Source organism: Salmonella sp. SAL03688 (genome assembly GCF_046551895.1).
GTDB lineage: Bacteria > Pseudomonadota > Gammaproteobacteria > Enterobacterales > Enterobacteriaceae > Salmonella > Salmonella enterica.
This window is the reverse complement of record NZ_JBGDVI010000001.1, coordinates 1-57,671: the sequence shown is the minus strand read 5'-3', so window position 1 is coordinate 57,671 and position 57,671 is coordinate 1. Positions and strand designations below refer to the sequence as shown.

General features: G+C 53.4%; 53 protein-coding genes and 1 rRNA gene (1 of these 54 running past the window's edge). 38 read left to right on the top strand and 16 right to left on the bottom strand.

Annotation, left to right across the window (positions count from 1 at the left end; translation table 11 throughout):
- The 6 genes in view from ACLJR2_RS00270 to stfH are tightly spaced (at most 18 nt apart) and all read left to right on the top strand, a layout consistent with a single transcriptional unit that may run on beyond the window.
- A protein-coding gene (locus ACLJR2_RS00270; RefSeq protein WP_000951666.1) for a fimbrial biogenesis outer membrane usher protein crosses the window boundary here: on the top strand, window positions 1-2,382 show its 3' portion. Its footprint begins 276 nt before the window's first position; 2,382 of the gene's 2,658 nt are visible here — the last part of the coding sequence; its start codon lies beyond the left edge, outside the window; the stop codon is at window positions 2,380-2,382.
- A gap of 17 nt (window positions 2,383-2,399) precedes the next feature.
- A complete protein-coding gene (stfD, locus tag ACLJR2_RS00265) occupies window positions 2,400-3,152 on the top strand; it encodes a fimbrial chaperone StfD (RefSeq protein WP_000982719.1) in 753 nt (250 codons plus the stop codon).
- 18 nt (window positions 3,153-3,170) lie between these two features.
- The gene (locus ACLJR2_RS00260; protein WP_001250312.1) at window positions 3,171-3,683 is read left to right on the top strand and encodes a fimbrial protein; all 513 of its coding nucleotides are present in this window, start codon (window positions 3,171-3,173) and stop codon (window positions 3,681-3,683) included.
- Window positions 3,680-4,156 carry a fimbrial minor subunit StfF gene (gene stfF, locus ACLJR2_RS00255; RefSeq protein ID WP_000738038.1) on the top strand — a complete coding sequence of 159 codons (477 nt, stop codon included), beginning with the start codon at window positions 3,680-3,682 and terminating at the stop codon, window positions 4,154-4,156. Before ACLJR2_RS00260 ends, stfF begins: the two co-directional genes overlap by 4 nt.
- On the top strand, window positions 4,156-4,686 hold the full coding sequence (locus ACLJR2_RS00250; RefSeq protein WP_001129321.1) for a fimbrial protein: 531 nt from the start codon (window positions 4,156-4,158) through the stop codon (window positions 4,684-4,686). Before stfF ends, ACLJR2_RS00250 begins: the two co-directional genes overlap by 1 nt.
- Window positions 4,686-5,528 (top strand): fimbrial adhesin StfH, encoded by an 843-nt coding sequence (gene stfH, locus ACLJR2_RS00245; RefSeq protein WP_024134109.1) that lies wholly within the window; start codon window positions 4,686-4,688, stop codon window positions 5,526-5,528. The genes ACLJR2_RS00250 and stfH overlap by 1 nt, the downstream gene beginning before the upstream one ends.
- Before the next feature lie 98 nt (window positions 5,529-5,626).
- On the opposite strand, the gene hemL is transcribed toward stfH, so the two are convergent.
- Entirely contained in the window at window positions 5,627-6,907 is a 1,281-nt protein-coding gene (gene hemL, locus ACLJR2_RS00240) for a glutamate-1-semialdehyde 2,1-aminomutase (RefSeq protein WP_000045269.1), read from the bottom strand.
- 169 nt (window positions 6,908-7,076) lie between these two features.
- Here hemL and clcA point away from each other — a divergent pair, with 169 nt between their 5' ends.
- Entirely contained in the window at window positions 7,077-8,498 is a 1,422-nt protein-coding gene (clcA, locus tag ACLJR2_RS00235; protein WP_000845430.1) for a H(+)/Cl(-) exchange transporter ClcA, read from the top strand.
- Between the two features lie 81 nt (window positions 8,499-8,579).
- Window positions 8,580-8,924 (top strand): iron-sulfur cluster insertion protein ErpA, encoded by a 345-nt coding sequence (gene erpA / locus ACLJR2_RS00230; RefSeq protein ID WP_001278668.1) that lies wholly within the window; start codon window positions 8,580-8,582, stop codon window positions 8,922-8,924.
- Window positions 8,925-9,024: 100 nt separating this feature from the next.
- Here the strand turns inward: erpA and ACLJR2_RS00225 are convergent, their stop codons facing one another.
- Genes ACLJR2_RS00225 through mtnN form a run of 3 tightly spaced genes read right to left on the bottom strand, consistent with a single transcriptional unit; the run spans window position 9,025 to window position 11,176 of the window.
- Window positions 9,025-9,648 (bottom strand): TRIC cation channel family protein, encoded by a 624-nt coding sequence (locus ACLJR2_RS00225; protein ID WP_000964234.1) that lies wholly within the window; start codon window positions 9,646-9,648, stop codon window positions 9,025-9,027.
- A gap of 36 nt (window positions 9,649-9,684) precedes the next feature.
- A complete protein-coding gene (btuF, locus tag ACLJR2_RS00220) occupies window positions 9,685-10,485 on the bottom strand; it encodes a vitamin B12 ABC transporter substrate-binding protein BtuF (protein WP_000240673.1) in 801 nt (266 codons plus the stop codon).
- Window positions 10,478-11,176 carry a 5'-methylthioadenosine/S-adenosylhomocysteine nucleosidase gene (mtnN, locus tag ACLJR2_RS00215; RefSeq protein WP_000689822.1) on the bottom strand — a complete coding sequence of 233 codons (699 nt, stop codon included), beginning with the start codon at window positions 11,174-11,176 and terminating at the stop codon, window positions 10,478-10,480. The genes btuF and mtnN overlap by 8 nt, the downstream gene beginning before the upstream one ends.
- 84 nt (window positions 11,177-11,260) lie before the next feature.
- Between mtnN and dgt the strand changes: the two genes are divergently transcribed.
- The 3 genes from dgt to cdaR all read left to right on the top strand — a co-directional run bounded on the left by dgt (window position 11,261) and on the right by cdaR (window position 15,645).
- Window positions 11,261-12,778, top strand: a complete 1,518-nt coding sequence (gene dgt, locus ACLJR2_RS00210) for a dGTPase (protein ID WP_000146455.1) — start codon at window positions 11,261-11,263, stop codon at window positions 12,776-12,778.
- A gap of 129 nt (window positions 12,779-12,907) precedes the next feature.
- On the top strand, window positions 12,908-14,335 hold the full coding sequence (gene degP, locus ACLJR2_RS00205) for a serine endoprotease DegP (RefSeq protein ID WP_000753961.1): 1,428 nt from the start codon (window positions 12,908-12,910) through the stop codon (window positions 14,333-14,335).
- Between the two features lie 152 nt (window positions 14,336-14,487).
- Window positions 14,488-15,645, top strand: a complete 1,158-nt coding sequence (gene cdaR / locus ACLJR2_RS00200; protein WP_000929417.1) for a DNA-binding transcriptional regulator CdaR — start codon at window positions 14,488-14,490, stop codon at window positions 15,643-15,645.
- A gap of 88 nt (window positions 15,646-15,733) precedes the next feature.
- On the opposite strand, the gene ACLJR2_RS00195 is transcribed toward cdaR, so the two are convergent.
- Window positions 15,734-16,120: a DUF3461 family protein gene (locus ACLJR2_RS00195; RefSeq protein WP_000272193.1), complete on the bottom strand. Its 387-nt coding sequence runs from the start codon at window positions 16,118-16,120 to the stop codon at window positions 15,734-15,736.
- A 246-nt stretch (window positions 16,121-16,366) separates the two neighbouring features.
- On the opposite strand from ACLJR2_RS00195, the gene ACLJR2_RS00190 reads away from it, so the two are divergent.
- Window positions 16,367-17,668, top strand: coding sequence for an MFS transporter (locus tag ACLJR2_RS00190; RefSeq protein ID WP_000017189.1), 1,302 nt, complete (start codon window positions 16,367-16,369; stop codon window positions 17,666-17,668).
- A gap of 35 nt (window positions 17,669-17,703) precedes the next feature.
- On the opposite strand, the gene dapD is transcribed toward ACLJR2_RS00190, so the two are convergent.
- The 3 genes from dapD to map form a co-directional block, all read right to left on the bottom strand.
- Entirely contained in the window at window positions 17,704-18,528 is an 825-nt protein-coding gene (gene dapD / locus ACLJR2_RS00185) for a 2,3,4,5-tetrahydropyridine-2,6-dicarboxylate N-succinyltransferase (RefSeq protein WP_001186672.1), read from the bottom strand.
- 29 nt (window positions 18,529-18,557) lie between these two features.
- The gene (glnD, locus tag ACLJR2_RS00180) at window positions 18,558-21,230 is read right to left on the bottom strand and encodes a bifunctional uridylyltransferase/uridylyl-removing protein GlnD (protein ID WP_001094519.1); all 2,673 of its coding nucleotides are present in this window, start codon (window positions 21,228-21,230) and stop codon (window positions 18,558-18,560) included.
- A gap of 237 nt (window positions 21,231-21,467) precedes the next feature.
- Entirely contained in the window at window positions 21,468-22,262 is a 795-nt protein-coding gene (gene map, locus ACLJR2_RS00175; RefSeq protein ID WP_001018214.1) for a type I methionyl aminopeptidase, read from the bottom strand.
- A gap of 450 nt (window positions 22,263-22,712) precedes the next feature.
- Between map and rpsB the strand changes: the two genes are divergently transcribed.
- The 21 genes from rpsB to tilS all read left to right on the top strand — a co-directional run bounded on the left by rpsB (window position 22,713) and on the right by tilS (window position 48,376).
- Window positions 22,713-23,438 carry a 30S ribosomal protein S2 gene (gene rpsB / locus ACLJR2_RS00170; protein ID WP_000246886.1) on the top strand — a complete coding sequence of 242 codons (726 nt, stop codon included), beginning with the start codon at window positions 22,713-22,715 and terminating at the stop codon, window positions 23,436-23,438.
- A 257-nt stretch (window positions 23,439-23,695) separates the two neighbouring features.
- Window positions 23,696-24,547, top strand: a complete 852-nt coding sequence (gene tsf, locus ACLJR2_RS00165) for a translation elongation factor Ts (RefSeq protein WP_000808106.1) — start codon at window positions 23,696-23,698, stop codon at window positions 24,545-24,547.
- A 144-nt stretch (window positions 24,548-24,691) separates the two neighbouring features.
- Window positions 24,692-25,417: a UMP kinase gene (pyrH, locus tag ACLJR2_RS00160; protein ID WP_000224567.1), complete on the top strand. Its 726-nt coding sequence runs from the start codon at window positions 24,692-24,694 to the stop codon at window positions 25,415-25,417.
- Between the two features lie 146 nt (window positions 25,418-25,563).
- Entirely contained in the window at window positions 25,564-26,121 is a 558-nt protein-coding gene (frr, locus tag ACLJR2_RS00155; protein WP_000622423.1) for a ribosome recycling factor, read from the top strand.
- Between the two features lie 141 nt (window positions 26,122-26,262).
- The gene (ispC, locus tag ACLJR2_RS00150; protein WP_000811905.1) at window positions 26,263-27,459 is read left to right on the top strand and encodes a 1-deoxy-D-xylulose-5-phosphate reductoisomerase; all 1,197 of its coding nucleotides are present in this window, start codon (window positions 26,263-26,265) and stop codon (window positions 27,457-27,459) included.
- 312 nt (window positions 27,460-27,771) lie between these two features.
- A complete protein-coding gene (ispU, locus tag ACLJR2_RS00145) occupies window positions 27,772-28,530 on the top strand; it encodes a (2E,6E)-farnesyl-diphosphate-specific ditrans,polycis-undecaprenyl-diphosphate synthase (protein WP_000947413.1) in 759 nt (252 codons plus the stop codon).
- A 12-nt stretch (window positions 28,531-28,542) separates the two neighbouring features.
- Entirely contained in the window at window positions 28,543-29,400 is an 858-nt protein-coding gene (cdsA, locus tag ACLJR2_RS00140; protein WP_000922422.1) for a phosphatidate cytidylyltransferase, read from the top strand.
- Between the two features lie 11 nt (window positions 29,401-29,411).
- Window positions 29,412-30,764 carry a sigma E protease regulator RseP gene (gene rseP, locus ACLJR2_RS00135; RefSeq protein ID WP_000949017.1) on the top strand — a complete coding sequence of 451 codons (1,353 nt, stop codon included), beginning with the start codon at window positions 29,412-29,414 and terminating at the stop codon, window positions 30,762-30,764.
- Window positions 30,765-30,795: 31 nt separating this feature from the next.
- Window positions 30,796-33,207: an outer membrane protein assembly factor BamA gene (gene bamA, locus ACLJR2_RS00130; RefSeq protein ID WP_001240921.1), complete on the top strand. Its 2,412-nt coding sequence runs from the start codon at window positions 30,796-30,798 to the stop codon at window positions 33,205-33,207.
- Window positions 33,208-33,329: 122 nt separating this feature from the next.
- Window positions 33,330-33,815 (top strand): molecular chaperone Skp, encoded by a 486-nt coding sequence (skp, locus tag ACLJR2_RS00125; protein WP_000758966.1) that lies wholly within the window; start codon window positions 33,330-33,332, stop codon window positions 33,813-33,815.
- Between the two features lie 3 nt (window positions 33,816-33,818).
- Window positions 33,819-34,844, top strand: coding sequence for a UDP-3-O-(3-hydroxymyristoyl)glucosamine N-acyltransferase (lpxD, locus tag ACLJR2_RS00120; protein ID WP_001139265.1), 1,026 nt, complete (start codon window positions 33,819-33,821; stop codon window positions 34,842-34,844).
- A 105-nt stretch (window positions 34,845-34,949) separates the two neighbouring features.
- Complete coding sequence (fabZ, locus tag ACLJR2_RS00115; RefSeq protein ID WP_000210741.1) at window positions 34,950-35,405, top strand: 3-hydroxyacyl-ACP dehydratase FabZ; 456 nt, start codon at window positions 34,950-34,952, stop codon at window positions 35,403-35,405.
- 3 nt (window positions 35,406-35,408) lie between these two features.
- Window positions 35,409-36,197, top strand: coding sequence for an acyl-ACP--UDP-N-acetylglucosamine O-acyltransferase (gene lpxA, locus ACLJR2_RS00110; protein ID WP_000565950.1), 789 nt, complete (start codon window positions 35,409-35,411; stop codon window positions 36,195-36,197).
- On the top strand, window positions 36,197-37,345 hold the full coding sequence (lpxB, locus tag ACLJR2_RS00105) for a lipid-A-disaccharide synthase (RefSeq protein WP_000741216.1): 1,149 nt from the start codon (window positions 36,197-36,199) through the stop codon (window positions 37,343-37,345). Before lpxA ends, lpxB begins: the two co-directional genes overlap by 1 nt.
- Window positions 37,342-37,938: a ribonuclease HII gene (gene rnhB / locus ACLJR2_RS00100; protein WP_000569411.1), complete on the top strand. Its 597-nt coding sequence runs from the start codon at window positions 37,342-37,344 to the stop codon at window positions 37,936-37,938. Before lpxB ends, rnhB begins: the two co-directional genes overlap by 4 nt.
- 23 nt (window positions 37,939-37,961) lie before the next feature.
- The gene (gene dnaE, locus ACLJR2_RS00095) at window positions 37,962-41,444 is read left to right on the top strand and encodes a DNA polymerase III subunit alpha (RefSeq protein ID WP_001294817.1); all 3,483 of its coding nucleotides are present in this window, start codon (window positions 37,962-37,964) and stop codon (window positions 41,442-41,444) included.
- 12 nt (window positions 41,445-41,456) lie between these two features.
- Entirely contained in the window at window positions 41,457-42,416 is a 960-nt protein-coding gene (gene accA, locus ACLJR2_RS00090) for an acetyl-CoA carboxylase carboxyl transferase subunit alpha (protein WP_000055753.1), read from the top strand.
- A 179-nt stretch (window positions 42,417-42,595) separates the two neighbouring features.
- Window positions 42,596-44,359 (top strand): chitinase, encoded by a 1,764-nt coding sequence (locus ACLJR2_RS00085; protein ID WP_000524168.1) that lies wholly within the window; start codon window positions 42,596-42,598, stop codon window positions 44,357-44,359.
- A 75-nt stretch (window positions 44,360-44,434) separates the two neighbouring features.
- The gene (ldcC, locus tag ACLJR2_RS00080; RefSeq protein WP_001021042.1) at window positions 44,435-46,576 is read left to right on the top strand and encodes a lysine decarboxylase LdcC; all 2,142 of its coding nucleotides are present in this window, start codon (window positions 44,435-44,437) and stop codon (window positions 46,574-46,576) included.
- A 55-nt stretch (window positions 46,577-46,631) separates the two neighbouring features.
- Window positions 46,632-47,021 (top strand): VOC family protein, encoded by a 390-nt coding sequence (locus ACLJR2_RS00075; protein WP_000901086.1) that lies wholly within the window; start codon window positions 46,632-46,634, stop codon window positions 47,019-47,021.
- Window positions 47,022-47,083: 62 nt separating this feature from the next.
- Entirely contained in the window at window positions 47,084-48,376 is a 1,293-nt protein-coding gene (tilS, locus tag ACLJR2_RS00070) for a tRNA lysidine(34) synthetase TilS (protein ID WP_000210046.1), read from the top strand.
- Between the two features lie 83 nt (window positions 48,377-48,459).
- Here the strand turns inward: tilS and rof are convergent, their stop codons facing one another.
- Together rof and ACLJR2_RS00060 are read right to left on the bottom strand one after the other, a co-directional pair.
- Entirely contained in the window at window positions 48,460-48,720 is a 261-nt protein-coding gene (gene rof, locus ACLJR2_RS00065) for a Rho-binding antiterminator (RefSeq protein WP_000062330.1), read from the bottom strand.
- Window positions 48,707-48,907 (bottom strand): YaeP family protein, encoded by a 201-nt coding sequence (locus tag ACLJR2_RS00060; RefSeq protein ID WP_001518678.1) that lies wholly within the window; start codon window positions 48,905-48,907, stop codon window positions 48,707-48,709. Before ACLJR2_RS00060 ends, rof begins: the two co-directional genes overlap by 14 nt.
- 197 nt (window positions 48,908-49,104) lie before the next feature.
- Here ACLJR2_RS00060 and ACLJR2_RS00055 point away from each other — a divergent pair, with 197 nt between their 5' ends.
- From ACLJR2_RS00055 to nlpE, 3 genes are read left to right on the top strand one after another with little or no spacing between them, the layout of a single operon-like run.
- Window positions 49,105-49,650 (top strand): YaeQ family protein, encoded by a 546-nt coding sequence (locus ACLJR2_RS00055; RefSeq protein ID WP_001185319.1) that lies wholly within the window; start codon window positions 49,105-49,107, stop codon window positions 49,648-49,650.
- Window positions 49,647-50,069 carry an alternative ribosome rescue aminoacyl-tRNA hydrolase ArfB gene (arfB, locus tag ACLJR2_RS00050; RefSeq protein ID WP_000560528.1) on the top strand — a complete coding sequence of 141 codons (423 nt, stop codon included), beginning with the start codon at window positions 49,647-49,649 and terminating at the stop codon, window positions 50,067-50,069. Before ACLJR2_RS00055 ends, arfB begins: the two co-directional genes overlap by 4 nt.
- Before the next feature lie 31 nt (window positions 50,070-50,100).
- Entirely contained in the window at window positions 50,101-50,802 is a 702-nt protein-coding gene (nlpE, locus tag ACLJR2_RS00045) for an envelope stress response activation lipoprotein NlpE (RefSeq protein ID WP_000252575.1), read from the top strand.
- A gap of 73 nt (window positions 50,803-50,875) precedes the next feature.
- On the opposite strand, the gene proS is transcribed toward nlpE, so the two are convergent.
- From proS to metN, 6 genes are all read right to left on the bottom strand, one after another.
- The gene (proS, locus tag ACLJR2_RS00040; protein WP_001260672.1) at window positions 50,876-52,594 is read right to left on the bottom strand and encodes a proline--tRNA ligase; all 1,719 of its coding nucleotides are present in this window, start codon (window positions 52,592-52,594) and stop codon (window positions 50,876-50,878) included.
- A 110-nt stretch (window positions 52,595-52,704) separates the two neighbouring features.
- Window positions 52,705-53,412 carry a tRNA (N6-threonylcarbamoyladenosine(37)-N6)-methyltransferase TrmO gene (tsaA, locus tag ACLJR2_RS00035; protein ID WP_000093988.1) on the bottom strand — a complete coding sequence of 236 codons (708 nt, stop codon included), beginning with the start codon at window positions 53,410-53,412 and terminating at the stop codon, window positions 52,705-52,707.
- Window positions 53,409-53,813, bottom strand: coding sequence for an Rcs stress response system protein RcsF (rcsF, locus tag ACLJR2_RS00030; RefSeq protein WP_001202314.1), 405 nt, complete (start codon window positions 53,811-53,813; stop codon window positions 53,409-53,411). The genes tsaA and rcsF overlap by 4 nt, the downstream gene beginning before the upstream one ends.
- A 118-nt stretch (window positions 53,814-53,931) precedes the next feature.
- Window positions 53,932-54,747 carry a methionine ABC transporter substrate-binding lipoprotein MetQ gene (gene metQ / locus ACLJR2_RS00025; protein WP_000874215.1) on the bottom strand — a complete coding sequence of 272 codons (816 nt, stop codon included), beginning with the start codon at window positions 54,745-54,747 and terminating at the stop codon, window positions 53,932-53,934.
- Between the two features lie 38 nt (window positions 54,748-54,785).
- Entirely contained in the window at window positions 54,786-55,439 is a 654-nt protein-coding gene (locus tag ACLJR2_RS00020) for a methionine ABC transporter permease MetI (protein ID WP_001287486.1), read from the bottom strand.
- The gene (metN, locus tag ACLJR2_RS00015) at window positions 55,432-56,463 is read right to left on the bottom strand and encodes a methionine ABC transporter ATP-binding protein MetN (protein ID WP_000594021.1); all 1,032 of its coding nucleotides are present in this window, start codon (window positions 56,461-56,463) and stop codon (window positions 55,432-55,434) included. The genes ACLJR2_RS00020 and metN overlap by 8 nt, the downstream gene beginning before the upstream one ends.
- Before the next feature lie 189 nt (window positions 56,464-56,652).
- On the opposite strand from metN, the gene gmhB reads away from it, so the two are divergent.
- Entirely contained in the window at window positions 56,653-57,219 is a 567-nt protein-coding gene (gene gmhB / locus ACLJR2_RS00010) for a D-glycero-beta-D-manno-heptose 1,7-bisphosphate 7-phosphatase (RefSeq protein ID WP_001140158.1), read from the top strand.
- A 370-nt stretch (window positions 57,220-57,589) separates the two neighbouring features.
- Window positions 57,590-57,671, top strand: a 16S ribosomal RNA gene (locus ACLJR2_RS00005); the annotation flags it as partial.

Sequence of the window (57,671 nt, the reverse complement as noted above, 5' to 3'; positions counted from 1 at the left end):
ACATATCCCTGTTTATCGCCTGAACTGGTATCGCTGCTGGGGTTAAAACCTGAAATAGCAGATAAAATGATCTGGATAAATGCCGGTCAGTGTCTGCAACCAGATCAACTGGAAGGGATGGAAACCCAAACGGATTTAAGCCAGTCAACGCTGACGGTGATTATTCCGCAGGCCTATCTGGAATACAGCGATGAAGAGTGGGATCCACCTTCCCGCTGGGATGAAGGGATTCCCGGCGTGTTATTTGACTACAACGTTAACAGCCAGTGGCGACATGCTGAACATGATGACGGCGATGAATATGACATCAGCGGCAACGGCACGGTGGGCGCCAACCTCGGCGCGTGGCGTTTGCGCGCGGACTGGCAGGCTAACTATCGTCACGAAAATGACAGCGAAGATAAAGACAACTTTGGCTCCAGTTCCGAACAGAACTGGGACTGGAACCGCTATTACGCCTGGCGGGCGATCCCGCAGCTCCGGGCGCAGCTAACGCTGGGCGAAGGATCGCTGGAATCCGATATTTTCGATGGCTTTAACTATGTTGGCGGCAGCCTTATCACCGACGATCAGATGTTACCGCCTAATCTGCGTGGCTACGCCCCGGATATATCAGGCGTGGCGCGCACCAACGCCAAAGTCACCGTGACCCAGCGCGGGCGGGTGATTTATGAGTCGCAGGTCCCGGCTGGACCGTTTCGCATTCAGGATATTAATGAAACGGTATCCGGCGATCTACACGTCAAAATTGAAGAACAAAGCGGTCAGGTGCAGGAATATGACGTCAGCACCGCCTCCATTCCGTTTCTGACCCGTCCCGGCCAGGTGCGCTACAAGTTGGCAGCCGGGCGACCGCAGGACTGGGATCACAATATGCAAGGCGGCTTTTTCACCTCAGCCGAAGCCTCCTGGGGGATCGCTAACGGCTGGTCGCTGTACGGCGGCGCCATCGGCGAGCAGGATTATCAGGCGCTGGCGTTAGGACTGGGGCGCGATCTGGCGCTGCTGGGCGCGTTTTCCGTCGATGTTACCCATTCCCGTGCGACGCTGCCAGAGGGGAGCGCCTACGGCGACGGCACCATTCAGGGTAACTCGTTCCGTGCCAGCTACGCTAAAGATTTTGATGATATAGACAGCCGTCTGACGTTTGCTGGTTATCGCTTTTCCGAAGAAAACTACATGACGATGGACGAGTTTATCGATACGCATAATGACGATAACGATCGTCAGCGCACCGGCCACGATAAAGAGATGTATACCCTGACGTACAGCCAGAACTTTTCGGCAATAAACGTCAACGCTTATATCAACTACACCCATCGCACCTACTGGAATCAACCCAACCAGGACAGCTATAACCTGACGCTGTCGCACTATTTCGATGTCGGCGAGGTGCGCGGGATCAGTCTGTCGGTGAACGGTTTTCGCAACGAATATGACAATGAGCGTGATGACGGCGTGTACGTCTCGCTCAGTATTCCGTGGGGCAACAACCGCACGCTGAGCTACAACGGCTCCTTTAGCGATGACAACAACAGCAATCAGGTCGGCTATTACGAGCGCATTGACGATCGCAATAACTACCAGATCAACGCTGGCCGCGCGGATAACGGCGCGACTCTCGACGGCTATTACCGTCATCAAGCGAGCTATGCCGACATTGACGTCAGTGCGAACTATCAGGAAGGCGACTATACCTCCGGCGGGCTGAACATCCAGGGCGGCGCGACGCTGACTGCTAAAGGCGGGGCGCTGCACCGTACCAGCGTCAACGGCGGCTCGCGGCTGCTGGTGGATGTCGGCGATGAAGCGAACGTACCCATCTCCGGCTACAGCACGCCGGTATATACCAACGCGTTTGGTAAAGCCGTCATTGTCGACGTCAACGACTATTACCGCAACCAGGTGAAAATCGACATTACCCAGTTGCCGGAAGACGCGGAAGCAACCCTCTCCATCGCTCAGGCGACCCTGACGGAAGGGGCGATCGGTTATCGCCGCCTGGAGGTGCTCAGCGGTAAAAAAGCCATGGCCAGTATCCGCCTGCGCGATGGCGGCACGCCGCCCTTCGGCGCGGAGGTTTACAACAGTCGCCAGCAACAGTTAGGGATCGTAGGTGAAGACGGCAGCGTTTATCTGATAGGCATTAACCCCGGCGAGCGGTTGCAGGTGACATGGGAAGGTAAAACGCAGTGTGAAGCGGCGTTGCCCGATCCGCTGCCGGGCGATCTGTTTAGCGGCCTGTTGCTGCCGTGCATCGGCGACGCTTCATCACCTGAGGCAACGCAGCCCGCAGAGAAACCATTACTCCAGCTTCATACGCAGCGGCTGACGTCTTCAACGCAACCCGAAGCGCTCTCTTCTCGTTATCCAACACATTGATTCAGGAAATCGCATTCATGATGCCATTAAAACGTTATAACCTGGCCGCTGTTTTGCTGCTTTTACTGGGCGGCTACGGTAGCGCCCAGGCCGCCATCGCGCCCGATCGCACCCGCCTGGTGTTTCGCGGCGAAGATAAATCGATAAGCGTCGATCTGAAAAACGCCAACAGCAAACTGCCCTATCTGGCGCAGTCCTGGGTGGAAGATGAGAAGGGCGCCAAAATCACCTCGCCTTTAATCGTCGTCCCGCCGGTCCAGCGCATTGAGCCGTCGGCAATCGGACAGGTCAAAATTCAGGGGATGCCGGCGCTGGCGTCGCTCCCCCAGGATCGGGAAACCCTTTTTTATTACAACGTGCGCGAAATTCCGCCGCAAAGCGACAAGCCCAACACGCTGCAAATCGCCCTGCAAACGCGCATCAAAGTTTTTTACCGCCCGCAGGCGCTATCGAAAATCGATATGCAGCATCCCTGGCAATACAAGATCACCCTTCAGCGTCAGGGCAATGGCTATCAGGTGAGCAATCCGACCGGTTACTACGTGGTGTTAAGCAACGCCAGCAGCCGCATGGACGGCACTCCGGCCAGAGGCTTTAGCCCATTAGTGATTGCACCAAAAAGCAACGTGACGCTGGGAGGGGACGCCAGTGAATTAGGTCACTCGCCTGTGCTGACTTACGTCAACGATTATGGCGCGCGGTTACCGCTGATTTTTAACTGTACTGACAACAGTTGTGCGGTAGATGAAGCAAAAAGCAGAAAGTCGTAACCGACAAGGAGACGCAAGATGAGGCAATGGCGGTTACGGCTGGGCACGGTAACGTGTGCGGCCATGCTGAGTGCGGTCAGTATGCCGCTGGCAGCAGGAAGTAAGACGGTCAACATGACGCTGACGATAGTCGTTAATGCCGCGCCGCCCTGTACTGTGACCGGCGGTGAGGTGGAATTTGGCAATGTGTTGACGACGAAAGTGGACGGGGTGAATTACCGGCAGGCGGTGGGCTATCGCCTGAGCTGTAACGGCAGAGTGAGCGATTACCTGAAGTTACAGATTCAGGGAAATGCGGTGACTATCAATGGCGAGTCGGTATTGCAAACCGATGTCGATGGATTGGGTATTCGTCTGCAAACCGCCATGGATGGCGCGCTGATTTCCCCCGGCAATACGCAATGGTTGTCATTTCAATACAGCGGCGGCAGCGGTCCGGCCATTGAGGCAATTCCCGTCAAAAATAATGGCGTAACGTTAACAGGTGGCGCGTTTAACGCAGGCGCCACGTTGGTGGTGGATTACCAATGAAAAAAATGGCTTTGACAGTGTTAATAAGCAGCAGTTTTGCCGCGCAGTCGGCTGAGAACCTTAAGTTCCACGGCACATTAATTTCGCCGCCGAATTGTACGATTAACAATGATCAGACGATCGACGTTGAGTTCGGTAACTTGCTGATTAATAAAATAGATGGTACGCGTTATGCGCAGAATGTTCCGTATGAGATCACCTGTGATTCAACGGTGCGCGATGAGACGATGGCGATGACCCTGACGCTAAGCGGTTCCGTGAGTGATTTTAATCCGGCGGCGGTAAACACCAGCGTGGCGGGACTGGGAATTGAACTCAGGCAGAACAACCAACCCTTTACGTTGGGGTCCACCATTACGGTGAATGAACAATCGATACCTGTTCTGAAAGCCATACCGGTTAAAAAGAGCGGTGCTTCGCTGACAGAAGGCGGCTTCGATGCGACGGCAACATTACAGGTGGATTATCAGTAATGGCTAAAAGACAGGCGTTATTACACGGCGCGGCCTGCATCCTTTGTGGGGCGCTGATATTGCCGGTCTCAGCGGCAGATAACCTGCATTTTTCCGGTAGCCTGGTGGCCAGTCCTTGCACGCTCACGATGCAGGGGACGGGGATTGCCGAAGTCAATTTTTCGTCGCTTGACAGTTCTGATTTCACTCCCGACGGCCAGTCTGCTCGTAAGCCTTTAGTGTTTGAGCTCACGGATTGCGATTCGGCGCTGAGTAACGGGGTGCAGGTGACTTTCACTGGAACCGAAGCGACCGGAATGCGCGGTATCCTGGCCATCGATAGCCACTCAGGCGCTTCCGGGATCGGGATTGGTATTGAAACGCTATCCGGCGTTCCCGTGGGCATGAACGATGAAGAGGGTGCGATATTCACGCTGGTGACGGGGAATAACGCGCTAAGCCTGAATGCCTGGGTACAACGCCTTCCTGGCGAAGATCTGGTTCCGGGAACGTTCTTCGCAAGCGCACTAGTTACATTTGAGTATTTATGATGAAAATAATACGGACTTTATTTTTGCTGCTGATTGCCGTTTATGGCAGTTCGGTAGTGGCTAAACCCATGCTGAAAGCGACGTTTTCAAGTACCACGCTCTATTACGGCATAGGCCCGAGTACCTTCGATCGCTCGATTCTGCTGAATGTGATGGTGGATACACATGACGGAGTATACTATGGCACCTGGCAGCTAGGAGGGGTTTTAAAAAATCGTCCGGTACCCTTACAATCCTGGTCGGGGCCAGAGCCCGCGCCGACGGTTGTGTTACGCGATTTCGATAACAGCGTTGCGCGCTCCAGTTGCCAGAATATGCCAGCGAGTTGGCACTATTGTGGCTCTTTTACCGTGGATATTACGGTACAAAGCGATGACTATGGTTGCCCCTGGCTGGCAACGAGTCGTGTCACTGCTGCTGATGGTATCTCTGGCGAAACGTATTCCCCGCCGGATACGCGCAGCTCAGTTTGCCCGAAAGTTCCCGTTGATACTTTTGATATCTCCTGGGATGCGAACGTTTCGAAACAGAAAACAACCCTCATGCTTGATGCCACCGGTGGCACGGTGAATCGCACGTTACATACCTATTTGATGGAGGGGGGAAAACTTTGCGATGGCAGCAAATTTGACGACCGTGGCGCTTATTGCCGTTTTGTCTCATCGGGTATTACGCTCAATGTGCTGGGCTGCGACCAGTCGAGCGTCACGACCAGCGCCGTTGATCATCCGATAACCGATGTTGAGCTTCATGACATTAATGTAGCGGTGAACACCCGCAACATTGGCTCCGGGCAGTTCACGTCGACCTGTAGCTTTCAGTATATTATTGATGAGCTTTAGGGTGTTTGGTGCGGTTCAGGCTAACCTGCGATGAACCAAAAAAAGCCGGGTGGCGGCTGACGCCTTACCCGGCCTACGTTGTTTTTGGACGTTCTCTTTTACAATTTCGCAAACACCCGGCGCGCGGCGTCAATAGTATTATTAATGTCGTCCATGCTGTGTGCGACCGACATAAAGCCCGCCTCAAACGCCGATGGCGCCAGATATACGCCTTCCTCCAGCATCAGGTGGAAGAAACGCTTAAAGCGTTCCACGTCGCACGCCATCACGTCCTGATAGCAAGTTACGCTCTCAGCGTCGGTGAAGAAAATCCCGAACATGCCGCCGACATGGTTAACCACCAGCGGAATATTCGCTTCTTCGGCAGCTTCCAGCAAACCTTCCGCCAGGCGGGTGGTGAGCTCATCCAGCGTTTCATGAATGCCGGGCTGGGCGACTTCATTCAGGCAGGCGAAACCGGCCGCCATCGCAATCGGGTTGCCGGAAAGGGTGCCCGCCTGGTAAACCGGGCCCGTCGGCGCCAGCGCATCCATTACATCGCGACGACCGCCAAACGCGCCTACCGGCATCCCGCCGCCGATGATTTTACCCAGACAGGTCAGGTCCGGCACGACGCCGTAGTAATCCTGGGCTCCGGCCAGCGCTACGCGAAAACCGGTCATCACTTCGTCGATAATCAGCAGCGCGCCGAACTCATCGCACAAGGCGCGCAGACCTGGCAGAAATTCCGGCAGCGGTGGGACGCAGTTCATATTGCCCGCTACGGGTTCGACGATGATACAGGCGATTTCCTGCGGATATTGTTCAAACGCCGCGCGTACTGACGCCAGATTGTTATAAGTGCAGGTCAGCGTATGTTTCGCGAAATCTGCCGGCACGCCCGGCGAGTTCGGCTGACCAAGCGTCAGCGCGCCAGAACCGGCTTTGACCAGCAGGCAGTCTGCGTGGCCGTGGTAGCAGCCTTCGAATTTGATAATCTTATCGCGGCCAGTAAAACCACGCGCCAGGCGAATCGCGCTCATGGTCGCTTCGGTGCCGGAGTTCACCATGCGCACCATGTCCATGGTCGGCACCAGGTTGGTGACCAGTTCCGCCATTTTCACTTCCATCTCGGTTGGCGCGCCGAAGCTTAAACCGCGCTCCGCAGCTTCGATCACCGCATTGCGGATAGCCGGATGGTTATGCCCCAGTACCATTGGCCCCCAGGAACCGACATAGTCGATATACGCTTTGCCATCGACATCATAAAGATAAGCGCCGTCCGCTTTTTCGATAAACAGCGGGGTACCACCCACGCCAGTGAAGGCGCGAACAGGGGAGTTCACGCCGCCGGGGATCAGCTCGCGGGCCGCGCTATAGAGATTTTCAGACTTACTCATGGAAAGATTCCTGGTTCGTAGAAAAAGTGAATACCCGCTATTCTAAGTTATTCAGAGAAGGTTATGAAAGTTTTACGCATTTGAAACAATACGATTTGCAGGGGATTTTCGCGGCGTTGGCGAGTAGAATGCCGACTTTAGATTTGTATTACCAATTAATGATCTTCTGATGAAAACAGACACTTCCACCTTTTTAGCTCAGCAAATTGTGCGTTTACGGCGCAGAGATCAGATTCGCCGGTTAATGCAGCGGGATAAAACGCCGCTGGCCATCCTGTTCATGGCGGCCGTTGTCGGCACGCTTACCGGACTGGTTGGCGTCGCCTTTGAAAAGGCGGTTTCCTGGGTACAAAACATGCGCATTGGCGCGCTGGTTCAGGTCGCGGACCATGCGTTTTTGCTTTGGCCGCTGGCCTTTATCCTTTCGGCGTTACTGGCGATGGTTGGCTACTTTTTGGTGCGAAAATTTGCGCCGGAAGCCGGCGGCTCGGGTATCCCGGAAATTGAAGGTGCGCTGGAGGAGCTACGTCCGGTGCGCTGGTGGCGCGTGTTGCCGGTGAAATTTATCGGTGGGATGGGAACGTTGGGCGCAGGAATGGTATTAGGGCGCGAAGGGCCAACGGTGCAAATCGGGGGCAACCTGGGGCGCATGGTGCTGGATGTTTTTCGTATGCGCAGCGCCGAAGCGCGGCATACGTTGCTGGCGACCGGCGCGGCGGCGGGGCTCTCTGCGGCGTTTAACGCGCCGCTGGCGGGTATCCTGTTTATTATTGAAGAGATGCGCCCGCAGTTTCGCTACAACCTGATTTCGATTAAAGCGGTGTTTACCGGCGTCATCATGTCGAGCATTGTGTTCCGCATATTTAACGGCGAAGCGCCGATTATTGAAGTCGGCAAACTGTCTGATGCGCCGGTTAACACACTGTGGTTATACCTTATCCTCGGCATTATTTTTGGCTGCGTCGGGCCAGTATTTAATTCGTTGGTGCTGCGTACCCAGGATATGTTTCAGCGCTTTCATGGCGGCGAAATTAAAAAATGGGTGCTTATGGGCGGCGCGATCGGCGGCCTGTGCGGTATTCTGGGGTTGATTGAGCCGGAAGCGGCAGGCGGCGGATTTAACCTTATTCCTATCGCCGCGGCAGGTAATTTTAGCGTCGGGCTACTGCTGTTCATCTTTATTACCCGGGTGGTCACAACGCTGCTTTGCTTTTCTTCCGGCGCGCCGGGGGGCATTTTCGCCCCGATGCTGGCGCTGGGAACGCTGCTTGGTACGGCCTTCGGTATGGCGGCGGCAGTGCTTTTCCCGCAGTATCACCTGGAGGCCGGTACCTTTGCGATTGCCGGGATGGGGGCGCTGATGGCGGCGTCGGTGCGCGCCCCGCTGACGGGGATTGTGCTGGTGCTGGAGATGACCGATAACTACCAGCTCATTTTGCCAATGATTATCACCTGTCTTGGCGCGACACTATTAGCCCAGTTTTTGGGCGGGAAACCGTTATACTCAACCATCCTGGCGCGCACTCTGGCGAAGCAGGATGCGGAACAGGCGGCGAAAAACCAGAATGCGCCTGCGGGCGAGAATACTTGAACGAATTACCAGGGTATTAGATAATGACTGCCAATATTGGGTGAAAATTTATCCAATTACCGATGTCGTTTGGAGCAAAATATGAGTGATGACGTAGCGCTGCCGCTGCAGTTTACCGACGCAGCAGCGAATAAAGTAAAAAGTCTTATCGCTGACGAAGATAACCCGAATCTGAAATTGCGCGTGTATATCACCGGCGGTGGTTGCAGCGGCTTCCAGTATGGTTTTACCTTTGACGATCAGGTTAACGAAGGGGATATGACCATCGAAAAACAGGGCGTTGGCCTGGTGGTTGACCCGATGAGTTTGCAGTATCTGGTGGGTGGTTCGGTCGATTATACCGAAGGCCTGGAAGGTTCCCGCTTCATTGTAACCAACCCGAATGCGAAAAGTACCTGCGGGTGTGGCTCTTCCTTCAGCATTTGATTGCTGTTCGTTGTGCCGGATGGCGACGCGAGCGTCTTATCCGGCCTACAACATCTTTCCTGTAGGCCCGATAAGCGTAGCGCCATCGGGCAAAACAATATCAACGTCCGTTTTCATCCAGGGCAAACGTCGGCAATTTCAAATGCCAGCGAATGGCCGCCAGCCGAATGAACAGCGTGACCACCATACCCATCATGCTGGCGCTTTCCAGCGGTACTGAAAACGTATAAAACGCGGTAGCGTGAACAATCCCGCCGATAATACAGGCCGTGGCATAGATTTCGGTGCGTAGGATCATGGGGATCTCGCGTGCCAGAACATCGCGAATAATCCCGCCGCCGACGCCGGTAATCACGCCCATACAGACAGCCACTAATGGCCCCGTTTCAGCGAGGAAGGCTTTATTCACCCCAATGCCGACAAACACCGCCAGCCCGACCGCATCCAGTACCGGCAACATCCATTTCGGCAGACGTCTTGGCTGACGAACCAGCAGGATGGTCAGCATACTGGTGACCATGGCGACGACCAGATCGGTAGGATCTTTAACCCAGAATACCGGGCCGTTATCCAGCGCCATATCGCGGATTGTCCCGCCGCCGACGGCAGTAACGACGCCGAGCACCAGGACGCCGAACGGGTCCATACGTAATTTCCCGGCCAGCAACACGCCAGAGATAGCAAATACAGCCGTGCCTACAATATCCAGCCAATAGACGAGCATTGTCGAATCCCCACTGGGAGCCTGGTAAGACAGGCTCTAATTCACCTGTGAAAGCGCATTACAGAGTTGTTTTGCGGCGAGGATAATACGCGGGCTTGCGCGTTCAAACCAGTCGCTGTTAAGCGGAATAACCGGAATTTTTAACAGGTTTCCCCAGTATTGTTCAATTTTGAGAATTTCGCCCGCTTTTCCGGCCACGATAATGGCCTGGGGATGCCTTGCCAGCACCTGTTCACGGCTGACTTGCGGCCACGGCACGCGGCTGTCAGCAAAGACGTTTTCTCCGCCGCAGGTCGTCAAAACCTGATGTTGAATAGACCCTTTACCACTGGTAAACAGAGGATTCATGCCAAACTGAAGAAAGACGCGCTTTTTAGCTTTACCGGCATACTCGGCGTTGAGTGCGGCGTACTCGTTTAGCAATGTCTGCGCTGCCTGCTGAGCCTTTTCCGGCTGCGGGCTCCAGGCGGCCAGTTGACGGAGCGTGTCGGCGATCTGTTCGATGGTTACCGCGTCCACCCACATGACCTTAATACCTAATGACGTCAGTTGGTTTACCTGGCGTTCCGCATTACCGCCGTGCCAGGCGACGACCAGATCCGGCTTCAGCGCCACAATGCGTTCCAGATTCATTCCCTGCCAGGTAGAGACCTGTTCTATTTTTTGCGCTTCGGGCGGGTAGTCGGAATAGCTGCTGACGCCAACGGGCGTAATCCCGGCGGCAAAAGCAAGCTCCGTATTGGCGGGAGAGAGGGTAATGACGCGCGGCGCAGCGTAAAGCCACACCGGGAGCGTAAGCAGCAGGGCGACCAGCGCCCTGAACATTTGCTTAACCATGCGCCAGTTTCTGTACCAGCGTTTCGACCATCAGAGTCGACTGTTTCGCCGCCACCGCGAGGAATTCGTCAAAGCTGAGGTGCGATTGCTGATCGGCCACGTCAGAAATAGCGCGTACCACCACGAACGGCACGTTGAAGTTATAGCAGACGTGGGCGATAGCGGTGGCTTCCATCTCTACGGCGACCGCGTCGGGGAAGTTATGCCGAATTTTCGCCAGCCCGACGGAGCCGTTAATAAACGCGTCGCCGCTAACAATAAGGCCGCGTACCGCGTTCAGATTCAACTCTCTGATGCAGGATTCCGCGGCGGCGATCAGTTTGTCATCGGCCTTAAATCCGGCCGGACAGCCCGGTAATTGCCCGTATTCATAGCCGAAAGCGGTCACATCAGCGTCGTGGTAACGCGCTTCGTCAGAGACGACGATATCGCCGACCTTCAGCGTGGACGCCAGACCGCCTGCGGAACCGGTATTGATGATCACGTCCGGCTTGCAGTGCTCCAGAAGCAACGTTGCGCCCAGCGCCGCCGCGACTTTACCGATACCGGATTTCAGCAACGCCACTTCGGTGCCGTTCAACTGGCCAGTGTAAATTTCGCAGCCGCCCAGCGTAATCGTCTGACGGTTGTCAATTTTGTCACGCAGCAGCGTAACTTCTTCTTCCATTGCGCCAATGATGCCGATTTTCATAGATTTACTCGCGATAAGTCAGTTTTGGGGGCATAGTTTATCATGCGCTTATGGGGAAGCGCATTTCTCAGGCGGGGAGAGGATATGGCATCGATCGATTTCCGAAATAAAATTAACTGGCATCGTCGTTATCGTTCACCGCAGGGCGTAAAGACGGAACATGAGATCCTGCGGATTTTTGAAAGCGATCGCGGGCGGATTATCAACTCTCCGGCTATACGCCGTTTGCAGCAAAAAACGCAGGTTTTCCCGCTGGAGCGCAATGCCGCGGTGCGTACTCGCCTGACGCATTCAATGGAGGTGCAACAGGTAGGGCGTTATATCGCGAAAGAGATTTTAAGCCGCCTGAAAGAGCAAAACCGGCTGGAGGAGTACGGTCTGGATACGCTGACCGGTCCCTTTGAAAGTATCGTGGAAATGGCCTGCCTGATGCACGACATCGGTAATCCGCCGTTCGGTCATTTTGGCGAGGCGGCGATCAATGACTGGTTTCGTCAGCGGCTGCATCCGGAAGATGCGGAAAGTCAGCCGCTCACGCATGATCGCTGTGTGGTTTCCTCGCTACGGTTACAGGAAGGCGAAGAAAATCTGAACGATATTCGCCGCAAGGTACGTCAGGATATCTGCCATTTTGAAGGCAATGCACAGGGAATTCGTCTGGTACATACGCTCATGCGGATGAATCTTACCTGGGCGCAGGTTGGCGGAATTTTAAAATATACCCGTCCGGCATGGTGGCGAGGGCCGGTGCCGGATTCCCATCGCTATTTAATGAAGAAACCGGGCTATTATCTTTCTGAAGAGAAGTATATTGCGAGGTTACGTAAAGAACTACAGTTAGCACCTTACAGTCGCTTTCCATTAACGTGGATTATGGAAGCCGCAGATGATATTTCTTATTGTGTCGCCGATCTTGAAGACGCGGTAGAGAAAAGAATCTTTAGCGTTGAGCAGCTTTATCACCATTTATATCACGCGTGGGGCCACCATGAGAAGGATTCGCTGTTTGAGCTGGTGGTAGGAAATGCGTGGGAAAAATCACGCGCCAATACATTAAGCCGCAGTACCGAAGATCAGTTTTTTATGTATTTACGGGTAAATACATTAAATAAACTGGTGCCCTATGCCGCTCAGCGTTTTATTGATAATTTGCCGCAGATTTTTGCCGGTACCTTCAATCAGGCGTTGCTGGAAGATGCCAGCGGTTTTAGCCGCCTGCTTGAACTCTATAAGAATGTGGCGGTTGAACATGTGTTTAGCCATCCGGATGTAGAACAGCTTGAACTACAGGGATACCGGGTGATCAGCGGATTATTAGATATCTATCAGCCGCTATTAAGCCTGTCGCTTAACGACTTTCGCGAGCTGGTGGAAAAAGAACGGTTGAAACGCTTCCCCATAGAATCGCGCTTATTTCAGAAACTTTCTACGCGCCATCGTTTGGCCTACGTGGAAGTCGTCAGTAAATTACCTACGGATTCGGCGGAGTACCCGGTACTGGAATATTATTATCGCTGTCGGTTGATTCAGGATTATATCAGCGGGATGACTGACCTTTACGCATGGGATGAATATCGGCGTTTGATGGCGGTCGAACAGTAAATGGACTTTTGTAAAGATGGACAATAAATTTTTACTTTTTCCAGAAACTTTGTTCCGGAACTTCGCGTTATAAAATGAATCTGACGTACACAGCAATTTTGCGTTACCTGTTAATCGAGATTGAAACACATGAAAAAAACCACATTAGCAATGAGTGCACTGGCTCTGAGTTTAGGTTTGGCATTGTCGCCTCTGTCTGCCACGGCGGCTGAAACGTCCTCTTCAGCAATGACTGCCCAGCAGATGCCAAGCCTGGCACCGATGCTCGAAAAAGTGATGCCATCGGTGGTCAGTATTAATGTAGAAGGTAGCACCACGGTGAATACGCCGCGTATGCCGCGTAATTTCCAGCAGTTCTTTGGCGATGACTCCCCGTTCTGCCAGGACGGTTCTCCGTTCCAGAATTCTCCGTTCTGCCAGGGCGGCGGTAGCGGCGGCAACGGCGGTCAACAACAGAAATTCATGGCGCTGGGCTCCGGCGTAATTATTGACGCCGCGAAGGGCTACGTCGTCACCAACAACCACGTGGTTGATAACGCCAGCGTGATTAAAGTACAGCTTAGCGATGGGCGTAAATTCGATGCTAAAGTGGTAGGCAAAGATCCGCGTTCTGATATCGCGCTGATTCAAATTCAGAATCCGAAGAACCTGACGGCGATTAAGCTGGCGGACTCCGACGCGCTGCGCGTGGGGGATTATACCGTCGCTATTGGTAACCCGTTTGGTCTGGGCGAAACGGTGACGTCAGGTATCGTTTCGGCGCTGGGGCGTAGCGGCCTGAACGTAGAAAATTACGAGAACTTTATTCAGACCGACGCCGCGATTAACCGCGGTAACTCCGGCGGCGCGCTGGTGAACCTGAACGGTGAGCTGATCGGTATTAACACCGCGATTCTGGCGCCGGACGGCGGCAACATCGGTATTGGCTTCGCTATCCCCAGTAACATGGTGAAAAACCTGACGTCGCAGATGGTGGAATACGGCCAGGTGAAACGCGGCGAACTGGGGATCATGGGGACTGAGCTGAATTCCGAATTGGCGAAAGCGATGAAAGTCGATGCCCAGCGTGGCGCGTTCGTCAGCCAGGTGATGCCGAATTCGTCCGCAGCGAAAGCGGGTATCAAAGCCGGGGATGTCATTACCTCGCTGAACGGTAAACCGATCAGCAGTTTTGCGGCGCTGCGCGCTCAGGTCGGCACTATGCCGGTCGGCAGCAAAATCAGCCTCGGTCTGCTGCGTGAAGGTAAAGCGATTACGGTTAATCTGGAACTGCAGCAGAGCAGCCAGAGTCAGGTTGATTCCAGCACCATCTTCAGCGGGATTGAAGGCGCTGAAATGAGCAATAAAGGCCAGGATAAAGGCGTTGTGGTGAGCAGCGTGAAAGCGAATTCACCCGCCGCGCAAATTGGCCTCAAAAAAGGTGATGTGATTATCGGCGCTAACCAGCAGCCGGTGAAAAATATCGCCGAGCTGCGTAAGATTCTCGACAGCAAACCGTCGGTTCTGGCGCTGAATATTCAGCGTGGTGATAGTTCTATTTATTTGCTGATGCAGTAATCACCTTTGTCCCCCTTCCTCCATGGAAGGGGGCAACCCTTTTCTGTGAAACCCCCCACAACTCCATACTTATTTGCACCGTTTTGTGCATTTGCACAATGTCGAGACCTGTCATCTTCCTTATGCTTGTGCTCTGCTCACAGGAGGGATTTATGGCTGGCTGGCATCTTGATACCAAAATGGCGCAGGATATCGTGGCGCGCACTATGCGCATCATCGATACCAATATCAACGTAATGGATGCCCGCGGGCGTATTATCGGCAGCGGCGATCGGGAACGTATTGGTGAATTGCACGAAGGCGCGCTGTTAGTGCTGTCGCAGGGCCGGGTTGTGGATATCGACGACGCCGTGGCGCGACACCTGCACGGGGTGCGTCAGGGGATTAATCTTCCCTTACGCCTTGAGGGCGAAATTGTCGGCGTGATCGGCCTCACCGGCGAACCAGAGCATCTGCGTAAATATGGCGAACTGGTGTGTATGACTGCCGAGATGATGCTGGAACAGTCGCGGTTAATGCACCTTTTGGCGCAGGATAGCCGTTTGCGCGAAGAGCTGGTGATGAACCTGATTCAGGCCGAAGAAAATACGCCGGCGCTGGTGGAATGGGCGCAGCGTTTGGGGATCGATTTGAACCAGCCGCGTGTGGCGGCGGTGGTGGAAGTCGACAGCGGCCAGCTTGGCGTCGATAGCGCAATGGCGGAACTTCAGCAGTTGCAGAATGCGCTTACCACGCCGGAGCGTAACAACCTGATAGCCATTGTTTCTCTCACCGAGATGGTGGTGCTCAAACCCGCCTTAAACTCGTTTGGTCGCTGGGATGCTGAAGATCATCGTAAGCGCGTAGAGCAGCTTATCTCGCGAATGAAAGAGAATGGTCAGCTACGTTTTCGCGTAGCGCTGGGCAATTACTTTACCGGGCCGGGCAGTATTGCACGCTCATACCGCACGGCGCGCACCACGATGATGGTCGGCAAACAGCGGATGCCAGAAAGCCGCAGCTATTTTTATCAGGATTTGATGCTGCCGGTTCTGTTAGATAGCCTGCGTGGCGGCTGGCAGGCCAATGAGCTGGCGCGCCCGCTGATAAAACTCAAAGCGATGGATAACAACGGGTTATTACGTCGGACGCTGACGGCGTGGTTTCGCCATAATGTCCAGCCGCTGGCGACCTCTAAGGCGCTGTTTATTCATCGTAACACGCTGGAATATCGGCTAAATCGTATTTCGGAACTGACCGGGCTGGATTTGGGAAATTTTGACGATCGGCTGTTGCTGTATGTGGCGCTACAATTGGATGAACAGCGTTAAGCCCGGCGGCGCTACGCTTATCAGGCCTACGGGGATATATCTGTAGGCCGGATAAGGCGTAACACGTCGCCATCCGGCAACACACAGCTTACTTACGGGTAAGCTTGTCCAGATCGGCTTCGATTTCACTGATCTTATTCGCGACGACGCTTTCCAGATGGCGCAAGTCGTCGAGGATCTTACGTTTGAGATCGAGTTCTGAGCGGTCGCGCTGGCAGATTTGGTCCAGCTCGTCAATCACATAGCGTAGGTTAGGGCTAATCTCCTGTACTTCTTTATAACCCTGACCGATGCCATCGGCCACCACCGTTTTACGCTGGCGTGGATACTTAAACTTCACGCTTTTAGCAAAGAATTCACCTCTATCCTTTTGAAAATAGATTTTCAGGATATCGTTATTGGCTTCTTGCCGCAGGCTGTAACGATCGATTTCCTCAGGATTGGTAATGCCCAGACTTTTTAGATTGTCATACATAGCGGTATCCTTCATCACACTATAACTTTTGAATAATTAACGAAAAATTGGTTTTTCGCCACCAATGTATACAAAAAAAGCGCGGTTGATCGCAGAAGACGTCTCGGCAACGTCATGAGCAAAAGGGCGGCGGTTATTGATAGCTTAAGTAATTCAACGCGATATTCCGTTTATAGAGAAAGCGTTTGAGGTCAGTGTGGGAAATTGACCGGAGGTAGTGGTCGATAACCTTGAGAGGCGGAGTCTATGTCCGGAACGTATAATGCTACTATTCGCCGGGTGGTGGTTTCCGCCTGGATAGGAAACTCCATTGAATATTATGATTTTCTATTATACGGCCTGGCAAGCGCGCTGGTATTTGGCCCGCTTTTTTTTCCTGGCGCCAGCCCATTGACTGCAACGTTATCTTCTTTTGCCAGTTTCGGCGTGGGATTTATCTCCCGGCCGCTGGGCGCACTATTTTTTGGCAACAGGGGAGATACGCTTGGGCGTAAAAACACGTTATTAATTACGTTAGGGGGGATGGGCGCGGTCACGTTTCTCATCGGTTGCCTGCCTTCTTACGCCAGTATTGGCGCGCTGGCGCCTGCTTTACTGGTTATTCTGCGTTTTCTACAGGGATTTATGGTTGGAGGCGAATGGGGAGGCGCCATGTTGATGGTCGTGGAATATGCTGCTGGAAAGCACCGGGGGCGGTTAAGCGCGCTATCGCAAACAGGAGGACTCACGGGACAATTATTGGCGACAGGCGTATTTATAGTCGTGACCCAATTACCGAAGGAGGCGTTGTTATCGTGGGGATGGCGTATTCCTTTTCTGCTCAGTGCGCTTTTGGTGTTGCCTGGATTATATATGCGTCATCGTCTGGATGAGACGCCTGTCTTCCGTGCGTTTAAAAAGCAGCAGGCCATTAATCATAGGCAGAAAAGAGAAGAAAGGCCGGTGGTCAAAGTAGTACGAGAACAATGGCGCAGCATTTTGCTGATTATAATTCTGCGTTTTGCGGAAAGCGTTCCCTTTTTTCTTGCTACTGTCTTCGCGGTTTCCTGGGCGACAACGCAGCTTGGGATTGCCAGCCTGACTATTCTGTACATTGTAATGTTCACCTGTCTGCTGGCGTATCCCATGCACGTGCTATTTGGCATCATGTCGGATCGGCGTGGCTGCCGTCAGGTGTATATTTTCGGCGCGCTTTTTGTCGCGGCAATGGCTTTTCCCTTTTTCTGGCTGCTGGAAAGCCGTTCGCTCATACTGATGACAATGGGCTACGTTCTGCTTATTAACATTGGTCATAATTCACTGAATGCCGTGCAACCTTCTTTTTTCGCCGGACTGTTTCATCCGCCTGTACGCTACAGCGGTTCATCAATTGGCGCTCAGTTGGGGGCGGTTGTGGCAGGGGGATTCACGCCGTTTATCGCTAAAGCGTTAAGCGCAGTCTATGATAACAGTTGGGCATTGGTTGCCGGTTATGTCGTTTTAACTGCGCTGGCTTCGGCGTTTGCGGCAAAGATTGCGCCGGAAACCGTGTTACCGCATTCGCCGTAATGCAAAGGGGGCTGTCGCCCCCGCTTTTCACTCGCTTAATCAATAGTGCGCAATAATTCGTTAATGCCCACTTTTCCACGCGTTTTGGCGTCGACTTTTTTCACGATCACCGCGCAGTACAAACTGTACTTGCCGTCTTTTGACGGCAGGTTGCCGGAAACGACCACGGAGCCTGCCGGTATGCGGCCATAGTGAACTTCACCGGTTTCGCGATCGTAGATTTTGGTGCTCTGGCCGAGGTATACCCCCATGGAAATGACGGAACCTTCTTCGACAATGACGCCTTCCACGACTTCAGAACGCGCGCCAATAAAGCAGTTGTCTTCAATGATGGTCGGGTTAGCCTGCAGCGGCTCCAGTACGCCGCCGATACCCACGCCGCCGGAAAGGTGAACATTTTTACCAATCTGCGCGCAGGAACCCACCGTCGCCCAGGTGTCAACCATGGTGCCTTCGTCAACGTAGGCGCCGATGTTAACGTAAGACGGCATCAGCACGGTGTTGCGGGCGATAAATGCGCCCTGACGAACGGCCGCAGGCGGAACGACGCGGAAGCCTTCTTTCTGAAAACGCGCTTCGTCGTAATCAGCGAATTTCATCGGGACTTTATCGAAGTAGCGGCTTTCCGCACCGTCGATAACCTGGTTATCGTTAATACGGAAAGAGAGCAGAACCGCTTTCTTCAACCACTGGTGAGTGACCCACTGACCGTCGATTTTTTCTGCGACACGCAGCGCGCCGGAATCAAGTAGAGAAATGACCTGGTTTACCGCCTCTCGGGTCACGGTATCTACATTAGCCGGCGTAATATCGGCGCGGCGCTCAAAAGCGGTCTCAATAACGTTCTGTAACTGCTGCATTGTTAAACTCTTTCATATAAATAAACACACTACCCTTTATCGTTTGGATTGAGGGCCGCTGTCAACCGTTGTTGCACCTCAAGTTGCAGCACATTATTAAGTGCGCGCCGATCCGCTGTGGCGATTATGAATAAATCTTCTACTCGTTCACCAATGGTTGTAATTCGGGCGCCATGAAGCGAAATTCCCAGATCGGCAAAAATTTGTCCGACCCTGGCCAGCAGACCAGGTTGATCGAGCGCGATCAATTCCATGAATGATTTTCTGTCGGTATGGGTGGGCAGAAAATTGACTTCCGTTTCGACCGTAAAGTGCCGTAACTTTGCTGGTTGCCGACGCGGCTGCGGCGGCTGCCAGCTACGCTGCGTAATGGTCTGCTCAAGACCGGTGCGAATAACGTCATGGCGATCCGCCGCCAGCGGGCTGCCGTCTGGTTCCAGAACGATAAACGTATCCATTGCCATGCCGTCGCGAGTGGTAAAGATCTGCGCGTCATGGACGCTTAAATTACGCCTGTCCAGCTCGGCGCAGACGGCGGCAAACAGATAGGGTCTGTCCGGACTCCAGATAAAAATTTCGGTTCCGCCGCGCGTGGCCTGCGGACTGAGCAACACTAACGGTTGGCGCAGATCGTGCTGCAATAAATGGCGTGCGTGCCAGGCGAGCTGATTTGGACTATGACGAACAAAATAGTTAGCGCGACAGCGGGTCCAGATTTTGTGCAGCGCGGCTTCATCAATATTGTCCATTCGCAGCAGCGCCAGCGCCTGAAGCTGATGGTGACGCACGCGCTCACGCATATCCGGCGTATTTTGCATTCCACGCCTGAGCTGTTTTTCAGTGGCGAAGTACAGCTCGCGCAACAGGCTCTGTTTCCAGCTATTCCACAAGGTTTCGTTGGTCGCGCAAATGTCCGCGACGGTCAGGCAGACCAGAAAACGCAGCCGTGTTTCGGTTTGCACCTCTTCGGCAAACTGCTTAATGACTTCCGGATCCTGGATGTCGCGGCGCTGGGCGGTGACTGACATCAGCAGGTGTTGGCGCACCAGCCAGGCGACCAGTTGCGTTTCGCGTGAGTTCAAACCGTGCAGTTCGGCGAAGGTGAGTACATCCTGCGCGCCCAGTACCGAATGGTCGCCGCCGCGTCCTTTCGCAATATCGTGGAACAGCGCGGCGATCAGGATCAGTTCCGGATGGGGAAGCCGCGGCCAGAGATCGACGCATAGCGGATGGCGCTGGCGTGTCTCTTCTTTCGCAAAGCTCTCCAGTTTGAGCATTACGCGGATGGTGTGTTCATCCACCGTGTATGCGTGGAACAGGTCAAACTGCATTTGTCCGACGATGTGCGACCACTGCGGCATATAAGCCCACAGTACGCTGTGGCGATGCATCGGCAACAGACCGCGGCTGACCGCGCCGGGATGGCGTAGCATACTCAGAAACAGAGTGCGCGCCTCCGGGATGTAACACAGCGGTTGGCTCAGGTGGCGGCGGGCGTGGCGCAAATGGCGTAACGTCGTAGAGTAGATGCCGGTGATCGCGCTATTGCGCACCATCATATAAAACATGCGCAGGATCGCTTGCGGTTCGCGGATAAACAGCGTGTCGTCACGCAGATCAATGAGCGTGCCGCGCAGTTGAAACTCATCGTCAACAGGACGCGGTTTTTCATCCGCAGGCAGCGCCAGAATCGCCTCGTCAAATAGCTGAAGCAGCATCTGATTAAGTTCGCTCACCCGACGCGTAACCCGGAAGTAGTCTTTCATCATCCGCTCAACCGGATCATTGCCCTCGCCGCTGTAGTTAAGGCGTTGAGCGACGCTTAACTGGCGGTCGAACAGCAGGCGGTTATCGTAGCGGCTGACCACCAGATGTAGCGCAAAGCGAATGCGCCACAGGATATGCAGGCACTCGTTGAGCTCCGCGCGCTCAGCCGGGGTTAAAAAGCCGAATCCCACCATCTCATCGAGCGAGGTAGCGCCGAAGTGACGTCGGGCGACCCACTGCAATGTATGGATATCGCGCAGGCCGCCGGGGCTGCTTTTAATATCCGGCTCCAGATTATAGCTGGTACCGTGATAGCGCTGGTGGCGCTGGTTCTGCTCTTCTACTTTGGCGGCGTAAAATTTGTCGGACGGCCAAAAACCTTCGCTGAAAATATGTTTTTGTAGTGCCAGAAACAGAGCGACATCACCGATCAGCAGGCGCGTTTCGATGAGGTTTGTCGCAACGGTTAAATCAGACAGACCTTCCAGCAGACACTCTTCCAGCGTACGTACGCTATGCCCGACATCCAGCTTGACGTCCCATAATAAAGTCAGCAGCTCGCCGACCTTTTGCGCCTGTTCATCGGGCAGCTTTTTGCGGCTTAAAATGAGCAGATCAATATCGGAAAGCGGATGCAGTTCGCCGCGTCCATAGCCGCCGACGGCGACCAGCGCCAGATCGGCAATCTGACCGAAACCGGCCTCAATCCACAGGCGTTGCAACAACTGGTCGATAAATTCGGTACGAGCTTCAATAAGCTGTTCAGCACAAATGCCGCTGTCAAATGCCTCTCCCAGCCAGTGTTGAAAGATGTCGATGCGGGCTTTGATACCGGCGACGGTCAGTTCAGCGCGCGGCCAGACGCCAGGGTTTTGCGGCTGGTCAGGGAGGGTGGGGAGTGCGGTATTCGCGTGCTGTTCAGGAAGAGTATTCATATGCGCCACCCATTAAAAAGCCGGATGGTGGCGTGAACGCCTTATCCGGCCTACGTATTTACTCTTCATCCTTCAAGTTGCTTCTACGTTGGCTGCGCTCGTTCACTCCAGTCACGTACTTATGTACGCTCCTGAAGATTCACTCTCTTGCCGCCTTGAGGCAACTCGAATGATTTTGAGTAAAGGTGTAATTTGTAGGCCTGATAAGATGCGAAGGCATCGCCATCAGGCAAAACATTATTCGTCGTGTGTGATGATCGCCGGGATGGTGTCATCTTTACGCAGCGTCAGAATTTCACAGCCGTTTTCCGTTACCACAATAGTATGCTCGTACTGAGCAGACAAGCTGCGGTCTTTGGTTTTTACCGTCCAGCCGTCTTTCATGGTGCGGATACGGTAATCCCCGGCGTTCAGCATCGGTTCAATGGTAAAGGTCATGCCAGGCTGCAACACGACGCCGCCATCGTCTGCATCATAATGCAGCACCTGAGGTTCTTCATGGAAGCCACGACCAATACCGTGTCCGCAGTATTCACGTACCACGGAGAAACCTTCGCCTTCGGCATATTTCTGGATGGCGGCGCCAATGGTGCGCAGGCGGATGCCCGGTTTCACCATTTTGATGCCCAGATACAGGCTCTCTTGCGTGACGCGGCACAGACGCTCGCCCAGAATGGTCGGTTTGCCGACGATAAACATCTTCGAGGTATCGCCGTGGAATTCATCTTTAATCACGGTCACGTCGATGTTGACGATATCACCATCTTTCAGATGTTTAGCGTCATCCGGAATGCCGTGGCACACCACTTCATTAATAGAAATACAGACGGATTTCGGATAGCCGTGGTAGCCGAGGCAGGCGGAGATCGCGTGTTGTTCGTTAACGATGTAATCGTTACAGATACGGTCCAGTTCGCCGGTGGTGACGCCCGGTTTGATATACGGTTCGATCATTTCCAGCACTTCGGCTGCCAGACGGCCCGCGACGCGCATTTTTTCGATGTCTTCAGATGTCTTGATAGAGATAGCCATGAATTCTGTCCATCAGTGCCGATGATTTCGGCAATAATTGTGTAAGTGCTGACAATGGTATCAGTCAGGGGTGTACCCTGCCAAATTGAGAATCATTCTGAACTTCGCCTTTCGTGCCACAGGTGCGTTGGCGACATTTTTTCACCCCAGTCACTTACTGGCCGTAAGCTCCAGGGGATGCAAAAATTTGCCGCCTGCTTGTAACACGAAATTCATCGTTCAATTCAGCATTGAGTGCCAACAATTATTGGTGTCGGTGGCGTATTTGTGGTATAAAGCGCGCCGGACTTCCGATCCATTCGAAGACTACACACGATGGACGGGAGCGACAAATCTCACTTTGTGTAACAACACACACGTATCGGCACATATTCCGGGGTGCCCTTTGGGGTCGGTAATATGGGATACGTGGAGGCATAACCCCAACTTAATCTATAGAGGTTTTAAATCATGGCAACTGTTTCCATGCGCGACATGCTCAAGGCTGGTGTTCACTTTGGTCACCAGACCCGTTACTGGAACCCGAAAATGAAGCCTTTCATCTTCGGCGCGCGTAACAAAGTTCACATCATCAACCTTGAGAAAACTGTACCGATGTTCAACGAAGCTCTGGCTGAACTGAACAAGATCTCTGCTCGTAAAGGTAAAATCCTTTTCGTTGGTACTAAACGCGCTGCAAGCGAAGCGGTGAAAGAAGCTGCTAACAGCTGCGACCAGTTCTTCGTGAACCATCGCTGGCTGGGCGGTATGCTGACTAACTGGAAAACAGTTCGTCAGTCCATCAAACGTCTGAAAGACCTGGAAACTCAGTCTCAGGACGGTACTTTCGAAAAGCTGACCAAGAAAGAAGCGCTGATGCGTACTCGTGAGCTTGAGAAACTGGAAAACAGCCTGGGCGGTATCAAAGACATGGGCGGTCTGCCGGACGCTCTGTTCGTTATCGATGCTGACCACGAGCACATTGCTATCAAAGAAGCGAACAACCTGGGTATCCCGGTATTTGCTATCGTTGATACCAACTCTGATCCGGACGGCGTTGACTTCGTTATCCCGGGTAACGATGACGCAATCCGTGCTGTTAGCCTGTACCTGGGCGCTGTCGCTGCAACCGTTCGTGAAGGCCGTTCTCAGGATCTGGCTTCCCAGGCGGAAGAAAGCTTCGTAGAAGCCGAGTAATAAGGCTTGATAACTCCCTAAAATAGTTCGAGTTGCAGGAAGGCGGCAAGCTCGAGAATTCCCGGGAGCTTACATCAGTAAGTGTCCGGGATGAGCGAGTGAAGGCAACGCGCCTGCGGCTCGAAATATGAAGGGGAGAGCCCTTATAGACCAGGTAGTATCACGTTTGGTTAGGGGGCCTGTATATGGCCCCCTTTTTCACTTTTATATCTGTGCGGTTTGATGCCGGGCAGATCAAATCTTTCGAGGATTTTAGAATGGCTGAAATTACCGCATCCCTGGTAAAAGAGCTGCGTGAGCGTACCGGCGCAGGCATGATGGATTGCAAAAAAGCGCTGACTGAAGCGAATGGCGACATTGAGCTGGCAATCGAAAACATGCGTAAGTCCGGCGCTATCAAAGCGGCGAAAAAAGCAGGCAACGTGGCTGCTGACGGCGTAATCAAAACCAAAATCGACGGTAACGTCGCTTTCATTCTGGAAGTTAACTGCCAGACTGACTTCGTGGCTAAAGATGCTGGCTTCCAGGCATTTGCTGACAAAGTGCTGGACGCCGCTGTTGCTGGCAAAATCACTGACGTAGAAGTTCTGAAAGCACAGTTCGAAGAAGAGCGCGTTGCTCTGGTAGCGAAAATTGGCGAGAACATCAACATTCGTCGCGTCGCTTCCCTGGAAGGCGACGTTCTGGGTTCTTACCAGCACGGTGCGCGCATCGGCGTTCTGGTTGCCGCTAAAGGCGCTGACGAAGAGCTGGTTAAACAGCTGGCGATGCACGTTGCGGCAAGCAAGCCGGAATTCGTTAAGCCGGAAGACGTGTCTGCTGACGTGGTAGAGAAAGAGTACCAGGTACAGCTGGACATCGCGATGCAGTCCGGTAAGCCGAAAGAAATCGCAGAGAAAATGGTTGAAGGCCGCATGAAGAAATTCACCGGCGAAGTTTCTCTGACTGGTCAGCCTTTCGTCATGGAACCGAGCAAATCTGTTGGCCAACTGCTGAAAGAGCACAACGCTGACGTGACTGGCTTCATCCGCTTTGAAGTGGGCGAAGGCATTGAGAAAGTCGAGACTGACTTTGCAGCAGAAGTTGCTGCGATGTCTAAGCAGTCCTGATTTTCCTGAGGAGCCGCCTGAGGGCGGCTTCTTTTTGCGCCTCTCTTGTAAAATCAGCCGACGCCTGGCGTCTGCGCTGAAATGCGACGTACAATGTCGCCGGAATTAACTCATATCAATCGTTGACAGTCTCAGGAAAGAAACATGGCTACCAATGCAAAACCCGTCTATAAACGCATTCTGCTTAAATTAAGCGGCGAAGCTCTGCAGGGTACGGAAGGCTTCGGTATTGATGCAAGCATACTGGATCGTATGGCTCAGGAGATCAAAGAACTGGTTGAACTGGGTATTCAGGTTGGTGTGGTGATTGGCGGTGGTAACCTGTTCCGTGGCGCGGGTCTGGCAAAAGCGGGGATGAACCGCGTTGTGGGCGACCACATGGGCATGTTGGCCACCGTCATGAACGGCCTGGCAATGCGTGATGCGCTTCACCGCGCCTATGTGAACGCCCGCCTGATGTCGGCAATTCCTTTAAACGGCGTGTGCGACAACTACAGTTGGGCCGAGGCTATTAGCCTGCTGCGTAATAACCGTGTTGTGATTCTGTCTGCAGGTACGGGTAACCCGTTCTTCACTACCGACTCTGCGGCCTGTCTGCGCGGGATCGAAATTGAAGCGGATGTCGTACTGAAAGCGACCAAAGTGGATGGCGTATTCACTGCCGATCCGGCAAAAGATCCTTCCGCGACCATGTACGATCAGCTGACCTACAGCGAAGTGCTGGATAAAGAGCTGAAAGTGATGGATCTGGCGGCGTTCACGCTGGCTCGTGACCACAAACTGCCGATTCGTGTTTTCAACATGAACAAACCAGGCGCGCTGCGTCGTGTGGTGATGGGCGAAAAAGAAGGGACGTTAATCACGGAATAATTCCCGTGAGCGCCAAATACGGGTAAGATTCTGTTCTATTGACGGGTCTTATTACCTGGCAGAAATTAAACGAGACTATACTTAGCACATCTTTGTATTGTGTGACCGTCTGGTCTGACTGAGACTAGTTTTCAAGGATTCGTAACGTGATTAGCGATATCAGAAAAGATGCTGAAGTACGCATGGAAAAATGCGTTGAAGCGTTCAAAACCCAAATCAGCAAAGTGCGCACGGGTCGTGCTTCTCCCAGCCTGCTGGATGGTATTGTCGTAGAATACTATGGCACTCCGACCCCGCTGCGCCAGTTGGCAAGCGTAACGGTAGAAGACTCCCGTACCTTAAAAATTAACGTGTTTGACCGTTCTATGGGGCCAGCCGTTGAAAAAGCGATCATGGCGTCAGACCTCGGTTTGAATCCAAGCTCTGCGGGCACCGACATTCGCGTTCCGCTGCCGCCGCTGACCGAAGAACGTCGTAAAGATCTGACGAAAATTGTCCGTGGCGAAGCGGAGCAGGCGCGTGTCGCCGTTCGTAACGTCCGCCGTGATGCGAACGATAAAGTAAAAGCTCTGCTGAAAGATAAAGCGATCAGTGAAGATGACGATCGTCGCTCTCAGGAAGAAGTACAGAAAATGACCGACGCGGCAATTAAGAAAGTTGATGCGGCGTTGGCAGATAAAGAAGCAGAACTGATGCAGTTCTGATTGATCTGTACGCAGATATAAACTCATTCCACCGCTAAACCTGGCGGATGAGTGGTGTACAAAGCGCCGCGCAGAAGACATTATCAGGTCTCCTGTGCGGCGCTTTGCTTTTTATTCCGTTTCAACACTTCTGGACGTTTCATGAAGCAATTAACCATTCTGGGCTCGACCGGCTCTATTGGTTGCAGCACACTGGACGTGGTGCGCCATAATCCTGATAGCTTCCGCGTTATCGCGCTGGTGGCGGGTAAAAATGTCGCCCGCATGGCGGAGCAGTGCCTGGAGTTCTCGCCGCGTTATGCCGTGATGGACGATACGTCGAGCGCAGAACAGCTCAAAATAATGCTTCAGCAGCATGGCAGCCGCACCGAGGTTCTGAGCGGTCAGCAGGCTGCCTGTGAGATGGCGGCGCTTGATGAGGTCGGGCATGTGATGGCGGCCATTGTGGGCGCGGCTGGTTTACTGCCGACCCTGGCGGCGATTCGCGCAGGGAAGACGATTCTGCTGGCGAATAAAGAATCGCTGGTGACCTGCGGGCGGCTGTTTATGGACGAAGTAAAACGCAGCAACGCCCGGCTTTTACCCGTCGATAGCGAACATAACGCGATTTTTCAGAGTTTGCCGCAATCTATTCAGCATAATCTGGGATACGCTGACCTTGAGCAAAATGGCGTAACGTCGATTTTGCTTACCGGGTCTGGTGGCCCGTTTCGTGAAACGCCAATGTGCGATCTGGCAGCGATGACGCCGGATCAGGCATGTCGTCATCCGAACTGGTCGATGGGGCGAAAAATCTCCGTCGACTCCGCCACCATGATGAATAAAGGTCTGGAATACATTGAAGCGCGTTGGTTATTTAATGCCAGCGCACGTCAGATGGAAGTGTTGATCCATCCGCAATCGGTCATTCATTCGATGGTGCGTTATCAGGACGGCAGCGTCCTGGCGCAGCTTGGAGAACCTGACATGCGTACGCCTATTGCGCATACGATGGCATGGCCGAATCGCGTCACGTCCGGCGCGCAGCCGCTTGATTTTTGCAAACTCAGCGCGCTGACGTTTAGCGCGCCAGATTATCAGCGTTATCCGTGCCTGAAGCTGGCGATGGAGGCGTTTGAGCAAGGTCAGGCGGCAACGACGGCGCTCAATGCGGCAAACGAAATCACCGTTGCCGCGTTTCTGGCGCAACAGATTCGTTTTACCGATATCGCCGGGCTCAATTTAGCGGTGCTGGAGAGGATGGATTTACAGGAACCGGCAAGCGTTGAGGACGTATTGCAGGTTGACGCCATCGCGCGTGAAGTAGCCAGAAAACAAGTGATACGGCTCTCACGCTGACGATTATCCCGCGACAGAAGATCGTGCTATTTGTTAGCGTTGGGCTTCGGTGATATAGTCTGCGCCACCTGATCGCAGGTTTTTGGCTTTTTTCGGTCAGGTTAGCCGTGGTTTTACACGGCTTTTTTGTGGATACACAAAATCAGTCAGGACGCATCGGGACGGCAGGCGAATACGTTCCCGGCGTGCGCAGACAGCGCACGACAGGGGCGATGACGCGCAGTCATCCGCGAAGCGAACCGAAGAGAATGTGTATAAAGGCTTCAGTATTCCTGAGTACCGCTAAATCCTTTCAGGGACAAAAAACGCGTTATGTTGTCTGCAACTCAACCAGTAAGCGAAAATTTGCCAGCGCATGGCTGCCGTCATGTTGCAATAATTATGGATGGCAATGGTCGCTGGGCGAAAAAGCAAGGGAAGATCCGGGCCTTTGGGCATAAAGCCGGTGCGAAGTCCGTCCGGCGAGCGGTCTCTTTTGCTGCCAATAACGGTATTGATGCGTTAACGCTGTATGCCTTTAGTAGTGAAAACTGGAACCGACCGGCGCAGGAAGTGAGCGCGTTAATGGAGCTGTTTGTGTGGGCGCTGGATAGCGAAGTCAAAAGCCTGCACCGCCATAACGTTCGCCTGCGTATTATCGGCGATATCAGCCGATTCAACTCACGTTTACAAGAACGTATTCGCAAATCAGAAGCGCTTACCGCCCATAATACGGGTCTAACGCTGAATATCGCTGCGAATTACGGCGGACGTTGGGATATTGTCCAGGGAGTCCGACAACTGGCGGAACAGGTGCAGGCTGGAGTGCTGCGCCCCGATCAGATTGATGAAGAGAGACTAGGCCAGCAAATCTGTATGCATGAGCTGGCGCCTGTGGATTTAGTAATTAGGACTGGGGGAGAGCATCGCATTAGTAACTTTTTGCTTTGGCAAATTGCCTATGCCGAACTTTACTTTACGGATGTTCTTTGGCCCGATTTCGATGAACAAGACTTTGAAGGTGCGCTGCATGCCTTTGCTAATCGAGAGCGTCGTTTCGGCGGTACCGAGCCTGGTGATGACAAAGCCTGATGGGGGTTGCTTTTGCTGAAGTATCGCCTGATTTCTGCTTTTGTGTTAATACCCGCGGTCATCGCTGCGCTTTTTTTATTGCCGCCGGTGGGGTTCGCCATTATTACGCTGGTTGTCTGTATGCTGGCCGCGTGGGAATGGGGACAGTTAAGCGGTTTCGCCGCGCGTTCACAGCGGGTTTGGCTGGCGGTGCTGTGTGGTCTGTTATTGGCGCTGATGCTATTTTTGTTGCCTGAGTATCATCACAACATTCGTCAACCGCTGGTTGAGATGTCGCTTTGGGCATCGTTAGGATGGTGGGTTGTCGCGCTACTGCTGGTGCTATTTTATCCCGGTTCGGCGGCAATCTGGCGCAACTCAAAAACATTGCGTCTCATTTTCGGTTTGTTAACTATTGTGCCATTTTTCTGGGGCATGCTGGCGCTGCGCGCCTGGCACTATGACGAGAATCATTACAGTGGCGCAATATGGCTACTCTATGTCATGATCCTGGTCTGGGGAGCGGACTCTGGCGCGTATATGTTTGGTAAATTGTTTGGCAAACATAAGCTGGCGCCGAAGGTTTCCCCGGGTAAAACCTGGCAAGGGTTTATCGGCGGGCTTGCTACGGCTGCCGTGATCTCATGGGGTTACGGTATGTGGGCGAATCTGAATGTTGCGCCTGTTATCTTGCTGATTTGCTCTGTGGTGGCGGCTCTGGCTTCTGTACTGGGCGACCTCACCGAGAGTATGTTTAAGCGCGAAGCAGGAATTAAGGATAGCGGCCACTTGATTCCAGGCCATGGCGGCATTCTGGACCGAATTGACAGCCTGACGGCTGCCGTACCGGTCTTTGCTTGCCTGTTGTTACTGGTGTTCAGGACGCTCTAACGGAAGGTTTTATGCTGAGTATTCTCTGGAATCTGGCTGCATTCATCATCGCACTGGGCGTGCTGATCACTGTGCATGAATTTGGTCATTTCTGGGTTGCCCGGCGCTGCGGTGTGCGAGTTGAGCGCTTTTCCATCGGTTTTGGCAAAGCGCTCTGGCGTCGTACCGATCGGTACGGCACCGAGTATGTCATCGCCCTGATCCCGCTGGGCGGCTACGTCAAAATGCTGGATGAACGCGCCGAACCGGTAGCGCCGGAATTGCGTCGTCACGCCTTCAATAACAAAACGGTGGGCCAGCGCGCCGCAATTATTGCCGCAGGTCCGGTTGCGAACTTCATTTTTGCTATCTTTGCTTACTGGCTGGTCTTTATCATCGGCGTCCCTGGCGTTCGTCCGGTCATTGGTGAAATAACGCCCAACTCGATTGCTGCGCAGGCGCAAATTGCGCCTGGTACGGAACTTAAAGCCGTTGATGGTATCGAAACCCCTGATTGGGATGCCGTGCGTTTACAACTGGTGTCCAAAATTGGCGATCAGCAGACGACGGTGAGCGTCGCGCCGTTTGGTAGCGACCAGCGGCAGGACAAAACGCTTGATTTACGTCACTGGGCATTTGAGCCTGATAAGCAAGATCCTGTATCTTCTTTAGGGATTCGGCCCCGCGGGCCACAGATTGAACCGGTACTGTCAGAAGTGCAGGCGAATTCCGCAGCCAGTAAAGCGGGTTTGCAAGCAGGCGACAGGATCGTTAAAGTCGATGGTCAGCCGTTAACGCAGTGGATGAAATTCGTGACGTTTGTACGCGATAATCCCGGTAAGCCGTTAGCGTTAGAGATTGAAAGGCAGGGGAGCGCCTTGTCGTTGACGTTAACGCCGGATACGAAATCGGTTAACGGAAAGGCGGAAGGGTTTGCAGGCGTGGTGCCTAAAATTATTCCTCTGCCGGAAGAGTACAAGACTATACGCCAGTATGGGCCTTTTAGCGCCATCCTCGAAGCCACGGATAAGACGTGGCAGTTGATGAAGCTGACGGTCAGTATGCTGGGTAAATTGATAACCGGTGATGTGAAACTGAACAACCTCAGTGGGCCGATTTCTATCGCTCAGGGGGCTGGGATGTCAGCGGAGTTCGGGGTGATTTATTACCTGATGTTCCTTGCGCTAATCAGCGTGAACTTAGGGATAATCAACCTGTTTCCGCTGCCCGTTCTTGACGGGGGTCATCTGCTGTTCCTGGCGATTGAAAAGCTTAAGGGCGGGCCGGTATCCGAGCGGGTTCAAGACTTTAGTTATCGCATTGGCTCGATTTTGCTGGTGTTGTTAATGGGGCTTGCACTTTTCAATGATTTCTCTCGGTTGTAAGAGAGTTAGTTAGGAAGAACGCATAATAACGATGGCGATGAAAAAGTTGCTCATAGCGTCGCTGCTGTTCAGCAGCGCCACCGTATACGGTGCTGAAGGGTTCGTAGTGAAGGACATTCATTTCGAAGGCCTGCAGCGAGTCGCCGTTGGTGCGGCTCTCCTCAGTATGCCGGTGCGCACAGGCGACACGGTTAATGATGAAGATATCAGTAACACCATTCGCGCTCTGTTCGCCACCGGCAACTTTGAGGACGTCCGCGTCCTGCGCGATGGTAATACCCTTCTGGTTCAGGTAAAAGAACGTCCGACCATTGCCAGCATCACTTTCTCCGGGAACAAGTCGGTGAAAGATGACATGCTCAAGCAAAACCTCGAAGCGTCTGGCGTACGTGTTGGCGAGTCTCTGGATCGCACCACGTTGTCTGATATCGAAAAAGGTCTGGAAGACTTTTACTATAGCGTAGGTAAATACAGCGCCAGCGTTAAGGCGGTCGTCACGCCGCTGCCGCGCAACCGTGTTGATCTTAAACTGGTGTTCCAGGAGGGCGTATCGGCGAAGATCCAACAGATCAACATCGTCGGTAACCATGCCTTTAGCACCGAAGAACTCATTTCTCATTTCCAGTTGCGTGACGAAGTGCCGTGGTGGAACGTCGTCGGCGATCGTAAATACCAGAAACAGAAGCTGGCGGGCGACCTTGAAACCTTGCGCAGCTACTATCTGGATCGCGGCTACGCGCGTTTCAATATTGACTCCACGCAAGTGAGTCTGACGCCGGATAAGAAAGGGATCTACATCACCGTCAATATCACCGAAGGCGATCAGTACAAGCTTTCCGGGGTTCAGGTGAGCGGTAACCTGGCCGGACATTCCGCTGAAATTGAGAAACTGACGAAAATTGAACCGGGCGAGCTCTATAACGGCACCAAAGTGACCAAAATGGAAGATGACATCAAAAAGCTTCTGGGTCGCTATGGTTACGCCTATCCGCGCGTGCAGTCACAGCCTGAAATTAACGATGCTGACAAAACCGTAAAACTGCGCGTAAACGTCGATGCGGGCAACCGTTTCTACGTGCGTAAGATCCGCTTTGAAGGCAACGACACCTCAAAAGATTCCGTTCTGCGCCGTGAAATGCGCCAGATGGAAGGGGCGTGGCTGGGCAGCGACCTGGTTGACCAGGGGAAAGAGCGTCTGAACCGTCTCGGCTTCTTTGAAACCGTCGACACCGACACGCAGCGCGTTCCGGGTAGCCCGGATCAGGTTGATGTGGTGTACAAGGTGAAAGAGCGCAACACCGGTAGCTTTAACTTCGGTATCGGTTACGGTACAGAAAGCGGCGTTAGCTTCCAGGCCGGCGTTCAGCAGGACAACTGGTTAGGTACCGGTTATTCCGTGGGGATTAACGGTACCAAAAACGACTACCAGACCTACAGCGAACTGTCCGTTACTAACCCATACTTTACCGTTGACGGCGTGAGCCTCGGTGGTCGTATCTTCTATAACGACTTTGAAGCGGATGATGCCGACCTGTCCGACTATACCAACAAGAGTTACGGTACGGATGTGACGCTTGGCTTCCCCATCAACGAGTACAACACGTTGCGTGCTGGTCTGGGTTATGTCCATAACAAACTGTCCAACATGCAGCCGCAGATCGCGATGGATCGTTATCTTGAATCGATGGGCGACCCTGATGCCAGCGATTTTGCTGCCGACGACTTCACCTTTAACTACGGCTGGACCTATAACAAGCTTGACCGTGGGTATTTCCCGACGGACGGCTCGCGAGTCAACCTGACGGGTAAGGTGACGATCCCAGGTTCCGACAACGAATACTACAAAGTGTCGCTGGATACCGCGACCTATGTGCCTATTGATAACGACCACAAGTGGGTGGTTCTGGGGCGTACTCGTTGGGGTTACGGCGATGGTTTAGGCGGCAAGGAAATGCCGTTCTATGAGAACTTCTATGCCGGTGGTTCCAGTACCGTGCGTGGTTTCCAGTCGAATACTATCGGCCCGAAAGCGGTCTATAAAAATGGCGCCCACACTAGTTGGGACGATGATGATGATTACGAAGACTGTACTCAGGAATCAGGCTGTAAATCAGATGATGCGGTAGGTGGTAATGCCATGGCTGTCGCCAGCCTGGAATTTATTACCCCGACGCCGTTCATCAGCGAAAAGTATGCCAACTCGGTTCGTACCTCCTTCTTCTGGGATATGGGTACCGTTTGGGATACGAACTGGGATCCGTCATCTGCGCCGTCAGATGTACCGGATTACAGCGATCCAGGCAACATCCGTATGTCCGCGGGTATCGCATTACAATGGATGTCCCCATTGGGGCCGTTGGTCTTCTCCTACGCCCAGCCGTTTAAAAAGTACGATGGAGACAAAGCCGAGCAGTTCCAGTTTAACATTGGTAAAACCTGGTAATTGTTCACTGCAAAGGAATGCATTGGTAGTGTAGCGATGACTTTTGGCGATGCCCCCAGGGATCGCCAGGCCACGCAAAGAGCTGTACCTTCGGGTGCAAATGGGATGGTAAGGAGTTTATTGTGAAAAAGTGGTTATTAGCTGCAGGTCTTGGTTTGGCGATGGTAACGTCCGCACAGGCTGCTGACAAAATTGCAATCGTCAACATGGGTAATCTGTTCCAACAGGTTGCGCAGAAGACGGGTGTATCCAATACACTGGAAAACGAATTTAAAGGCCGTGCGGCTGAACTGCAAAAAATGGAAACCGATCTGCAATCTAAAATGCAGCGTCTGCAATCCATGAAAGCAGGTAGCGATCGTACTAAGCTGGAAAAAGACGTGATGTCTCAGCGCCAGACTTTCGCACAAAAAGCGCAGGCTTTTGAGAAAGATCGCGCTCGTCGTTCCAACGAAGAACGCAACAAACTGGTGACTCGTATCCAGACTGCGGTGAAAAAAGTGGCTAACGACCAGAGTATCGATCTGGTGGTAGACGCAAACACCGTTGCTTACAACAGCAGCGATGTGAAAGACATCACCGCTGACGTACTGAAACAGGTTAAATAAGTAATGCCTTCAATTCGACTGGCTGACTTAGCAGAACAGTTGGATGCAGAATTACACGGTGATGGCGATATCGTCATCACCGGCGTTGCGTCCATGCAATCTGCAACAACAGGCCACATTACGTTTATGGTAAATCCTAAGTACCGTGAACACTTAGGTTTATGCCAGGCTTCTGCGGTTGTCATGACGCAGGACGATCTTCCTTTTGCTAAGAGCGCGGCGCTGGTAGTTAAAAATCCCTACCTGACCTACGCGCGCATGGCGCAAATTTTAGATACTACGCCGCAGCCCGCGCAGAATATCGCGCCAAGTGCCGTGATTGATGCGACGGCAACGCTGGGTAGCAATGTTTCAGTCGGCGCGAATGCGGTGATTGAATCTGGCGTACAACTGGGCGATAACGTGGTTATCGGCGCAGGCTGTTTCGTCGGAAAAAATAGCAAAATCGGGGCGGGTTCACGCTTGTGGGCGAACGTAACGATTTACCACGACATTCAGATCGGTGAGAATTGCCTGATCCAGTCCAGTACGGTGATCGGCGCGGACGGTTTTGGCTACGCTAACGATCGTGGCAACTGGGTGAAGATCCCACAACTGGGCCGGGTCATTATTGGCGATCGTGTCGAGATCGGCGCTTGTACCACCATTGACCGTGGCGCGTTGGATGATACTGTTATTGGCAATGGCGTGATTATTGATAATCAGTGCCAGATTGCACATAACGTCGTGATTGGCGACAATACGGCAGTTGCCGGTGGCGTCATTATGGCGGGTAGCCTGAAGATTGGCCGTTACTGCATGATTGGCGGCGCCAGCGTGATCAATGGGCATATGGAAATATGCGACAAAGTCACGGTAACTGGCATGGGTATGGTGATGCGTCCCATCACGGAACCGGGCGTCTACTCCTCAGGCATTCCGCTGCAACCCAACAAAGTATGGCGTAAAACTGCTGCACTGGTGATGAACATTGATGATATGAGCAAGCGTCTCAAAGCGATTGAGCGCAAGGTTAATCAACAAGACTAACGTTCCGCCTTGTAGTTGCCATTCTTTTCCGGCCTGTCACATTCATACGATTGCGGCAGGCCGTGTTATTATTGCCTTTTTGTATATTTGGACAGGAAGAGTATTTTGACTACTAACACTCATACTCTGCAGATTGAAGAGATTTTAGAGCTTCTGCCGCACCGTTTTCCGTTTTTACTGGTCGATCGCGTGCTGGACTTTGAAGAAGGTCGTTTTCTGCGTGCGGTGAAAAATGTCTCCGTCAACGAGCCGTTTTTCCAGGGACACTTCCCGGGCAAACCGATTTTGCCAGGCGTGCTGATTCTGGAAGCGATGGCGCAGGCAACCGGTATTCTGGCGTTTAAAAGCGTTGGTAAACTGGAACCTGGCGAACTGTATTATTTCGCGGGTATTGATGAAGCGCGCTTTAAGCGTCCGGTGGTGCCAGGCGATCAGATGATCATGGAAGTCACTTTCGAGAAAACGCGCCGTGGCCTGACCCGCTTTAAAGGGGTTGCGCTGGTCGACGGTAAAGTCGTGTGCGAAGCAACCATGATGTGTGCTCGTAGCCGGGAGGCCTGATTCGTGATTGATAAATCCGCCTTTATTCATCCTACCGCCATTGTGGAAGATGGCGCTGTAATTGGCGCTAATGCCCACATTGGTCCCTTTTGTATTGTTGGGCCGCAGGTCGAAATTGGTGAGGGAACCGTACTGAAGTCTCATGTGGTCGTGAATGGTCAAACCAAAATCGGCCGTGACAACGAGATTTATCAGTTTGCCTCCATCGGTGAAGTGAACCAGGATCTGAAATATGCGGGTGAGCCGACCCGTGTGGAAATTGGCGATCGTAACCGCATCCGCGAAAGCGTCACCATTCATCGTGGTACAGTGCAGGGCGGTGGGTTGACGAAGGTGGGTAGCGATAACCTGCTGATGATCAATGCGCATGTCGCACATGATTGTACGGTAGGTAATCGCTGTATCCTCGCCAACAACGCCACGCTGGCGGGGCACGTATCAGTCGATGATTTTGCGATCATCGGCGGTATGACGGCAGTTCATCAATTCTGCATTATCGGTGCGCATGTGATGGTCGGCGGCTGCTCCGGCGTGGCGCAGGATGTCCCTCCGTATGTGATTGCGCAGGGTAACCATGCGACGCCGTTCGGGGTAAATATCGAAGGGCTGAAGCGTCGCGGCTTTAGCCGTGAAGGGCTGGTGGCGATTCGTAATGCCTACAAACTGTTGTACCGCAGTGGTAAAACGCTCGACGAAGCGAAGCTGGAAATCGCTGAACTTGCTGAAAAGCATCCGGAAGTGAAGGCGTTTACCGAGTTCTTTGAGCGTTCAACGCGCGGTCCGATTCGTTAATGGCGGCACAGCGTCCTTTAACGATTGCCCTGGTCGCCGGTGAAACGTCCGGCGATATTCTTGGCGCAGGCTTAATTCGTGCGCTGAAAGCGCGCGTACCCAACGCCCGCTTTGTGGGCGTTGCGGGGCCGCGTATGCAGGCCGAAGGGTGTGAAGCCTGGTACGAAATGGAAGAGCTGGCGGTCATGGGCATTGTTGAAGTGCTCGGACGTTTACGCCGTTTGTTGCATATCCGCGCCGATCTGACCCGCCGTTTTACCGAACTCAAGCCCGATGTCTTTGTCGGGATTGACGCCCCTGATTTCAATATTACCCTCGAAGGTAATCTGAAAAAACAAGGGATTAAGACCATTCATTATGTCAGCCCGTCCGTTTGGGCCTGGCGACAGAAACGCGTTTTCAAAATAGGCAGATCCACCCATATGGTGCTGGCTTTTCTGCCTTTCGAAAAAGCGTTTTACGATAAATTTAACGTCCCGTGCCGCTTTATCGGTCACACCATGGCGGATGCCATGCCGCTGGACCCGGATAAAAATGCGGCGCGCGACGTGCTGGGTATCCCGCATGACGCCCATTGTCTGGCGCTACTGCCAGGCAGCCGTGGCGCGGAAGTGGAAATGCTCAGCGCCGACTTCCTGAAAACCGCGCAATTGCTGCGACAGCGCTATCCCGATCTGGAAGTGGTCGTGCCGCTGGTAAACGCGAAACGCCGCGAGCAGTTTGAAAAAATTAAAGCGGAGGTTGCGCCGGATCTCGCCGTTCATTTGCTGGACGGCATGGCGCGCGAGGCGATGATCGCCAGCGACGCGGCTCTGCTGGCCTCGGGTACGGCGGCGCTGGAGTGTATGCTGGCAAAATGCCCGATGGTCGTGGGATATCGTATGAAGCCCTTCACTTTCTGGCTGGCGAAACGTCTGGTGAAAACGGAGTATGTGTCTTTGCCTAACCTGCTGGCGGGAAGGGAATTAGTCAAAGAGCTGTTGCAGGAAGAGTGCGAACCGCAAAAACTCGCCGAAGCGCTGTTGCCGCTACTGGCGAACGGTAAAACCAGCCATGCGATGCACGACACCTTCCGTGAACTGCATCAGCAGATCCGCTGTAATGCCGATGAGCAGGCGGCAGATGCCGTCCTGGAGTTAGCACAATGATCGAATTTGTTTATCCACACACCCATTTAGTGGCGGGTGTGGATGAAGTGGGCCGTGGCCCGCTGGTGGGCGCCGTAGTGACCGCCGCCGTGATCCTCGATCCGGCTCGTCCGATCGTCGGTCTGAATGATTCCAAAAAATTGTCTGAAAAGCGTCGTCTGTCATTGTATGACGAGATTAAAGAAAAGGCGTTAAGCTGGAGTCTGGGACGCGCGGAAGCGCATGAAATTGATGAGTTGAATATTTTGCACGCCACCATGCTCGCCATGCAGCGCGCTGTCGCTGGTCTGCATATTGCGCCAGAATATGTGCTGATCGACGGCAATCGCTGTCCGGCGCTGCCTGTGCCGTCAATGGCCGTGGTGAAAGGCGACAGCCGCGTGGCGGAGATTAGCGCGGCGTCTATTCTGGCGAAAGTCACCCGCGATGCAGAAATGGCGGCGCTGGATATCGTTTTTCCTCAGTATGGCTTTGCGCAGCACAAAGGCTATCCAACCGCTTTTCATCTGGAAAAGTTGGCCCAGTATGGCGCGACGGCGCACCACCGACGCAGTTTTGCGCCTGTTAAACGCGCTCTGGGACTTGTGTCCTGATTCTTGTATCGAGAAATCTGAAGATGTCTGAACCACGTTTCGTTCACCTGCGGGTGCACAGCGACTACTCTATGATCGATGGGCTGGCGAAGACCGGGCCGCTGGTGAAAAAGGCGGCCTCATTAGGTATGCCTGCGCTGGCGATCACCGATTTTACCAACCTCTGCGGTCTGGTGAAGTTCTACGGAGCGGGTCATGGCGCGGGCATTAAACCCATCGTCGGGGCGGACTTTAATGTTCACAACGAACTGCTGGGAGATGAGCTGACTCATCTGACGGTACTGGCGGCGAATAATACGGGATACCAGAACCTGACGTTGCTGATCTCGAAAGCGTATCAGCGCGGCTACGGCGCGGCAGGCCCGATTATCGAGCGCGACTGGCTGGTAGAGCTTAAAGAAGGTTTGATCCTGATTTCCGGCGGACGCATGGGCGACGTAGGCCGCTGTCTGCTACGCGGCAACCAGGCGCTGGTGGAGGAGTGCGTTGCTTTCTATGAAACGCATTTTCCCGATCGCTACTTTCTGGAACTGATCCGCACCGGCAGACAGGATGAAGAGACCTATCTCCATGCTGCGGTTGAACTGGCTGAGGCACGTGGTTTGCCGGTTGTTGCGACAAACGATGTCCGTTTCCTTGAAAGCGATGATTTTGACGCCCATGAGATTCGTGTCGCGATCCACGACGGTTTCACCCTCGACGATCCTAAACGTCCACGCAATTATTCACCGCAGCAGTATATGCGCAGTGAAGAAGAAATGTGCGAGCTGTTCTCCGATATTCCGGAGGCGCTGGAAAATACGGTGGAGATTGCCAAACGCTGCAACGTAACGGTGCGTCTGGGTGAATATTTCCTGCCGCAGTTCCCGACCGGCGATATGACCACCGAAGATTATCTGGTCAAAAAAGCGAAAGAGGGGCTGGAAGAGCGTCTGGCTTTCCTGTTTCCGGACGAAGAAGAGCGCAAAAAGCGTCGCCCGGAATATGACGAGCGTCTGGATATTGAACTACAGGTTATCAACCAGATGGGCTTCCCTGGCTACTTCCTCATCGTGATGGAGTTTATCCAGTGGTCAAAAGATAACGGCGTGCCGGTAGGGCCGGGACGTGGTTCCGGGGCTGGTTCGCTGGTGGCCTACGCGCTGAAAATTACCGACCTTGATCCGCTGGAGTTTGACCTGCTGTTCGAACGTTTCCTGAACCCGGAACGTGTCTCGATGCCTGACTTCGACGTTGACTTCTGTATGGAGAAACGCGACCAGGTGATTGAGCACGTCGCAGACATGTACGGGCGTGATGCGGTATCGCAGATTATCACCTTCGGTACGATGGCGGCGAAAGCCGTTATCCGCGATGTGGGCCGTGTGCTGGGGCATCCGTACGGTTTTGTGGATCGTATCTCGAAGCTGGTGCCGCCCGATCCGGGAATGACGCTGGCAAAAGCCTTTGAAGCGGAACCGCAACTGCCGGAAATTTACGAGGCGGACGAAGAGGTCAAAGCGCTGATCGATATGGCGCGTAAGCTCGAAGGTGTCACGCGTAACGCCGGTAAGCACGCTGGCGGCGTGGTCATCGCGCCGACCAAAATTACCGACTTTGCGCCGCTGTACTGCGATGAAGAGGGCAAGCATCCGGTTACCCAGTTTGATAAAAGCGACGTGGAATATGCCGGGCTGGTGAAGTTCGACTTCCTCGGTTTGCGTACGCTGACCATCATCAACTGGGCGCTGGAGATGATCAACAAGCGGCGCGAGAAAAACGGCGAGCCGCCGCTGGATATCGCCGCCATTCCGCTGGATGACAAGAAAAGCTTCGACATGCTGCAGCGCTCGGAAACCACGGCGGTCTTCCAGCTTGAATCGCGCGGCATGAAAGATCTGATCAAACGTCTGCAGCCGGACTGCTTTGAAGATATGATCGCGCTTGTGGCCCTGTTCCGTCCCGGTCCGTTGCAGTCAGGGATGGTAGACAACTTTATCGACCGTAAGCACGGTCGTGAAGAACTCTCTTACCCGGACGTTCAGTGGCAGCATGAAAGCCTGAAGCCGGTACTGGAGCCGACCTACGGCATCATTCTGTATCAGGAACAGGTGATGCAGATTGCCCAGGTACTTTCCGGGTATACTCTCGGCGGCGCGGATATGCTGCGTCGTGCGATGGGTAAGAAAAAGCCGGAGGAGATGGCCAAACAGCGTTCCGTTTTTGAAGAGGGCGCGAAAAAGAACGGTATCGACGGCGAACTGGCGATGAAAATCTTTGACCTGGTGGAGAAATTCGCCGGTTACGGGTTTAACAAATCGCACTCCGCCGCTTATGCGCTGGTTTCTTACCAGACGCTATGGCTAAAGGCGCACTATCCGGCAGAGTTTATGGCGGCGGTGATGACTGCCGATATGGACAACACCGAGAAGGTCGTCGGCCTGGTGGACGAGTGCTGGCGGATGGGACTGAAAATTCTGCCGCCGGATATTAACTCCGGATTATACCATTTCCACGTTAATGATGAGGGCGAGATCGTCTACGGTATCGGCGCGATCAAAGGCGTCGGCGAAGGGCCGATCGAAGCGATCATCGACGCGCGTAATCAGGGCGGCTATTTCCGCGAACTGTTTGATCTGTGCGCGCGGACCGATACCAAAAAGCTCAACCGCCGGGTGCTGGAAAAGCTGATCATGTCCGGGGCGTTCGACCGCCTGGGGCCGCACCGCGCCGCGCTGATGAACTCATTGGGCGATGCGCTGAAAGCCGCCGACCAGCACGCCAAAGCGGAAGCTATCGGTCAGGCGGATATGTTCGGCGTACTGGCGGAAGAGCCGGAGCAAATCGAGCAATCCTATGCCAGCTGCCAGCCGTGGCCGGAGCAGGTGGTGTTAGATGGGGAACGTGAAACGTTGGGGCTGTACCTGACGGGCCACCCCATCAATCAGTATTTAAAAGAAATTGAGCGCTATGTCGGCGGGGTAAGGCTCAAAGACATGCATCCGACAGAACGTGGTAAAGTCACCACGGCTGCGGGGCTCGTGATTGCCGCAAGGGTTATGGTCACCAAGCGCGGCAATCGTATCGGCATCTGTACGCTGGATGACCGTTCCGGGCGTCTGGAAGTGATGTTATTTACCGACGCGCTGGATAAATACCAGCAGTTGCTGGAAAAAGACCGCATACTTATCGTCAGCGGACAGGTCAGCTTTGATGACTTCAGCGGGGGGCTTAAAATGACCGCCCGCGAAGTGATGGATATTGACGAAGCTCGCGAAAAATACGCTCGCGGGCTTGCTATCTCGCTGACGGACAGGCAAATTGATGACCAGCTTTTAAACCGACTCCGTCAGTCTCTGGAACCCCACCGCTCGGGGACCATTCCAGTACATCTCTACTATCAGAGGGCGGATGCGCGTGCGCGGCTGCGTTTTGGCGCAACGTGGCGTGTCTCTCCGAGCGATCGTTTACTTAACGATCTGCGTGGCCTCATTGGTTCGGAGCAGGTGGAACTGGAGTTTGACTAATACAGGAATACTATGAGTCTGAATTTCCTTGATTTTGAACAGCCGATAGCAGAGCTGGAAGCGAAAATCGATTCTCTGACTGCGGTAAGCCGCCAGGATGAGAAACTGGATATTAATATCGATGAAGAAGTCCATCGCCTGCGCGAAAAAAGCGTAGAACTGACGCGCAAAATCTTCGCCGATCTCGGCGCATGGCAGGTAGCCCAACTGGCGCGCCATCCGCAGCGTCCGTACACCCTGGATTATGTTCGTCTGGCGTTTGATGAGTTTGATGAGCTGGCGGGCGATCGCGCCTATGCTGATGACAAAGCCATCGTCGGCGGTATCGCGCGTCTGGAAGGGCGGCCGGTGATGATCATTGGTCATCAGAAAGGTCGTGAAACCAAAGAAAAAATTCGTCGTAACTTTGGCATGCCAGCGCCGGAAGGCTACCGCAAAGCGCTGCGTCTGATGGAAATGGCTGAACGCTTCAACATGCCGATTATCACCTTCATCGACACCCCGGGCGCTTACCCTGGCGTGGGCGCGGAAGAGCGTGGTCAGTCTGAAGCTATCGCCCGCAACCTGCGTGAGATGTCTCGTCTGAACGTACCGGTCATCTGCACCGTGATTGGCGAAGGCGGCTCCGGCGGCGCATTGGCGATTGGCGTGGGTGATAAAGTGAATATGCTGCAATACAGCACCTATTCCGTTATCTCCCCGGAAGGTTGCGCCTCTATTTTGTGGAAGAGCGCCGACAAAGCGCCATTGGCTGCTGAAGCGATGGGCATCATCGCGCCGCGTCTGAAAGAGCTGAAGCTCATCGATTCCATCATTCCGGAGCCGCTGGGCGGCGCGCACCGTAATCCGGAAGCGATGGCGGCATCGCTAAAAGCGCAGCTGCTGGAAGATTTAGCCGATCTCGATGTGTTAAGCACCGATGATTTAAAAAACCGTCGTTACCAGCGTTTGATGAGCTACGGTTACGCCTAATCATTTACCTCATTTTTCCCAGGAGGCCGGATAATCCGGCCTCTTTTTTTTGGACGAGGAAAAATGAGACGCCGATGAGTTGATGTGATTAAACGCAACGGCATGTTCTCCCTGACACTGTAGCAACTGCCAGGCGTGTGGCCAGGGCAGGCAGTGAACTACCCTTCAAGGAGAAAATTATGGGATTGCAAAAAACACTGGCGCTCAGCGCCGTGGCGGCAGGGATCATGTTGAGCTTATCCGGTGCGCAGGCCGCGCCGCTGCTTAGCAGTAGTGAGCCAATGACCATTAACGCCAGCGATCTGGCGGCGAAAGAGAAAGCGCTGACGGATTTTCCGTTAATGGAGGCAGTGAAATCCTCTATCCAGACGTTGGATAACAGCGCGGTCGAACAAATCGAACCGGGGCGCGCCGCTAATCCGGCAAACGTAAAACGCGTTGAAAGTATTCTGAAAGAGGCCGACTGGGATTATCTGTTCCCGATGCGCGCGCCGGAATATACTTACTCTAACTTCCTGAAAGCGATAGGTAAATTCCCGGCGGTTTGTGGTACCTACACCGATGGACGCGATAGCGACGCTATCTGCCGTAAAACCCTGGCTACTATGTTTGCGCATTTTGCCCAGGAGACGGGCGGTCACGAAAGCTGGCGTGACATTCCGGAATGGCGTCAGGCGCTGGTCTATCTGCGCGAAGTCGGCTGGACAGAAGGGCAGAAAGGCGGCTACAACGGCGAATGTAACCCGGATGTATGGCAGGGCCAGACCTGGCCGTGCGGTAAAGATAAGGACGGCGATTTCCTCAGCTATTTTGGTCGCGGGGCAAAACAGCTTTCTTATAACTACAACTATGGGCCTTTCTCTGACGCGATGTATGGCGACGTTCGCCCTCTGCTGGATAAACCCGAGCTGGTGGCGGATACCTGGATGAACCTGGCGAGCGCCGTCTTCTTCTTTGTGTATCCGCAGCCGCCGAAGCCGTCTATGCTACATGTGATTGACGGTACCTGGCAGCCAAACGATCGCGATAAAGCAAACGGCCTGGTATCAGGTTTCGGCGTCACCATTCAGATCATCAATGGCGGCGTGGAGTGCGGCGGCGCAGATGAGAATGCGCAGTCGCTTAACCGTATCGCCTACTACAAAGAGTTTGCCAACTACCTGAAAGTGCCGGTGCCGGCGGACGAAGTGTTGGGCTGTAAAAAGATGAAGCAGTTCGATGAAGGCGGTGCTGGCGCGTTACCGATCTACTGGGAACAAGACTGGGGCTGGAGCGCCGATACTGCGGACGGTAAAACCTATTCCTGCCAGTTAGTGGGATATCAGACGCCGTATACCGCCTTTAAAGAGGGCGACTACACGAAATGTGTACAGCATTATTTCAACGTTAATGTCGTCGATGATAACGGAACCACTGAACCGGATGTCACGCCAACTCCGGCGCCAGTGACGGATGAAAACGTGGCGCCAGTCGCGCGCATTGCCGGGCCGGTCGGGGCGGTGGAAGCCGGTAGCCCGGTTTCACTCAGCGCGGAAGGATCGACCGACGCGAATGGCGACAAGCTCACCTATACCTGGATGTCGCAGGATGGCAAAACGCTCAGTGGCCAGGATAAAGCCGTTGTGATTTTCAACGCGCCGGATGTTACTCAGAACACCCAGTATGTGGTGAATCTGACCGTTAGCGACGGTACGCTCTCCAGTACAGCGGTTTATACGCTGAATGTGAAAGCGAAGGCCGCCGCTGCGGATGACGAAGATAAGACCACCAGCTACCCTGCCTGGAGCAGCAGCCAGAAATGGAATCCGGGCGACATCGTTAACAGTAATGGCGCATTGTACCAGTGCAAACCGTTCCCGGAAGGCTCATGGTGTAATGTTGCGCCTGCCTACTATGAGCCCGGCGTAGGGATTGCCTGGGCCGATGCATGGAACGCATTGTAATAAGATAAATCCTGTCGGTGCTTTGCATCGGCAGGATTGTTACTATGCTTATCTCAGGTTTTTTCAGGAGAAAGCATGAACATCATCGCCATTATGGGGCCGCACGGGGTTTATTATAAAGATGAACCCATCAAGGAGCTTGAGCGTGCATTACAATCCCTGGGATTTCAAATTATCTGGCCGCAAAATAGCGTTGACTTGTTGAAGTTTATTGAACATAACCCGCGCATCTGCGGCGTTATTTTTGACTGGGATGAATACAGTCTCGACCTTTGTAGCGAAATCAACCAGCTAAATGAATACCTTCCTCTCTACGCCTTTATCAATACCAACTCCACGCTGGACGTTAGCGTTCACGATATGCGCATGGCGCTGTGGTTTTTTGAGTATGCATTGGGGCTGGCTGAAGATATCGCGACGCGCATTCATCAATATACAAACGAATATCTCGATAATATTACGCCGCCGTTTACCAAAGCGCTGTTTACCTACGCCAAAGAAGGAAAATATACCTTTTGTACGCCGGGTCATATGGCGGGAACGGCGTATCAGAAAAGCCCGCCAGGCTGTCTGTTTTATGACTTTTTTGGCGGCAATACCTTAAAGGCCGATGTGTCGATTTCGGTGACTGAACTGGGATCGCTGCTGGATCACACCGGGCCGCATCTGGAAGCGGAAGAGTATATCGCCCGTACTTTTGGCGCCGAGCAGAGTTATATGGTGACGAACGGTACGTCGACCTCGAATAAAATTGTCGGTATGTATGCCGCGCCTGCGGGAAGTACGCTACTTATTGATCGTAATTGCCATAAATCGCTGGCGCATTTGCTGATGATGAGCGATGTGGTGCCTCTCTGGTTGAAGCCGACGCGCAATGCGCTCGGTATTCTCGGCGGTATTCCTAAGCGTGAATTTACCCGCGACAGCATTGCGCGTAAGGTGGCGGAAACCGCGCAGGCGCAATGGCCGGTTCATGCGGTTATCACCAATTCTACTTACGATGGTCTGCTGTATAACACTAACTGGATCAAGCAGATGCTGGACGTTCCCTCGATCCATTTTGATTCCGCCTGGGTACCCTATACCCATTTCCATCCGATCTACCAGGGGAAAAGCGGGATGAGCGGCGATCGGGTGCCCGGAAAAGTGATTTTCGAAACGCAATCCACCCATAAAATGCTGGCGGCTTTTTCGCAGGCGTCGCTTATTCATATCAAAGGGGAATATGACGAAGAGACGTTTAACGAAGCGTTTATGATGCACACTTCCACATCGCCGAGCTATCCCATTGTCGCCTCTATCGAGACCGCAGCGGCGATGCTGCGCGGCAATCCAGGGAAAAGATTGATTAATCGTTCGGTGGAGCGGGCGCTCCATTTTCGTAAAGAGGTACAGCGGCTACGTGAAGAGTCCGATAGCTGGTTCTTTGATATCTGGCAGCCGGAAGAGGTTGATGAGGCCGAATGCTGGCCGGTCACGCCGGGAGAAACCTGGCATGGCTTCGCCGATGCCGATGACGATCATATGTTTCTCGATCCGGTTAAGGTGACAATCCTGACGCCGGGGATGGATGAACAGGGCAACATGAGCGAAGAGGGGATACCCGCCGCGCTGGTGGCGAAGTTCCTCGATGAGCGAGGCGTGGTGGTGGAAAAAACCGGGCCGTATAATCTGCTGTTTTTGTTCAGCATAGGGATTGATAAGACCCGTGCGATGGGGCTGCTGCGCGGACTGACGGAATTTAAACGCGCCTACGATCTTAACCTGCGCGTCAAAAATATGTTGCCGGATCTGTATGCGGAAGATCCGGATTTTTATCGCAATATGCGCATTCAGGATCTGGCGCAGGGGATCCATAAACTGATCCGCCAGCACGATCTTCCGGGGCTGATGCTGCGGGCGTTCGAGGTTTTACCGGAGATGATCATGACCCCGCACCAGGCCTGGCAGCGTCAGATCAAAGGCGAGGTGGAAACCGTGGCGCTCGATCAACTGCCAGGGCGCGTTTCCGCGAATATGATCCTGCCTTATCCGCCAGGCGTTCCGCTGTTGATGCCCGGCGAGAGGATCACGCAACAGAGTCGGGCCGTGCTCGATTTTCTGCTGATGCTCTGCTCGATTGGCCAGCATTATCCCGGTTTTGAAACGGATATTCACGGCGCGAAACGGAATGAAGACGGGGTGTACCAGGTACGAGTCTTAAAACACGCCTGTTAGCTTGCCTGACGGGAATGTGACGAGTAACGTACTGATAATCAATAAAGGAGACGCTATGCTGGGATTAAAACAGGTTCATCACATCGCGATCATTGCGACAGACTATGCGGTGAGCAAGGCGTTTTATTGCGATATTCTGGGGTTCGATCTGCTAAGCGAAGCCTGGCGGGAAGAGCGTGACTCGTGGAAGGGCGATTTGGCGCTAAACGGGCAGTATGTGATTGAGCTTTTCTCTTTTCCCTTCCCTCCGGCGCGTCCAAGCCGACCTGAAGCCTGTGGCCTGCGCCATCTGGCTTTCAGCGTGGAAAATGTGGAAAACGCCGTTGCGCATCTGGAAAAGCATCAGGTTAAGTGCGAACCGATACGCATCGATCCGTATACCGGGAAGCGCTTTACTTTTTTCAACGATCCGGACGGTTTACCGCTTGAGCTGTATGAGCAGTAAGGCTTGTCATTAAGACGCTCGCCAGGTAACGTTGCCGGGCTAAGTCACTATAAGCATGGATCATGACCACTCTCACGTTGAATACCTCGTTACTCTCTTCTCGCCGTATTCTGGCTGCCTTTAGCGGTGGCCTGGATTCTACGGTGCTTCTGCATCAACTGGTGTTGTGGCGAGAACGCCACCCTGACGTTACGCTGCGTGCTATCCATATTCATCACGGTTTAAGCCCTCATGCTGATAGCTGGGTGCGGCATTGCGAAACCGTATGCGCACGCTGGCAGGTTCCGCTGGTAGTGGAGCGGGTGACGCTGGCAGATAATGGCCTGGGTATCGAGGCCCATGCGCGTGAAGCGCGCTACCGGGCGTTCGCACAGACGCTATTGCCTGGCGAAGTGCTGGCAACCGCGCAGCACCTTGACGATCAGTGTGAAACATTCCTGCTGGCGTTAAAGCGCGGCAGCGGTCCGGCCGGACTTTCCGCGATGGGAGAACGCTCGCCTTTTGCCGGAACTCTGCTTCTTCGCCCGCTGTTGAGAGAAACGCGGAAGACGCTGGAACAGTGGGCTGTGCGTCATGGCTTATGCTGGATTGAAGATGAAAGCAATCAGGATGACGCCTACGATCGCAATTTTTTACGCCTGCGGGCGCTTCCGCTCTTGCAGCAGCGCTGGCCGCATTTTCCTGCGGCGGTAGCCCGTAGCGCGACGCTCTGCGCCGAGCAAGAAAGGCTGCTGGACGAGCTTCTGGCCAGCGATCTTACGGACTGTATCACGGCGGAGGGAACATTGCGGCTCTCTCCATTAATGTCGATGAGCGATGTACGGCGGGCGGCGATTTTGCGTCGCTGGCTGGCGATGCGTAATGCGCCGATGCCCTCTCGCGACGCGCTGGAACGTATCTGGCAGGAGGTGGCGCTGGCGCGCGACGATGCCTCTCCCTGTTTACGCTTTGGCGATCGCGAGATTCGCCGTTATCAGTCGCAACTGTGGTGGATTAAATCCGTGGCCGGACAACACGAAACGACGGTCGCCTGGCCCGTCTGGCAAACACCGCTGGCGCTGCCTGCCGGCTTAGGGACGGTACAGCTCGTTCCTGGCGGCGAACTGCGCCGACCGCGAGAGGAAGAATCCGTCAGTATTCGGTTTAAAGCGCCAGGGTTGCTACACATTGTGGGACGTCACGGCGGACGTAAATTAAAGAAAATCTGGCAGGAGCAGGGGATCCCGCCCTGGCGACGAGACACCACGCCGCTGTTGTTTTACGGCGAAACGCTGATTGCGGCTGCGGGTGTTTTTGTGACGCGTGAGGGAGCAGCAGAAGATAAAGAAGGGGTGAGTCTGGTTTGGCATGCCTGATGGCGCTGCGCTTATCAGGCCTATGTATCGCATGGAACGTAGGCCGGATAAGGTGCTTGCACCACCATCCGGCAACAAAATACTCAGGATTCGCTAACTACCACGGTACCAATTTCCGGGTGGCTGAAACTGGCGATTTTATCGAGACGAAGCTCACAAGACTCGCCGGAAACCTCGGCAAGCAGATATTCTACATTTTTACGTAAGATCAAATCGTTCGCTTTTGCCTGCAAAACCTCGCCATCTTTTAACGTTAGCGTCAGTATTAAATGATGCATGCAGGCAAGCTCAAGACTATCGTAGTCATCGCAATTAATGGGTTGATACGTTTCATTCATTGACATAATCGCTCACCAGTAAGTTCGCGGCAGCATAAGCTGCCTTTTCCCTGACCGACTCTGAAAGGGCGCTATCTGCCGCCACTTCATTAAGCACTTTCAATACACAACCCAGCGCATCCGGGACATACCCTAAGTCTCCGCTGGCGATTTCCGCATACCGCTTGCGTACTAACTCACAATATTTTTCCACATGCCCTCCTGTCAGCATTCTGACTTAACCGTGGATGCAAGTCTAAGCCTACGAAGTTAAATCTTGTTTAGCAAGGTGACTATACCATACTCATTTGCGCAATATCAGCGCCTGACGCGAGTGGGTAAAAGATTCGTTAACAGCCTTTTAGCACGGTTTTCGCTACAATGGGCGCCTGATTCGAAAGGAGTTTTCTCATGGCGCTTAAAGCGACAATTTATAAAGCCGTCGTCAATGTGGCTGACCTTGATCGCAACCGGTTTCTGGATGCGGCATTGACGCTGGCGCGTCACCCTTCTGAAACGCAGGAGCGCATGATGCTGCGCCTGTTGGCATGGATAAAATATGCTGATGAACGGTTGCAGTTTACACGCGGGCTCAGCGCGGAAGATGAGCCGGAGGCCTGGCTGCGTAACGATCATCTGGGCATCGATCTCTGGATTGAGCTGGGGCTGCCGGATGAGCGCCGTATTAAGAAAGCCTGTACTCAGGCGAGCGACGTCGCACTCTTTGCTTATAACTCCCGGGCGGCGCAAATCTGGTGGCAGCAGCATCAAAGCAAGTGCGCGCAGTTCGCTAACCTGTCCGTCTGGTATCTGGATGACGGGCAACTGGCGCAGCTCAGTGAATTTGCCGATCGTACCATGACGCTACAGGCGACGATTCAGGACGGCGCAATCTGGCTTTCTGATGCTCGGAATAATCTGGAAATACAGCTAACCGCCTGGCAACAGCCCTCATGATTGCCATCTCCCGGACGGTCTCCATAGCCGATAATGAGCTGGAAATTACGGCCATTCGCGCGCAGGGCGCGGGTGGTCAGCACGTAAATAAGACCTCTAGCGCGATTCATTTGCGCTTTGACATTCGGGCCTCTGGCCTGCCAGAGTATTATAAACAGCGTTTGCTGACGGCCAGCCACCATCTGATAAGCGATGATGGCGTCATTATCATTAAGGCGCAGGAGTTCCGGAGCCAGGAGCTCAACCGGGAAGCGGCTATCGCCAGGCTGGTTGCCGTCATAAAAGAATTAACCGCGGTGCAGAAAAGCCGTCGCGCAACCCGTCCGACGCGTGCCTCGAAAGAGCGCCGCTTGTCCTCAAAGGCGCAAAAATCTTCTGTAAAGGCGCTTCGCGGCAAAGTTCGTCGTCCACTGGATTGACGGGCAGGAATAGCAATTTCATAAGGATTTTATGGTGAGAACAGCAATATTGTCAGTAGCGGCAGCCTGTACGCTATTTGCATTGATAGGGTGTAATAACCGTGCGGAAGTTGACGCCCTGCAACCTGCGCAGGCGGCGGAATTAAAACCCATGCAGCAAAGCTGGCGCGGCGTGCTGCCCTGTGCGGATTGTGAAGGTATTGAAACGTCACTGTTTCTGGAAAAAGACGGCACATGGGTGATGAACGAGCGCTATCAGGGCGTGCGCGAAGAACCTTCCTCTTTTGCGTCATACGGTACCTGGGCGCGGACGGCGGATAAACTGGTGTTAACCGACAGCAATGGCGAGAAATCGTATTATCGCGCGAAAGGCAATGCGCTGGAGATGCTCGACAGAGAAGGCAATCCGGTGGCTTCGCAGCTTAATTATACGCTGGTGCCTGTTACCGCCAGCCTGCCGGTAACGCCAATGCCGTTGCGTGGTATGTATGTATACAGGGCCGATGCGGCGACCTTTACCGATTGTGCGACCGGAAAACGGCTGCCGGTCGCCAGTAACGCCCAGCTTGAGCGCGGCTATCTGGCGGCGAAAGGTGAAGCGGAAAAACCGGTGCTGCTGACGGTAGAAGGGCATTTTGTGTTAGCCGCGAATCCGGACACGGGCGAGCCGGTAAAAACGCTAATAGCTGATAAAAATGTGAAGTTTGCGCCGGGTAAAGATTGCACTCACTAATAAAAGGCCTCGCAGGGTGCGAGGCCTTTACATATCTGCCGGATGGCGCCGGGCAATGCCAACAAAATGTCGTTTAGCCTTTAATCGCCTTGACCAGATAATCAACGATATCGCCGGTTTTAATCAGCGATTTTTCACCGCTGCGACGGTATTTATACTCAATATCGTCGTTATCCAGGTTGCGATCGCCAATCACGATAGTATGTGGAATACCAATCAGCTCCATATCGGCAAACATCACGCCCGGGCGCTCTTTACGGTCGTCCATCAGCACTTCAATGCCCTGCGCGCGCAATTCGCTGTACAGCTTTTCCGCCAGCTCCTGCACACGGAAGGATTTGTGCATATTCATCGGCAGAATAGCGACCTGGAAAGGCGCAATGGCGTCAGGCCATACAATGCCGCGCTCGTCAAAGTTCTGCTCGATAGCCGCAGCAACGACACGTGTTACGCCGATACCGTAGCAGCCCATTGTCAGGATCTGGTTACGGCCATCTTCGCCCTGAACGGAGGCTTTCAGCGCTTCTGAGTACTTGGTGCCTAACTGGAAGATGTGACCCACTTCGATACCGCGTTTGATAAGCAACGTTCCCTGACCATCCGGACTCGGATCGCCGGCGACTACGTTACGGATGTCGGCAACAACAGGCGTCGCCACATCGCGATCCCAGTTAATACCAAAGTAGTGTTTACCGTCGATGTTGGCGCCAGCGGCAAAATCGCTCATGGCGGCAACGGTGCGATCGATGATGACCGGAATCGGCATATTGACCGGGCCGAGGGAGCCAGGGCCGGCATTAATTACGGCGCGAATCTCTTCTTCAGTAGCGAAGGTCAGCGGGCTGGCAACGTGCGGCAGTTTTTCCGCTTTAACTTCATTCAGTTCATGATCGCCGCGAACCAGCAGAGCCACCAGCGGAGACTTGCTGTCTTTCGCCGCTTTCACCAGCAGCGTTTTTACCGTTTTTTCAATTGGCAGGTTGAATTGTTCCACCAGCTCCGCGATGGTTTTGGCATTTGGCGTATCGACCAGAGTCATTTCCTGCGTCGCCGCTGCGCGCGGCGTTTGCGGCGCGATAGCTTCCGCCAGTTCAATGTTAGCCGCGTAATCAGAAACATCAGAGAAAACGATATCGTCTTCGCCGCTTTGCGCCAGCACCTGGAATTCATGCGAGGCGTTGCCGCCGATAGAACCGGTATCGGCCTGTACCGCGCGGAAATCCAGCCCCATACGGCTGAAGATACGGCTATACGCGGCGTACATGGCGTCATAGGTTTCCTGCAACGACTCCTGAGAGGTGTGGAAAGAGTAAGCATCTTTCATCAGGAATTCGCGCGAACGCATCACGCCAAAGCGCGGACGCACTTCATCACGGAATTTGGTCTGGATTTGGAAGAAGTTCAGCGGCAACTGCTTATAAGAGCTGAGTTCATTACGCACCAGATCGGTGATAACTTCTTCGTGGGTCGGGCCGAGTACGAACGGACGCTCGCCACGGTCGACAAAACGCAGCAGTTCCGGACCGTACTGTTCCCAACGACCACTCTCTTGCCACAGGTCGGCTGGCTGAACGACTGGCATCGACACCTCGATAGCACCGGCGTTGTTCATCTCTTCACGCACGATGTTTTCGACTTTTTTCAGGACGCGCAGGCCGGTCGGCAGCCAGGTATATAACCCGGAGGCGAGCTTGCGGATCATCCCGGCGCGCAGCATCAGCTGGTGGCTGATAACCTCGGCGTCGGCAGGTGTCTCCTTCAGAGTGGAGAGCAGGTATTGGCTAGTACGCATGTTGTTACGGTTCCAGTTGAACGATCGAACAGGCTCAATGTGAGCCTGATACAAAAAAAGTGATTTAGTTTACCAGCGTGCAAGAGATGTCAAAAGAGAAGGGCGTGAAATTACCGTGGTTCCAGCGCAAACACTTCAAATCCGGTGTTAACCACACGCCAGCGCACGTTAAAATCATGCAGCCAGACGGCATAGGTTTTGCCCGTCTCTTCACCCTTACGATAAGCCGGGCGAGGATCTTGCGCCAGCACATCGCAAATAAATGTCCGTAGCTGCGGATAACGCCTTTCCAGCGTCGTAAGCTGTTGAGCCACCTCAGCGGTAAAACTCACGGGCATCTCAGCTATCGGCGCCTGTTGCGCATAGCTGGCGGCGGCGTCCGGTAAGGCCTCGGCAAACGGTAAATACGGTTTAATATCCACCACCGGCGTGCCATCCACCAGATCCAGACTGCCTAATTTCAGAATTACGCTCTCTTTCCGGCACTCGATACCTTTTAGCGCAACGAGCGACATGCCAATCGGATTGGGGCGGAACGTGGAGCGCGTGGCAAAAACGCCCATTCTGGCGTTACCGCCAAGACGGGGCGGACGAACTGTTGGCCGCCAGCCGCCGTCCATCGTCTGATGAAAAACGAAAAGCACCCACAAATGGCTGAACGCTTCCAGGCCGCGAACGGCATCGGCCTGGTTGTAAGGCGCTATCAGATGCAGTTCGCCGCAGGCGCTTTTGACCAGACCAGGCTGGCGCGGAACGGCGAATTTTTCTTTATAGGGGGAGCGAATAACGCCGATTTGTTCAAACTGAAAGCTGCTCATTTCGCCGAAATATTCAGGGCGGACCCGATACAAACCGCCTGACGGTAGCAGCCTGGCGTGCCGCTGGTAATTTCACAGCTGTGCAGCAGGACGGCGTTGGCTTTCATTTTAGATGCATTAATCTGCATACGCTTGCGCGCAGTTGGAATGTTAGGCGGAGAGTCTTGATTTGTCGCCTGGCAGGATTCGCCGCTAACCTCGCCAAGATCGCGGAAAGGTTTGCCGACTAAGTCTTCAGCATTGGTGTAAATCCTGACGGGAGCGGCACGCGGCGCTTTAGGTTTCTCCAGCTCCGCTTTTGGCGGGGTTGCGGTGCTTTGAACGGGTTCAACAGGGGATCTGCTTAGCATGGAACAACCGCCCAGCATGAGTGCCAATAAACAGATCGGTAAAGCACGCATAATATTTCCTCAATGAATGTTCTAATTGCCAGATATTGAATCAGGAGCTTGCATAAATGACAAGACGGGCAATAGCCCGTCCTGAATAATATTACAGATTGTGGAATCAGCCTAAAACTTACCAGCCTTTCACCGCGCCGCCATTAAAAACTTTATTTGCGGCTTCGTACACTTCATCAGACTGGTAAGCCTGAACGAATTTTTTCACATTCTCGGCGTCTTTGTTATCTTCACGCGTCACGATCAGGTTAACGTACGGAGAATCTTTATCTTCAACGAAGATACCGTCTTTCGCTGGCGTCAGGCCAATCTGGCTGGCGTAAGTCGTATTGATGACCGCTAACGCGATCTGCGCGTCATCCAGCGAACGCGGCAACTGCGGCGCTTCCAGCTCAACAATTTTCAGATTTTTCGGGTTTTCCACGATATCCAGCGAGGTCGGAAGCAGACCGACGCCGTCTTTCAGTTTAATCAGCCCTACTTTTTGCAGCAGCAACAGGGAACGACCAAGGTTGGTCGGGTCGTTAGGCACAGCGACCTGGGAACCGTCCTTGAGCTCATCCAGAGATTTGATTTTTTTGGAATATCCTGCAATGGGATAGACAAAAGTCTTACCAACAGAAACCAGTTTGTAGCCGCGATCTTTGATTTGCTGATCCAGATACGGTTTGTGCTGGAAGGCATTGGCATCGATATCGCCTTTGCTCAGCGCTTCATTAGGCAGAACATAATCATTAAAGGTCACCAATTCCACGTCCAGGCCGTATTTTTCTTTCGCGACTTTCTGCGCGACTTCGGCAACTTGCTGCTCTGCGCCAACGATTACGCCGACTTTAATATGATTTGGATCTTTTTCATCCTGACCGCAACCCGCAAGTGCCAGAGAACCAATCAGAGCACCCACTGCCGCAAAGGTTTTGAATTTGAACGCCATGCTTATTTCCTTAATGAGTATTTGTGTTGTGTTTAACGTTACTTATGCGTGACAGCCCTGACGATGCGATCGCCGGATAACTGAATTAAATAAACCAGAACGACAAGTAATACCAGCACCGTATTCATCACGGTAGCATTGTATCCAATATAACCGTACTGATAGCCGATTTGACCGAGGCCGCCTGCGCCGACGGCGCCGCCCATTGCGGAGTAACCGACCAGGGTGATCAGTGTAATGGTTGCCGCATTCACCAGACCAGGCAGCGCTTCCGGTAAAAGGATTTTACGTACAATTTGCAGCGGCGTGGCGCCCATCGCTCGCGAGGCTTCAATCAGCCCGGCAGGGATCTCTAATAACGCATTTTCTACCATACGGGCGATAAAAGGCGCGGCGCCGACGGTCAGCGGTACAATCGCGGCCTGCAAACCAATGGAGGTGCCGACAATTATTCGGGTAAAAGGAATCATCCACACCAGCAGGATGATAAAGGGAATCGAGCGGAAAATATTGACCACCGCGGAGAGGGAGCGATACAGTCTGGCGTTCTCCATAATCTGCCCCGGGCGCGTAACATACAGCAATACGCCAACCGGCAGGCCAATCACGAAACCGAAGAAACCGGAGACAAAGGTCATCGCCAGCGTTTCCCAGACGCCACGAACCAGTAACCACATCATTGCCTCAGACATAACCCAGTACCTCTACTTTCACATGGTGATCCTGCAGCCAGGCAATTGCGGCTTGCGTCTCTTCTTGTGTGCCGTGCATTTCCGTTAGCATAATGCCGAACTTCACACCGCCCGCGTAATCCATCTGCGCGCTAATAATATTATTGTTCACGTTGAAACGACGCGCGGTTTCAGAAAGCAGCGGGGCATCCACAGACTGCCCGGTGAACTCCATGCGCAGCATCGGCACGCTGTCAGTTTCCGGCGACGCTTTCAAACGCGCCTGGTAATCTTCCGGAATGTCCAGGTGCAGAGTGGACTGAATAAACTTCTGCGCCAGCGGCGTTTTAGGGTGCGAGAAGACTTCGCTGACCGTATCTTGCTCAATAAGCTCGCCATTACTGATGACGGCAACGCAGTCGCAGATACGTTTTACGACATCCATTTCATGAGTGATAAGCAGAATCGTCAACCCCAGACGACGGTTGATATCTTTCAGCAATTCCAGAATCGAACGGGTCGTTGCGGGATCAAGCGCGCTGGTGGCTTCATCGCACAGCAACACTTTTGGATTACTGGCTAACGCGCGGGCAATCGCGACACGCTGTTTCTGACCGCCGGAAAGATTTGCCGGATAGCTGTCGTGCTTGTCGCCAAGACCGACTAAATCCAGCAGCTCTGTGACACGGCGTTTGATCTCTTCCTTTGGTGTGTTATCCAGTTCCAGCGGCAACGCGACGTTGCCAAACACGGTACGGGAAGAGAGCAGGTTAAAATGTTGGAAAATCATGCCGATTTGACGGCGAGCTTTGGTCAACTCAGACTCTGAAAGCGTTGTCAGCTCCTGACCGCCGACCTGAACGCTACCTTCGGTTGGGCGTTCAAGTAAGTTAACGCAGCGGATAAGCGTACTTTTACCGGCGCCGGAGGCGCCAATGACGCCATAAATCTGCCCGGCAGGAACGTGCAGGCTGACATTATTTAGCGCCTGAATGGTGCGCGTCCCCTGCTGGAACACTTTGGTAATATTCGAAAGTTTAATCATTGATTCTTTATTATCGTAATGAAATGAGCGGAGGCATTTTCGTCTGCCTAATACGGTCAACGCCGTCAACAGAATGGATGTTAAGGCATCCAGACGTCTAAATCAATCAGGCTTTATACGATGAGCACTTTCTTGCCTGCTGAAACATGCGATACTAGCGCCACTTGCTTTACTCAGGAGCTATAAAAGGTGGCAAAGTCTGTACCCGCAATTTTTCTCGACCGTGACGGCACCATTAATGTGGATCACGGCTACGTACATGAAATCGATGCATTTGAGTTTATAGACGGCGTTATTGACGCGATGCGCGAGCTAAAAAAAATGGGCTATGCGCTGGTGGTGGTGACGAACCAGTCCGGAATCGCGCGCGGCAAATTCACTGAGGCGCAGTTTGAAACGTTAACCGAATGGATGGACTGGTCGTTGGCGGATCGCGATGTTGATTTGGACGGCATCTATTATTGTCCTCACCATCCGCAGGGCAGTATAGAAGAGTTCCGTCAGGTATGTGATTGCCGCAAGCCGCATCCAGGAATGCTTATCTCGGCGCGTGATTTCCTGCATATCGATATGGCGGCTTCTTATATGGTGGGAGACAAGCTGGAAGATATGCAGGCGGCAGCGGCGGCAAATGTCGGGACAAAAGTGCTGGTGCGTACGGGCAAACCGGTCACGGCAGAAGCAGAAAACGCGGCGGACTGGGTGTTAAACAGCCTTGCCGATCTGCCATCGGCGATAAAAAAGCAGCAAAAATAAGCGTTATGGATAAAAGATGAGCGGTTAAAACAAAAATGCATTTTTCCGCTTGTCTTCCTGAACCGACTCCCTATAATGCGCCTCCATCGACACGGCGGATGTGAATCACTTCACACAAACAGCCGGTCGGTTGAAGAGAAAAATCCTGAAATTCAGGGTTGACTCTGAAAGAGGAAAGCGTAATATACGCCACCTCGCGACGGTGAGCTGCAAGCCGCGTCGCATCTGCTCTTTAACAATTTATCAGACAATCTGTGTGGGCACTCGAAGATACGGATTCTTAACGTCCTAGGACGAAAAATGAATACCAAGTCTCAAGAGTGAACACGTAATTCATTACGAAGTTTAATTCATTGAGCATCAAACTTTTAAATTGAAGAGTTTGATCATGGCTCAGATTGAACGCTGGCGGCAGGCCTAACACATGCAAGTCGAACGGTAACAGGAAGCAG

Bases quoted from the DNA above. Each gene is read 5' to 3' on its own strand.
- erpA (WP_001278668.1), top strand. From the start codon at position 8,580: ATGAGTGATGACGTAGCGCTGCCGCTGCAGTTTACCGACGCAGCAGCG.
- stfD (WP_000982719.1), top strand. From the start codon at position 2,400: ATGATGCCATTAAAACGTTATAACCTGGCCGCTGTTTTGCTGCTTTTA.
- rseP (WP_000949017.1), top strand. From the start codon at position 29,412: ATGCTGAGTATTCTCTGGAATCTGGCTGCATTCATCATCGCACTGGGC.
- dgt (WP_000146455.1), top strand. From the start codon at position 11,261: ATGGCATCGATCGATTTCCGAAATAAAATTAACTGGCATCGTCGTTAT.
- pyrH (WP_000224567.1), top strand. From the start codon at position 24,692: ATGGCTACCAATGCAAAACCCGTCTATAAACGCATTCTGCTTAAATTA.
- ACLJR2_RS00250 (WP_001129321.1), top strand. From the start codon at position 4,156: ATGGCTAAAAGACAGGCGTTATTACACGGCGCGGCCTGCATCCTTTGT.
- rof (WP_000062330.1), bottom strand. From the start codon at position 48,720: ATGTCAATGAATGAAACGTATCAACCCATTAATTGCGATGACTACGAT.
- proS (WP_001260672.1), bottom strand. From the start codon at position 52,594: ATGCGTACTAGCCAATACCTGCTCTCCACTCTGAAGGAGACACCTGCC.
- metQ (WP_000874215.1), bottom strand. From the start codon at position 54,747: ATGGCGTTCAAATTCAAAACCTTTGCGGCAGTGGGTGCTCTGATTGGT.
- cdaR (WP_000929417.1), top strand. From the start codon at position 14,488: ATGGCTGGCTGGCATCTTGATACCAAAATGGCGCAGGATATCGTGGCG.
- dnaE (WP_001294817.1), top strand. From the start codon at position 37,962: ATGTCTGAACCACGTTTCGTTCACCTGCGGGTGCACAGCGACTACTCT.
- map (WP_001018214.1), bottom strand. From the start codon at position 22,262: ATGGCTATCTCTATCAAGACATCTGAAGACATCGAAAAAATGCGCGTC.
- metN (WP_000594021.1), bottom strand. From the start codon at position 56,463: ATGATTAAACTTTCGAATATTACCAAAGTGTTCCAGCAGGGGACGCGC.
- ACLJR2_RS00260 (WP_001250312.1), top strand. From the start codon at position 3,171: ATGAGGCAATGGCGGTTACGGCTGGGCACGGTAACGTGTGCGGCCATG.
- lpxB (WP_000741216.1), top strand. From the start codon at position 36,197: ATGGCGGCACAGCGTCCTTTAACGATTGCCCTGGTCGCCGGTGAAACG.
- ACLJR2_RS00190 (WP_000017189.1), top strand. From the start codon at position 16,367: ATGTCCGGAACGTATAATGCTACTATTCGCCGGGTGGTGGTTTCCGCC.
- ACLJR2_RS00020 (WP_001287486.1), bottom strand. From the start codon at position 55,439: ATGTCTGAGGCAATGATGTGGTTACTGGTTCGTGGCGTCTGGGAAACG.
- hemL (WP_000045269.1), bottom strand. From the start codon at position 6,907: ATGAGTAAGTCTGAAAATCTCTATAGCGCGGCCCGCGAGCTGATCCCC.
- ldcC (WP_001021042.1), top strand. From the start codon at position 44,435: ATGAACATCATCGCCATTATGGGGCCGCACGGGGTTTATTATAAAGAT.
- glnD (WP_001094519.1), bottom strand. From the start codon at position 21,230: ATGAATACTCTTCCTGAACAGCACGCGAATACCGCACTCCCCACCCTC.
- mtnN (WP_000689822.1), bottom strand. From the start codon at position 11,176: ATGAAAATCGGCATCATTGGCGCAATGGAAGAAGAAGTTACGCTGCTG.
- bamA (WP_001240921.1), top strand. From the start codon at position 30,796: ATGGCGATGAAAAAGTTGCTCATAGCGTCGCTGCTGTTCAGCAGCGCC.
- stfF (WP_000738038.1), top strand. From the start codon at position 3,680: ATGAAAAAAATGGCTTTGACAGTGTTAATAAGCAGCAGTTTTGCCGCG.
- arfB (WP_000560528.1), top strand. From the start codon at position 49,647: ATGATTGCCATCTCCCGGACGGTCTCCATAGCCGATAATGAGCTGGAA.
- clcA (WP_000845430.1), top strand. From the start codon at position 7,077: ATGAAAACAGACACTTCCACCTTTTTAGCTCAGCAAATTGTGCGTTTA.
- rpsB (WP_000246886.1), top strand. From the start codon at position 22,713: ATGGCAACTGTTTCCATGCGCGACATGCTCAAGGCTGGTGTTCACTTT.
- tilS (WP_000210046.1), top strand. From the start codon at position 47,084: ATGACCACTCTCACGTTGAATACCTCGTTACTCTCTTCTCGCCGTATT.
- tsf (WP_000808106.1), top strand. From the start codon at position 23,696: ATGGCTGAAATTACCGCATCCCTGGTAAAAGAGCTGCGTGAGCGTACC.
- ispU (WP_000947413.1), top strand. From the start codon at position 27,772: ATGTTGTCTGCAACTCAACCAGTAAGCGAAAATTTGCCAGCGCATGGC.
- ispC (WP_000811905.1), top strand. From the start codon at position 26,263: ATGAAGCAATTAACCATTCTGGGCTCGACCGGCTCTATTGGTTGCAGC.
- tsaA (WP_000093988.1), bottom strand. From the start codon at position 53,412: ATGAGCAGCTTTCAGTTTGAACAAATCGGCGTTATTCGCTCCCCCTAT.
- lpxD (WP_001139265.1), top strand. From the start codon at position 33,819: ATGCCTTCAATTCGACTGGCTGACTTAGCAGAACAGTTGGATGCAGAA.
- ACLJR2_RS00225 (WP_000964234.1), bottom strand. From the start codon at position 9,648: ATGCTCGTCTATTGGCTGGATATTGTAGGCACGGCTGTATTTGCTATC.
- accA (WP_000055753.1), top strand. From the start codon at position 41,457: ATGAGTCTGAATTTCCTTGATTTTGAACAGCCGATAGCAGAGCTGGAA.
- dapD (WP_001186672.1), bottom strand. From the start codon at position 18,528: ATGCAGCAGTTACAGAACGTTATTGAGACCGCTTTTGAGCGCCGCGCC.
- stfH (WP_024134109.1), top strand. From the start codon at position 4,686: ATGAAAATAATACGGACTTTATTTTTGCTGCTGATTGCCGTTTATGGC.
- degP (WP_000753961.1), top strand. From the start codon at position 12,908: ATGAAAAAAACCACATTAGCAATGAGTGCACTGGCTCTGAGTTTAGGT.
- nlpE (WP_000252575.1), top strand. From the start codon at position 50,101: ATGGTGAGAACAGCAATATTGTCAGTAGCGGCAGCCTGTACGCTATTT.
- ACLJR2_RS00195 (WP_000272193.1), bottom strand. From the start codon at position 16,120: ATGTATGACAATCTAAAAAGTCTGGGCATTACCAATCCTGAGGAAATC.
- rcsF (WP_001202314.1), bottom strand. From the start codon at position 53,813: ATGCGTGCTTTACCGATCTGTTTATTGGCACTCATGCTGGGCGGTTGT.
- ACLJR2_RS00075 (WP_000901086.1), top strand. From the start codon at position 46,632: ATGCTGGGATTAAAACAGGTTCATCACATCGCGATCATTGCGACAGAC.
- btuF (WP_000240673.1), bottom strand. From the start codon at position 10,485: ATGGTTAAGCAAATGTTCAGGGCGCTGGTCGCCCTGCTGCTTACGCTC.
- ACLJR2_RS00085 (WP_000524168.1), top strand. From the start codon at position 42,596: ATGGGATTGCAAAAAACACTGGCGCTCAGCGCCGTGGCGGCAGGGATC.
- ACLJR2_RS00055 (WP_001185319.1), top strand. From the start codon at position 49,105: ATGGCGCTTAAAGCGACAATTTATAAAGCCGTCGTCAATGTGGCTGAC.
- rnhB (WP_000569411.1), top strand. From the start codon at position 37,342: ATGATCGAATTTGTTTATCCACACACCCATTTAGTGGCGGGTGTGGAT.